The organism is Pseudoduganella sp. jia 12 (genome assembly GCF_055502675.1).
The window spans coordinates 173,014-230,515 of record NZ_JBUXKP010000010.1; the positions used below are offsets into that span (position 1 = coordinate 173,014).

A 57,502-nucleotide genomic window follows, 5' to 3' on the forward strand; every position below is an offset into this window, starting at 1 on the left:
CCCAGGAACCGCCCTGGGCGAGGCCCTGGCCGATGCGCAACAGCGACAGGATCACGATGGCCGTGGGGCCGGCATTGGCGAACGAGGGCACGAAAGCGATGCCGACGGTGGAAATGCCGAGCAGGAAGAGCGCGCCGGTCAGCTTGCCTTCGCGCGAGAAGCGCCGCTGGACCCACATGAAGAAGATCGTGCCGAACGGGCGCGCGATGAAGGCAAAGGAGAATATGACGAATGAATACAGGGTCGCCGTCAGCCGGTCGTCGAACGGAAAGAACAGCGAAGGGAACACGAGCACCGAGGCGATCGCATAGATGAAAAAGTCGAAATATTCGGATGCCCGGCCAATCACCACGCCCACGGCGATCTCGCCGGGATGTATTTCGCCATCGCGAGCATTAATGTTGCGTGCGCCGCTGCTGGTGGGACTTGCCGGATAATCCGCCGGGATGTTGCTTCCGTCATGCGTAGTCGTTGCCATATTCGTCTCTCTCATGGTTTGTACACAAGTTCTTGCGAACTGAATCACACACGATGAAACCTTACCTCGACTGTTATTGCCTCGACTGTGCGCCGCAATACATAAATGAAACATTGGCAAGGGTCCATGAAAACCCGAACTCGATGAAACAGCCCAAGGAAACCGCGATGCATCTTTTCCATGAACCCTTCGCCAACTTTTTGCCGATGCCACAGTACGCATGCAGTGCCGCGTTGGAAGGCAAATTACAGAACCTGCTCGGAAATGACCAGCCGGGGGTGGGACAAAGTGTCCAATTCCATTTCGCACGCCTGTGACGGTACAGTAGCATGTTCTCAATCCTCTGTAGCGCACATAACTTAATGAAATCATCCATTGTTCGCAGTGGACTGGGTCTTCTCCCCCTGTTGTGGCTCACGGGCTGCAATACGGTGGTGTTGAATCCGTCCGGTGATATCGCGGCGCAGCAGGCTCATCTCGTGGTCGTTTCGTTCCTCCTGATGTGCCTGATCGTCGTTCCCGTCATTTTCCTGACCCTGTGGTTTGCTTTCCGTTATCGGAAAAGCAATACTTCGGCCAAATACGATCCCGACTGGGATCACTCCACCAAGCTGGAGCTGGTGATCTGGGGCGTGCCCCTGCTGCTGATCATCGTGCTGGGACTGATCACGTGGATCAGCACCCACTTGCTGGACCCGTACCGTCCGCTGCAGCGCATCGACCATGCCCGTCCGCTGCCGGCCGATGTGCGGCCGATGGAAGTGCAGGTCGTGGCGCTGGACTGGAAGTGGCTGTTCATCTACCCGGAGCAGGGCATCGCGACCGTGAACGAGCTGGCCACGCCGATCGACCGTCCGATCAGGTTCCGCATTACCGCGTCGTCCGTGATGAACGCCTTCTACATCCCGGCAATGGCAGGCATGATCTACGCGATGCCGGCCATGGAAACGCAGCTGAACGCCGTGATGAACAAGACCGGTATCTATGACGGCTTCTCGTCGAACTACAGCGGCTCGGGCTTCACGCACATGCGCTTCAAGTACCACGCGATGAACGACGCCGACTTCAACGCCTACGTGGCGAAGGTGAAGGCCGAAGGCGGTTCGCTGCAGCGTCCCGAGTACTCGCAGCTGGTCAAGCCGAGCGAGAAGGATCCGGTGCGCCGCTGGGGCCAGGTGGATGGCACGCTGTACAACGCCATCCTGAACCTGTGCGTCGAGCCGGGCACTCAGTGCATGGCGCAGCAGATGCATGATGATGCCAACCGCAACGCCAAGCACCGGGCCCACCAGGAAGCGCGCAGGCAGGGCGCCAGCGAGGTCGCCAAGCTGGCGCGAGCCGACGCGGAGATCTGCACGACACCTGCGGACAAGACCAAACTTTCCATGAAGAGCAACAATGCAATCGTATCCAACTGAAACCGATCCGATCTTCGGCAGGCTGAGCTGGGGAGCGATCCCATATCACGAGCCGATCCTGATCGCCACGTTCGCCGGGGTCATCCTGGGCGGGATCGCCCTGGTCGGCGCAATGACGTATTTCCGCCTCTGGGGCAACCTGTGGCGTAACTGGATCACCAGTATCGACCACAAGAAAATCGGGATCATGTACATGATCCTCGGCCTGATCATGCTGCTGCGCGGCTTCGCCGACGCGCTCATGATGCGCGCCCAGCAAGCCATCGCCTTCGGCGACAATGCCGGCTTCCTGCCGCCGCACCACTACGACCAGGTCTTCACCGCCCACGGTGTGATCATGATCTTCTTCGTGGCGATGCCGTTCGTGACGGGCCTGATGAACTACGTCGTGCCGCTGCAGATCGGCGCACGCGACGTGGCGTTCCCGTTCCTGAACAACTTCTCGTTCTGGATGACCACGATGGGCGCCGTGCTGGTGATGGCGTCGCTGTTCATCGGCGAATTCGCCCGTACCGGCTGGCTGGCCTATCCGCCGCTGTCCGGCATCCTTGCGTCGCCCGACGTCGGGGTCGATTACTACATCTGGGCCTTGCAGATCGCCGGGGTGGGCACATTGCTCTCCGGCGTGAACCTGATCGTCACCATCGTCAAGATGCGCGCGCCGGGCATGGACCTGATGAAGATGCCGGTGTTCACGTGGACCGCGCTGTGCACGAACATCCTGATCGTGGCCGCCTTCCCGGTGCTGACCGCCGTGCTGGCCATGCTGGGCATGGACCGCCTGCTGGGCACGCACTTCTTCACGAACGAAATGGGCGGCAACGCCATGATGTACGTGAACCTGATCTGGATCTGGGGCCACCCGGAGGTGTACATCCTGATCCTGCCGTGCTTCGGCATCTTCTCGGAAGTGGTGTCGACGTTCTGCTCGAAACGCCTGTTCGGCTACACCTCGATGGTGTATGCGACGTGCGTGATCATGATCCTGTCCTACCTGGTCTGGCTGCACCACTTCTTCACGATGGGCTCCGGCGCATCGGTGAACGCGTTCTTCGGCATCACCACGATGATCATCTCGATCCCGACCGGCGCGAAGCTGTTCAACTGGCTGTTCACGATGTACCGCGGCCGCATCCGCTTCGAACTGCCGATGATGTGGACCATTTCGTTCATGGTCACGTTCACGATCGGCGGCATGACGGGCGTGATGCTGGCGATCCCGCCGGCCGACTTCGTGCTGCACAACTCGCTGTTCCTGATCGCCCACTTCCACAACGTGATCATCGGCGGCGTGCTGTTCGGCCTGTTCGCGGGCATCAACTACTGGTTCCCGAAAGCGTTCGGCTTCAAGCTCGACGAATTCTGGGGCAAGGTATCGTTCTGGCTGTGGACCATCGGTTTCTACGTGGCCTGGATGCCGGTGTACGCACTGGGCTTCATGGGCGTGACGCGCCGCCTGAACATGATGGAAGATCCGTCCTTGCAGCCGTACTTCGTGGTCGCGTTCATCGGCGTGCTGATGATCGCCGGCGGTATCGGCGCGATGCTGATGCAGTTCTTCGTGTCGTTCATGCGCCGCAAGCAGCTGCGCGACGTGACGGGCGACCCGTGGGAAGGCCGTACGCTGGAGTGGTCGACGTCGTCGCCGCCGCCGGACTACAACTTCGCGTTCACCCCGGTCGTGCATGACAACGACAGCTGGGCCGACATGAAGAAAAACGGCTACCAGCGTCCGCTGAAGGACTTCGTGAAGATCCACATGCCGGCCAACACCGGCGCGGGCTTCATCATCGCGGCACTGTCGGCACTGGTCGGTTTCGCCATCATCTGGCACATGTGGCTGCTGGTTGGCGTGGCGTTCGCCGCCATGATGGTCGCGATCATCGTCCACACGTTCAACTACAAGCGTGATTTCTATATTTCGGCGGAAGAAGTGAGCCGCACCGAAGAACGCCATACCGCTTTGCTGGGAAGCCATGTCTGATACCTACGTAACCTCCGCCGGCGCGGCTAGCGCCGACCCGAGCTCGCGCTACCTGGTGCGCGAGCACCATCCGGAAAACGGCACCATGCTGGGTTTCTGGATCTACCTGATGAGCGATTGCCTGATCTTCGCCTGCCTGTTCGCGACCTATGCCGTACTGGGTCGCAACTACGCCGGCGGCCCGGGCGGCGCCGAACTGTTCGACCTGAAGCTGATCGCCCTGAACACGGCGTTCCTGCTGTTCTCGTCGATCACCTACGGCTTTGCGATGCTGCAGGCCAAGGCGAAGAACAAGTCCGGCACGCTGCTGTGGCTGGGCATCACCGGCGTCTTCGGCCTGCTGTTCCTGGCAGTGGAAATCTATGAATTCCACCACCTGATCCACCTGGGTGCGGGCCCGCAGCGCAGCGGCTTCCTGACGGCGTTCTTCGCGCTGGTCGGTACCCACGGCCTGCACGTGACGTTCGGCGCGATCTGGCTCGTGACGCTGATGGTCCAGATCAGCAAGCACGGCCTGATCCCGGAAAACCTGCGCCGCCTGAACTGCCTGTCGCTGTTCTGGCACTTCCTGGACGTGATCTGGATCGGCGTGTTCACCTTTGTCTACCTGATGGGAGTCCTGCCATGAGCGACCACAAACATCATCACGGCCATGGTCATGACGATCACGGTCACGGCCACGACGATCATCACGATGGATCGGCTGTCCATGGTTCGATGAAGGATTACGTGATCGGCTTCGTGCTGTCCGTGATCCTCACCGCGATCCCGTTCTGGCTCGTGATGAACAACGTGATCACGGATCCGGCCACCACCGGCTTCGTGATCCTGGGCTTCGCCGCCGTGCAGATGGTCGTGCACATGGTGTACTTCCTGCACATGAACGCGAAGTCGGAAGGCGGCTGGAACATGCTGGCCCTGATCTTCACGATCATCATCGTCGTCATCACGCTGGCCGGTTCGCTGTGGGTCATGTACCACATGAACAAGAACATGATGCCGAACATGCCGCATATCATGACGCCGCAGCAAGCGCACGACATGCCATGAGCAAGGCGCCACCTCGTGGCGCTGAAAAAATGCCGCAGCCGAACGCGCGGGCAGGGCGTCTCCCTTCAAGGGGGGCGCGCATCGCCCTCGCCGCCGCTGCGGCATTTTTCTTTTGCGCCTTCCTTTCGCTGGGAACATGGCAGGTCAAGCGACTGCAATGGAAACAGGACCTGATCGCCCGCGTCGATGCGCGCGTGCACGCCAGGCCGGTGCCGGCGCCGCGGGCGGCCGAGTGGCCCCGCGTGGCCGTCGACACGCACGAATACCTGCGCGTGAAAATCCGCGGCACGTTCCTGTACGACTACACGACGCGCGTGCAGACGACGACGGCGCTCGGCATCGGCTTCTGGCTGATGACGCCGATGTGCACGGAAGACGGTATCGTCTTCGTCAACCGCGGCTTCGTGCCGATGAAGTCGGGCGACCTGCAATTGCCGCCGCCGCCAGTGGCGTCGGGAGACGTTTGCGCGCAGGTGCGTTCACCCAAGCGGCAGGTGCCGGGGTCTGACCCGCTGGGTTCGACCCCAGGTGTTGCTTCCGGGGTTAATCCAGAGATCGAGATCACGGGCCTGTTGCGCTTTCCCGAACCGAAAGGGCGCATCCTGCGCGAGAACGATCCGGCGGGCGACCGCTGGTACACCCGCGACATCGGCCCGATCGCGGCGAAGCGGGGAATGCCACGCGCGGCGCCGTTCTTTGTCGATGCGCCCGCCGGCCAGGAACATCCGCGCGACGGCGACGAAAAACCGACCGGCGGCCTGACGGTCATCGCGTTCCCGAACAACCACCTGGTCTATGCGCTGACGTGGTTCGGGCTGGCCGCGATGGTCGCAGGCGGCTATTATCTCGTGCTGCGCTATGACAGGCGCCGGACGAGGGGGGCGGATGACGGAACGGACTGAGGAACAGGTTACTGCCGACCGGCGCACGCCGGACGGCCGCCGCGAGCAGGTGGCGGCAGCCGGCGTCGAGTGGGCGGCCGGCCACAAGAACATGATGCAGCTGATCCAGCTGCGCTGGATCGCCGTGTTCGGCCAGGTGGCCACGATCACGGCCGCCACCTATCTCTACGGCATCGTGCTGCCACTCGTGCCGATGCTGCAGGTGCTGGCGTGCCTGATCGCCTTCAACGTGGCCAGCCACCTGCGCTGGCACGAGGTGCGCTACGTGCGCAATACCGAGCTGTTCATGGCGCTGCTCGTGGACGTGGCCATCCTCACCTCGCAACTCTACCTGGCTGGCGGCGCCACCAACCCGTTCGCGTTCCTGTACCTGCTGCAGGTGATCCTGTCGGCCGTGCTGCTGGCGCCGCCCTACGCGTGGACGTTCGTGCTGGTCACGGCGGCCTGCCTGGCCGGCCTGTCGCGCAATCACCTGCCGTTGCCGCTGGACGTGGAGCACGAAGGCGGCGTGCTGTCGCTGTACGTGCAGGGCATGCTGATCTGCTTCATGCTGAACGCGGCATTGCTCGTGTTCTTCATCACCCGCATCACCGCCAACCTGCGCGCCGGCGATGCCCAACTGGCGAACCTGCGCCAGCGCGCCGCCGAGGAAGAGCACGTGGTGCGCATGGGCCTGCTGGCCAGCGGTGCCGCGCACGAGCTGGGCACGCCGCTGGCCACGCTGTCCGTCATCCTCGGCGACTGGAAGCGCATGCCGGAATTCGCCGGCAATCCCGAACTGCTGGAGGAGATCGCCGAGATGCAGGCGCAACTGAAACGCTGCAAGGCGATCGTGTCCGGCATCCTGCTGTCGGCCGGCGAGGCGCGCGGCGAGTCGTCGACGAAGACGACGCTGGCGACGTTCCTCGACGAGCTGGCGCAGGAATGGCGCAGCACCCGCCCCGTGCAGCACTTCTTCTACTTCAACCGCATCGGCGACGACTTGCCGGTGGTCTTCGACGAGACGCTCAAGCAGATGATCTGCAATGTGCTCGACAACGCTCTCGAGGCGTCTCCCGTGCGCGTGGAACTGGAAGCCACGCGCGAGGACGGCCACCTGATCCTGCGCGTGACCGACACGGGCCCGGGCTTCGACCCGGCCGTGCTGGCGCAGCTCGGCAAACCGTACAATTCCACCAAGGGCAAGCCCGGCAGCGGCCTGGGCCTGTTCCTCGTGGTGAACGTGGCGCGCACGCTGGGCGGCACCGTGGCGGCGCGCAACCGCGCCGGCGACGGCGAGCCCGGGGCCGAAGTCACGATCCGCCTGCCGCTGTCGTCCATCGCCCTCGAGGGCATCGCCCCCGGGTTCGTCGACCCTGTGCACTGATTCCCTGCGCCGACGCGCCGCACCGACCCGCTACACTGACCGGCTCCACCGACCTATCCATGACCGACATGACCGACATCACCGAAGAACAACGCTGCCTGCTGATCGTCGAGGATGACGAGGCCTTTGCCCGCACGCTGGGCCGCTCGTTCGAACGGCGCGGCTACCAGGTGCTGCATGCCGCCAACGTGGACGAGGCGGCGGCACTGCTGGGCGACCATGCGCCCGGCTATGCCGTGGTGGACCTGAAGCTGAAGGGCAATTCGTCCGGCCTGGCCTGCGTGCAGATGCTGCACCAGCACGACCCGGACATGCTGATCGTGGTGCTGACGGGGTATGCCAGCATCAATACCGCCGTCGAGGCGGTCAAGCTGGGCGCGGCGCAGTACCTCGCCAAGCCGTCCAACACGGACGATATCGAAGCCGCTTTCGCCCACGTGGCAGGCAGCGCGGACGTGGAGCTGACGGGCCGTGCCACGTCGGTCAAGACCCTGGAATGGGAGCATATCCATGCCGTGCTGGCCGAGACCGAATTCAACATTTCCGAAGCGGCGCGGCGTCTCGGCATGCACCGGCGCACGCTGGCGCGCAAACTCGAGAAGCAGCGGGTGAAGTAGGGCGCGCGGGCCGTGCACAAGAACGATGCAGGGCGATGATGCATGGGCGATGATGCATGGGCGCGACAGCGGATCGGCGCACGATGTGCGGTGGCGGGCAGGCAGGACGGAAACGCGGTACAATATTGTTGCTCTGTGTTAAGCAAATTGCACGGAGCGCCATGGTGCCCCGTCCCCGCATCGTCTTTTACTCCGCCGCACGGCGTTTCAACGATACGATCACCATGACATGTCCCCGCGAAGGCGCGCGCCTGGAGGCGCTCCGCAAGCTCGACCTGCTCGACACACCCCCTTCCGAAGCGTTCGACCGCATCACCCGCATGGCGGCGCAACTGTTCAACCTGCCCGTCGCCGCCGTGTCGCTGACGGACAGCGACCGGCAATGGTTCAAGTCGCGCGTGGGCATCGAGCACTGGTCGATTCCCCGCCTGCAGGCGCCGTGCGGGGCGGTGGCGGACTCGGCCGGGTTCCTGGTCATTCCGGACCTGCTTGACGACCCGGGCTATCGCGACAGCCACCTGGCCCGCAACGGCGTGCGCTTCTACGCCGGCGCGCCGCTGACGACGCGCGACGGCCACGCGCTGGGCGCCATGTGCGTGCTGGGCACGGCGCCGCGCCAGATCAGCGAAAGCGAGCGCGCCATCCTGTCCGACCTGGCGGCGATGGTCATGTCGCAGATCGAGTTGCAGCATGCGCTGGGCCGGATCGATCCGATCAGCGGGCTGCCGAACCGCAACCAGTACATCGACGACTTCAGCGACCTCGAAAAGGACCGCCCCCACGGCGAGGGACGGCTGGCGATGCTGGTGCACCTGGCAAGCCCCGAGCAGCTGGCCAATGCCGCGCGCGTGATGGGGTCGAACTATGTGGACGGCCTCGTTGCCGAGGCGCTGCGCTCGTTCCGCGCCGCATTCGGCGCGGGCACGAAGATGTACCACGTGGCGGCCACCCAGTTCATGGTGGTGGTGGCGCCGGACATGGCGCAGGCCGAGTGCCGCGCGCGCGTGGAGGCATGGCTGCAGGGGCGCGATGCCCGGTCCACGTCGCGCTTCGTCACCACGCCGGCCGTCGGCATCGCGCCGTTCGTCGTCGGTGCCGCCGAAGCCCTGGACGTGCTGCGCATCGCCCAGGGCGCCGTGCACGATGCCTACGCCGGCGGCATGCAGGTGGCCGTCCATTCGTCGGCGCAGGATGCCGCCTACCAGCGGCGCTTCACGCTGCTGACCGAATTCGGCACCGCGCTCGAGGCGCGCAATCAGCTGCGGCTCGTTTACCAGCCCCGCATCGACCTGGCGACGGGGGCCTGCACGGGTGCCGAGGCGCTGCTGCGCTGGTGCCACCCGGAGCTGGGCGGCATCTCGCCCGGCGAGTTCATGCCCATCGTCGAGCAGACATCGATGGCACGGCCCGCCACCGCGTGGGTCATCGATGCCGCGCTGCGCCAGCTGCGCGCCTGGCTGGATGCCGGCCTCGCGCTGACGCTGTCCGTCAACGTGGCCGCCCCGAACCTGCTCGAACCGGACTTCGCGGCGGCGGTCGAGGCGCGGTTGCACAGCCATGGCGTGCCGCCGGAGCGCCTCGAGCTGGAAATCACGGAAAGCGCGGCCATGGGCAATCAGGCGGCGGCGGACCGCACGCTGGCGGCACTGCACGCAGTGGGCGTGCGTATCGCGATCGACGACTTCGGCACCGGCTACAGCAGCCTGTCCTACCTGCAGAGCATTCCCGCCCACGTGGTGAAGATCGACCAAGGCTTCGTGCGCGGCATCGAAGCGGACGAGCGCAAGCGCGCGCTCGTCGCCGCCATGGTGTCGCTGTCGCATGACCTGGGATACCGGGTGGTGGCCGAAGGTGTCGAAACGGCGGCCGCCGCAGCGCTCGTGCGGGCGGCGGGCTGCGACGAGGCGCAGGGCTGGCTGTACGCCAGGGCGCTTGAACCGGCGCAGTTCGCCGAATGGCATGCCGGGCGTACGCCAAACGTGCCGGCCATTGGCACATCCGTGCTTTCTGAACCATACTGAGGGGGATGCGGCGGCAGCCGCGCTTCGCAAGGAGGTTCGGATGGCGACGGTTCCCCCGCAAACCCTGCGGCTGGCGATGTTCAGTGCCCAGCCATACGACCGCCGCTTCTTCGAGGAGGCTCGGGCCGCGCGGCGCTCGCCCGTGGCGATCGATTACCACGATACCGCGCTGGACATCGGCACCGCCGTGCTGGCGCAGGACTGCGATGCCGTGTGCGTGTTCGTCAACGACGTGCTCGATGCCGCGGTGCTGGAGCGGCTGCACGCGCAGGGCGTGCGCGCGGTGCTGCTGCGCTGCGCCGGCTTCAACAACGTCGACCTGGCCGCGCTGGCGCGGCTGGGACTGTTCGCCGCCCGCGTACCTGCCTATTCGCCGGAGGCGGTGGCCGAACACGCGGTGGCGATGATCCTCACGCTGAACCGCCACACCCACCGTGCGTTCAACCGTGTCAGGGAAGGCAATTTCGCGCTGGACGGCCTGCTCGGCTTCACGCTGCACGGCAAGACGGCCGGCATCGTCGGCACCGGCAAGATCGGGCTTGCGACGGCGCGCATCCTGGCCGGCTTCGGCTGCCGGGTGCTGGGTCACGATCCGTATCCGTCGCCGGCGTTCGCGGCGCTGGGCAGCATGGTGCCGCTGGACGACCTGCTGGCCCAGTCCGATATCGTGTCGCTGCATTGTCCGCTGGCCGAGGGTACCCGCCACTTGATCGGGCATGCCACGCTGGGCCGCATGAAGGAGGGCGCGATGCTGGTCAACACGTCGCGCGGCGCCCTGGTGGACACGGCGGCCGTGATCGAGGCGTTGAAATCGCGCCGGCTGGGCGCGCTCGCCATCGATGTCTACGAGCAGGAAAGCGCGCTGTTTTTCCGCGACCACTCTTCCGACATCATCGCCGACGACGTGTTCGGCCGGCTGACCACGTTCCCGAACGTGCTGGTCACGGGGCACCAGGGCTTCTTCACCATCGAGGCGCTGCGCGAGATCGCCGCCATCACGTTCGACAACCTCGACTGCTGGCGCGGCGGTGGCGCGTGCGCGAACGTGCTTCCGGCGGGCTGACCGCGTGGCGGTCGCCACGTCGGCAGTCTGTTGCATCCGGCACGCTGCACGGTGTTGGCGGACGGGCTATGATGCGCGTTCGACAACCGACAAGAGGTGACTATCCATGACCGATGAATCGCTGCGCGCGGCCCTGCGCGACCTGGCACGGGGCGCACGCGGCCTGCACAAGGCCATGCTGGATGTGGAAACGCAGTATTTCGGCGCCGTGGGCGGCGTGCTCGAACACCTGCAGCTTGTCACGAACCATCCGCACTTCGCGTGGCTGCTGAAATTGTCGGGCCTGATGGCGGAACTCGATGAGCGGCTCGACGACGCCGAACTGTTCGAGGCGGCGGAAGCGGCGCAGTTCCGCACCGCGTTCGAAAGCCTGCTGGGCCCGCGCCCGGCGATCGACGAAGAGTTCCGCCGGCGCTACCTGGCCCTGCTGCACGACGCGCCCGAGGTGGCGATCGCCAACGGCACGCTGCGGCAGGCGCTGGCCAGGGTGCCGCGGGCGGAGTGACGCGGCATGGAACTCCTGTTCGACATGCTTGCCCGCCTGGGTGTGGAAGGCGCTGCCGCCATCGGGTTGCGCAGGCGCAGGCGACTGCGGCGGCTCGTCCATGGCACGGCGTTGACGCTTCTGGCGATCATCCTCGTGTTTGCCTGGCGCTAGTGGTTCACTTGCATCGATGAAAGACGCGGCGTCAATGGAAAAGGCCGGGCAAGCCCGGCCTCGATGCTGTGGCGGATCAGGCTTGGATTACCAGCCGATATCCTTCAGCAGCGGCAGCGACAGATCCTTCGGCGGCTCCAGTTCGTGCGTCAGGTCGCCGTTGATCGATGGCTCCATCAGCTGGTTCGGCGAGGCGGAGGTGGTGTAGTGCGACACCGAAGAGCCCGGTTGGAAGGTCGTTGGCGTGAACATCAGGATGCGCTTCTGCTTGTCCGTGCCGGCCAGTTGCGTCGTGTCGGCGCCCAGCAGTGCCGTGACGCCGGAAGCGGTGCGGCTGCGGTAGGCCAGCGCGGCCTTGAGAGCCTGGCCGTCTGCCTGGGTGAGGCGCACGGACGGGATCGTGATGGTCGGATCGTCGCCGCTCATGCCGGCAGGATCGCCCGGCGCGTTGTCGGCCACGAGCATCGCGATCGCACCGGCCGCCTGCACGTTGGCCGCCTTGATCGCGAAGGTGCACTCGCCACGGTCGACCAGCGCGATATTGCCCTGCACGGCCCTGGCGTTGGCGCCCGTGAGCGGCGCGCAGGCCAGGCCGGTACCGGCGGCGCGGTTTTCCACGACCGGCATGATCTGGCCGCTCACGTTCGCATCGGTGATGCGCGGGCCGAAGCTGGCTTCGCCGAACGGTTTCTCGCCAGCCGCGCCGCCGGCGGCCGGGCCGCCGATCGTGACCACGCCGCGCGCGCCGAGCACGTCCGGCACCGCCGCATTCACGTTCGGGCCGTCCCAGGACATGCCGTCGCCGCTGATGGCGTTGGCCACGCGCTCTTCCTCGGTCATGTCGATCCACTTCTTGTTGGTACGGTTGTCCGTCATGAAGTGGTCCCAGATCGCCGGGGTATCGCCCAGGTACTGGCCGGTTTCCTCGTCGGTGAAGCTCTGGAAGCCCAGGCCGTGGCCCATTTCATGCAGCAGCACGGCCACGAAATCGGTGGCGGTGCCGTGGTCCGCATCCAGGCCCAGGTAGAACGGCGAACCCGGCAGGCAGTCGTTCGCCAGACCGAGGCGCGAGTTGAAGCGGGCGCGGATGTCGGCGACGTCCGGGCTCTGGTCTTCGCCGGACAGCTTGTTGGCCAGCGCGGTCGGATACCAGGTGCCGGCTTTCGGCGCACCCGGGAAGTCGGAAAACACTTCCAGCGTACCGGCCGAGCCGAGCGTGGCGCTGTTGGCCGTGCAGTTCAGCGGTTCGAAGCTGGCCTGGATGCGGATCGGCACCGAGCTTTCCAGCTTGGCGCCCCAGATGTTGGCCGCGTACGTGAAGGCGATCAGTCGCTGTTCGCCCAGCGTGGTGCCGGTGTTGCCGCCGACTGGCGTGGCCGGCGTCGTGTCGTTGAAGCCCACGCCAGGGCCGTTGCCGTTGACGATGACGATTTCGGCGGCTTGCGCCGCACCGGCGGCGCCGAATGCGAGGGCAATGGCGGCGGCGATGTGCTTCACGGTGTTATTGCGCTTCATAGCGTTGTTCCTTGGCTTGCGCGGTGCGCGTGTTGTTGACCAGAGCGTTCGCGGCATCGGCGCCAGTGACGCAAGCTTCCGTGAGGCTGCCATCCGCATTGCGGGTGACGACCGAGTAGACGGCCTTGTCGGCGACGCTGATCTTGCGGGTGCCGTTCTTGGATACCTGCACACGCGGTGCGCTCGAAACGCCGCGCTCGAACCTGCGTGCCTGGGCAGCGGCTGCCGACGGCACCAGTGCCCGGTACTCTTCCGCGGTGGGGGCGCGCAGCGCGCCGGTTTCGGCATCGCGCACGACGACCATGCCCTGGTCTTTCGTCACTTCCTTCGACACCTCGTGGGCCATCGCGCCCTGCGACATGCCCAGTGCGGCCAGCGCCAGGCCGGCGCCGGCGGCGGCGCGGCGGCTGCGGCGGGCGGCGAAGCCCACGGCGCCCAGGCCCAGGCCCAGCATCAGCCAGGTCGATGGTTCCGGCACGGCGGAGATGGCAACGCTGTCGATGCCGATGTAGGTAGCGTCGTCGTACGTGCCGGTGTAGTGGAAGCCGAAGCGGCCCGTGCCGGTGCCGGTGATATCGGCGGTGTACTGGGTCCAGCCGTTGGGATAGTCGACGCCGGAAATCGTTACCAGCGACGTGGTGAAGCCGGAGGCGTCGGTACCACTGCCTGCGCTGAACAGGACCTGCAGCGAATCGAAACCTTCGTCGGCGCTGTCGCGGGTGTAGAACGTCAGGCGAGTACTACCGGCCAGCGTGATTTCAGGGCTGATGAGCCAGCTGTCGATCAAGCCGCTGGCAACGTCCTCGGCCAAGGCGAAATTGGCGGCGATGTATGATTTTGCCGGGCCGGCCTGCGCGCCGAAAATACCGACGTTGCCCTGGAACCAGCCGGTACTGCCAGCCTGTACCCAGTCGCCCAGCGACGTGACATCGTCGAACCCTTCGGTCAGGGACGACGGCGGCGTTTCCGCATGCGCGGCAGCCGATAGTGTCATCGCCGCTGATGCAAAGAGAGTGAGGAAGGTTTTCATTGATTCACTTTCATTGACTTGTGGAAGAGGAAGCAAAATGTTTTGCAAATTGCAATCTGAGTATAAGACCAAGAACTGACGAGTTCACCGGTTGATAGTTACAATTTCGAATGTTTTTTTGATTCGTATCGAAAATGCAACGTGCTTTTTTTTGCCTTATTGAAAGCCCAGTATCCATGCGGGTTTCAAGGCGATTCGGGCGCCCTGCATTCGGGGCAGGCACTATACGCTTGACGTAGCTGAGCAGTTATGCATCGTAAGTAAATGTAAATAATGTGACTGCGGCGCGGCATTTGGCCGAATTTCGTCCGGGCATCGAAGGCGGGTACAATGCTGCCTTTATCTTTCCCCTGTCGCCACGTGTCGAGCCGCCAACTGTATTCACGCCTGCTGCTGCAATTCCGTCCCTATTCCGGCGCACTGGCCGTTACCCTGTTCGCGGTCGGCGTGGCATCGCTGACCGATGTGCTGCTGGTCGGGCAGTTGAAGAACGTGATCGATGCGCTGGGCGCGCAGGGCTTCATGCAGGGGGCCGGCGACGGTGGTTTCGCCTCGACCGTGAGAAGCTGGATCGGCCAGTGGCTGCCGGTGAGCGCGGGGCAGGCCGCGCTGTGGACGATCCCCGCCATCATCATGACGCTCGCCATCCTGCGCATGGTGAGCAGCTTTGCCGGCGACTATGGGTCCGCATGGCTCAGCAACCAGGTGCAGGCCGACCTGCGCGAAAAGATGTTCGCGCGCATCCTGCGCCTGCCGAACGGCTATTTCGACGGGTCGTCGACCGGCACCACGCTGTCGCGCGTCACGTTCGACGCGAACCAGGTGTCGCAGGCGGGCCTGAACGTGATCAACGTGGCGGTGCGCGATTCGGTCCTCGCCATCGGCTACCTGGTCACGATGCTCGTGTATGACTGGCAGCTGGCGGTGTTCTGCCTGACGCTGTTGCCGCTGGTGGCGGCCGTGGTCACGTTCGCCGGCCGGCGCCTGCGCCATCTTTCCGAAAGCAGCCAGCACGCGATGGGCGAGCTGACCCGCGTGCTCGACGAAAGCATCGGCGGGCAGCGCGTCGTGAAGATCTTCGGCGGCCAGCGATACGAGCAGCGCCGCTTCGACGAGGTGGTGAAGCTGAACCGCAGGCTGGCCGTGAAGCAGGCCGCCACGGCGGCGATGAACTCCGGCATCATCATGATGCTGATCGGCGTCGTGCTGTCGGCCGTGATCTATTTCGCCCTGCTGCGCGCGCAGGCCAATGCGCTGACGGCGGGCGACTTCGCCACGTTCATGACGGCGATGCTGGCCATGCAGTCCCCGATCAAGAACCTCACCAAACTCAACGAACCTTTGCAGCGCGGCCTGGCGGCGGCAAGTTCCGTGTTCGGCGTCATCGACGCGCCGGTCGAGATGGACGACGGCACCCGCTCGCTGGCGCGTGCCAGCGGCCGCATCGAGCTGGCATCGGTCAGCTTCCGCTATGACGGCACCAGCACGGACGCCGCGCCGGCGCTGGCGAATGTGTCGCTGGACATTCCCGCCGGAGAAACCGTCGCGCTGGTCGGCGGTTCCGGTAGCGGCAAGACCACGCTGGCCAGCCTGCTGCCGCGCTTCTACGATGTCAGCGAGGGCGGCATCCTGCTGGACGGGGTGGACTTGCGCGATTACCGGCTGGCCGATCTGCGCGCGCAGATCGCGCTGGTAAGCCAGGATGTGGTGCTGTTCAACGACACGCTGGCCGCCAATATCGCCTACGGCGACGCGGCGCCGGACCCGGCGCGCATCGAAGCGGCCGCGAAGGCGGCGTATGCGCACGAGTTCATCGTGCGCCAGCCCCAGGGCTATGCGACCCAGGTGGGCGAAAACGGCCTGCGCCTGTCCGGCGGCCAGCGGCAGCGCCTGGCCATCGCCCGCGCACTGTACAAGGATGCGCCGATCCTGATCCTGGACGAAGCCACCAGCGCGCTGGACACGGAATCGGAACGCCAGGTGCAGGCGGCGCTGGAGCGGCTGATGGAAGGGCGCACCACCGTGGTCATCGCGCACCGGCTGTCGACGATCGAAAACGCCGACCGCATCGTCGTCATGAATGCCGGCACGATCGCCGAGATGGGCACGCACGCGGCACTGCTCGCGCAGGGCGGCGCCTATGCGCGGCTGTACCAGACCCAGAAGCAGTCGAGCAAGTAGTTGTCGCAAGCAAAAACAGGGGACGTACCCCTGTTTTCAGGAAACGCTCGCATCACGGCGCCACTCGAGCAGCCAGCACGGCGAGTTCCTGGCGCGATCGCTGGAGCTTCCTGCAAGACAGGCAATCCGGCGGTCCGTCATGCCCAGTTTTGCCTGTAAAACAGGCGGTCCGGCGATCCGGGTCGTCCACGGTTTTGCATTGCGAAATCAATCGTCGTGCTTCCTCGACGGCGTGCGCACCGGGTCCTTGAGCACATCCTGCACGTACAGCATCGTCACCAGCACCGCCAGCACGGCGGTCAGCGGGGTGGCCAGGGCCACGCCGGCCATGCCGAACAGAGCGCCGAACAGCAGCTGCATGACGATGGTCAGTGCCGGCGGCAGCGACACGGTGCGTTTTTCGATGAGCGGCGACAGCAGGTAGCCTTCGGCCAGCTGGATGCCGCCGAACAGCAGCACCACGTAGAGCGCCTGCTGCGGGCTGTCCGAGAAGGCGATCAGCATGGCGGGCACGCCAGCCATCAGTGGGCCCAGGTACGGAATGAAGTCGAGCAGGCCGGCGATCAGTCCGAGGATCAGCGCCAGCGGCACATCGAGCAAGGCCAGCCCGGTGGCCGACAGGATCGTCACCAGCAGCATCGACGCGGCCTTGCCCAGCAGCCAGCGCGACAGCGTGCGGCCCAGTTCATCCATCACTTCGCGCGCCCGTTCGCGCTTGCGCGGCGGTACCAGCGTGACCAGGCCATCGATGTAGATATGCGGCTGGGCGGCGAAGTACACGCCCACGAACAGGATGATGACGGCATTGCCGACCGCGCCGAGCAGGCCGGAAAAGAAAAGACCCGCGTTCGGCAGGAGCTGCCCGAGCTGCTTTTGCATTTCTTCCGGCGACGGCACGCTGGCCATCAGGCGCTTGAGCAGCGGCTGCTGTTCCATGGCGGCGCGAAAGCGCTGCAGCGCCTCGGGCACGGCGGCGCCCAGCTTGTCGGCCTGCTCGCCGATCTGCGGCGCCATCAGGTAGCCGCCGATACCGAATACGAGCAGGAGCGCCAGCACGACGACCGCCAGCGCGGCGTTGCGGCCGAGGCCCAGCCGCCTGTGCACGATGCCGGCCAGTTCGTACAGCAGGATCGCGAACAGGATGCAGGCAAACACCAGCAGCAGCGCGTCGTAGGCGAACCACATGGCCGCCAGCGCCAGGATCGTGAGGATCGTGATGCCGTTGACGAGCGCGACGCGCCGCGTGAAACGATGCTCGGTGGCCTTGCCGGGGCCGGTGTCCGGTTGCTGGTTCAAGCGTCACTCCTTGCTGAGCACGTAGGCGGCCATGTCGCGGGCGTCGCGTTCCGTCACGCCCAACGTGGGCATCGTCGTTTTCGGGTCGATCTCATGGGGCACGCGGATCCAGCGGGCCAGGTTGTCGGCGGTGTTCGGCAGCACGCCGGCCACGTACTTGCGCTGCGACAGGCCGGCCAGGGGCGGGCCGACGAAGGTACCCGGGCCCGTCACGCCCGGAATGCTGTGGCAGGCCTGGCAGGCATACTGCGTGAGGGCCATGCGTCCCCGTTCGGCATCCGGATAGGGCGGCACCGCCGGCGCGGGCGCCGGGGTGGTGGGGGGGGCGGTGGCCTCGACCAGCGCGCGGTAGCTGTCGCGGGTTTGCATCGGGAACCGTCCGAGGAAGGCGACCAGGTCCCACAGTTCGTCGTCGCGCAGGTGGAATTCCCAGGCCGGCATGCCGGCCATGCGGATGCCGTGCCGCGTGATCCAGTACAGCTCGCGCGGCTTCCAGCGTTTGGCCGCGTCGACCAGCGGCCCGGGCACCGGCTGCATGCTCTTGCCGACGGGCGTCTGCGCGACGCCCGGCGCACCATGGCATTGCACGCAGTGCTGGTGATACAGGTGCGCGCCGCGCACCGTGCGCGCATTGTCCGCCAGCGGCGGTGTTTTTACGTTGCGGGAGTGGAAGCGCACCGATTCACGCATGCCTTGTTCCAGCACCGTATGCACGGGTTGCCAATGCTGCTGGGTCGCGGCCACGTTGTACCAGCCGCTTTCCAGCACGATAAAGCCGCCCACGGCGGCCGCGGCCCCCAGCGACAGGGTGGTGGCAAGGGCAGTCTTGGCGATCAGGCGAAATCGGTTGGATGGCATCGATGGGCAGCAGGTAAAAGGTATGCACTGAGAGGTCGGCGGCAAGGGTGCGCACCGTTGAAAAAATCCATGATGTGTTTGCTTTATTATATGGATTCTTCCGTTTTCTGCAGGAACAGTACGTGCGTGAAACACTACGTTGCCGGATCATCGCTGCCTTGGTAACTGCCTCGCTGGCCGGCTGCGGCGAGGATGCGCCGCCCGTGCAGCGCGTGGCCGGTGGCGATGTCGAGCGCGGCAAGGCGCTGCTGACGCAGTTCCAGTGCGGCGCCTGTCACTCGATCCCCGGCGTCGAGGCGGCGCGCAGCACGGCGGGCCCGCCGCTCGACACGTTCGGCCGCCAGAGCTACGTGGCCGGCAGGCTGCCGAACCAGCCCGAACCGCTGGTGCGGTGGATCGTCGATCCGCCCGCGATCAAGCCCGGCACGCTGATGCCGAACCTGGGCGTGTCGCCCGAGGACGCGCGCCACATGGCGGCTTACCTCTATACCTTGCAATGACCGCGGCATCGATGACAGCGGTGACGGGGCCGGCGCCGCGGCAGTCGGCGCTCGCTCCGGCCGGGCCGGATGCGCACCTGATCGACCAGCTGGGCTGGACGATGACCATCGGGTCCTTTGTGATCCTCGCCGGCGTGATGGTCCTGGTGGTGCGGGCGCTGCATGCCCGCGGCACCGTGCGTTCGCGCGTGTGGATCGTCGGCGGCGGCCTGCTGCTGCCCCTGGTCGTGCTGACGGCGCTGCTGGCATGGAGCCTGGCCAGCACCGCGGGGCTGTCGCAGCCATCGTCGCTGACGCCGCTGCGCGTGGCCGTCACGGCGAAGATGTGGTGGTGGGAGGTGCGCTACATCGATCCCGCGACCGGGCGCGACGTGGTGCTGGCCAACGAGATCCGCATTCCCGCCGGCCGGCCCGTCTACCTGGCGCTCACGACGAGCGATGTCATTCACTCCTTCTGGGTACCCGCGCTGGCCGGCAAGGTCGACATGGTGCCCGGCCGCGTGCATGGCCTGACCCTGCAGGCGGACCGGCCCGGCACGTGGCGCGGGCAATGCGCCGAATTCTGCGGCGCGCAGCACGCGAAGATGGCGCTGCACGTGGTGGCGCAGCCGCCGGCCGAATTCGACGCATGGCTGGCCGCACAGGCCAGGCCGGCCGCGGCACCCGCTACCGCGCAGCTCGCGCGCGGCCGGCAGGCGTTCCTGGAGCGGCGCTGCGACGCCTGCCACGCGGTGCGCGGCGTGACAGGGGGGATCCTGGACCGCGAAACAGCCGGCCCCGACCTGACCCACGTGGGCAGCCGCCTGTACCTGGCGGCCGGCACGCTGCCCACCCACCAGGGTACGCTGGCCGGCTGGATCGCCGATCCCCAGTCGCACAAGCCGGGCGTGCGCATGCCCGCCGCCACCGGCCTCCAGGGCGATGAACTGCGCGCGCTGGCGGCATGGCTGGAGTCGCTGAAATGAGCAGAAAGGAACGCCACCCGTTGAAAGCGCTGCCCAACCGGCTGCCACGTCCGCCGGAAGAACTGAAACGGCTGGAGGATGTCTGGCGCACGCCGCAAGGCTGGCGACTGCTCAAGTCCGTCAACAACACCACGATCGGGCTGCTGTACATCGGCACGTCGCTGCTGTTCTTCGTGCTGGCCGGCGTGCTGGGACTGTTGATCCGCATGCAGCTGGCGGTGCCGGAAAACGACCTGCTCGGGCCCGGCACCTACAACCAGATCTTCACGATGCATGGCACCGTGATGATGTTCCTGTTCGCGATTCCCGTCGTCGAAGCGGTGGCCGTGTACCTGCTCCCGGGCATGCTGGGCGCGCGCGACCTGCCGTTTCCCCGGCTGTCCGCCTATGCCTTCTGGGCATATGCGTTCGGCGGGCTGGGCTTCTTCTGCACGCTGTTCGTGGGGCTGGCGCCGGACGGCGGCTGGTTCATGTACCCGCCGTTGACGGGCAAGGCGTATTCGCCGGGGCTGAACGCCGACTTCTGGCTGCTCGGCATCGGCTTCATCGAGATCTCGGCGATCGCCGGCGCCATCGAACTGATCATCGGCATTCTCTTTACGCGCGCGCCCGGCATGACACTGGCGCGCATGCCCGTCTACGCATGGGCGATGCTGGTGGTGGGCGTGATGATCGTGTTCGCTTTCCCCGCCGTGATCGCCGCCACCACGCTGCTGGAACTGGAGCGGGCATTCGACTGGCCCTACTTCATCGCCGACCGGGGCGGCGACCCGATCCTGTGGCAGCACCTGTTCTGGTTCTTCGGGCACCCGGAGGTGTACATCATCTTCCTGCCCGCGGCGGGCATGGTGTCGACGATGATCCCGACGATCGCCGGCACCGCCCTGGTAGGGCGGCGCGTCGTCATCGTCGCGATGGTGGCGGTGGGCTTCTTCAGCTTCGGGCTGTGGGCGCATCACATGTTTACCACGGGGCTGGGACACCTGGAAGCGGGTTTCGCCTCCGCCGCCAGCATGGCCGTCGCGGTGCCCACGGCGATCCAGCTCTTTGCCTGGATCGGCACGCTGTGGAACGGGACCGCGCAGCACGGCCGCCTGAAAATGTCGCCGCCGGCCCTGTTCATCCTCGGTTTCCTGTTCATCTTCGTGCTGGGCGGGCTGACCGGCGTAATGGTGGCCGTCGTGCCCTACGACTGGCAGGTGCACGACACTTACTTCATCGTCGCGCATTTCCATTACGTGCTGATCGGCGGCATGGTGTTCCCGCTGTTCGCCGCGCTGTGCTACTGGCTGCCGCTGGTCAACGGGCACGCGGTGCCGGCGCGGGTGGCGCGCTGGTCGTTCGGGCTGATGTTCGGCGGCTTCAACCTGGCCTTCTTCCCGATGCACATCACCGGCCTGCTCGGCATGCCGCGCCGCGTGTACACGTATCCGTCCGGGCTGGGCTGGGAGCTGCTGAACATGCTGTCCACGGTCGGCGCGTTCATCTTCGCCGCCGGTGTCGCGCTTTTCTTCGGCGGCATGGTGCGCGCACTGATGAAGAAGGAACAGGATCCCGGCAATCCCTGGAATGCCGGCACGCTGGAATGGCTGCCGTCGGAGTCGTATGCCACGCGCAGTATCCCGCAGGTGGATTCGGCCGACCCGTTGTGGACCAATCCGGATCTGTCCCGCGAGGTGGAGCAGGGCGCGCACTGGATGCCCGGCACCGTCACGGGCCGGCGGGAAACCATCGTGACCACGCCGGTCGCCGCCCGCCTGCGCTACCTGCTGGTGCTGCCGACGGACAGCTGGCTGCCATTCCTGTCGGCCGCCGGCACGGCCGGCTTCTTCCTGCTGCTGACGGCGGAGCAGACGCTGGTCGCATGGATCTGCGGCATCGTTGCGATCGTGACGCTGCTGGCGTGGCTGTGGGAACAGGACAGGCCATCGCCTTGCCGGGAAGTGAAGGTGGGCGAGGATGCGGCGCACGATGACGTCATGCTGCCCGTGGGTGCCACCGGCGCCGCCAGCCATTCATGGTGGGCCACGATCATCATGCTGATCGTCGACGCTGGCGTGTTCCTGTCCTTTGTGTTCACCTATGTGCACGTATCGATGCGGCTCGACGTGTGCCCGCCACCCGGCGCCCGGCTTCCCGGCGGGTGGATGGCGGGCCTGTCGTTCGCGCTGCTGCTGGGGAGCGGCGCGCTGCTGGCCCTGGCCCGGCGGCGGCCGCTGGCGGCGCGGCAGGGAGGACTGCGGTGGCTGCTCGGCGCGGCAGTCGTGCTGGTGGCCGCCGGCTTCGGGCTGGAACTCGCGGGGCAGCTGCAGAGCGGGCTCAGTCCCACCAGCCATGCGTGGAGCGCGGCGGTGGCGGTGATGCTTGCCTACCAGGGCCTGCATGCGCTGCTGTGCGTCATCACCGGCGTGTATGTCATCGCCCGTTCGCAGTGCCGGCACCTGACGCCGCACAGCCGCGGATCGCTCGATAACACGGCGCTGATCTGGTACTACACCGTGCTGCAGGGTGCCGTCATCGGCATCGCGGTGCATGTCTGGCCCCGGCTGATGGGATGAACATGGGCGACCGCTTCTTCCGCAAGCTGTACCAGGGTACCGCGCCGCTGCTGCTGTGGGCCGGTCATTTCTTCTTCTGCTACCTGTACGCGGCCAGCGGCTGCCGGCGCGAGACATGGGCCGTGCTGCTTGGCGCCACGCTGCTGGCGCTGGCCGCCGCCGGCTGGCTCGCGTGGAAGGCATGGCGCTCGGGTGGAGCAGCGCCGCGCAGCGTGCTGCACATGGCGCGGCTGGGCGGCGCCATCCTGGCGCTTGCCGCGATCGCGTGGAGCGCGATGCCGCTGCTGGTCTTCGGGCGCTGTGGCTGAAGAGTCCTGGCCGAGCGATTCCTGGCTGAGCGATTCCTTGCTGACCGATGCAGGCCGGCGCCAGGCGCCGGCGCGCGGTCAGAACGAATAGACGAGCGTCAGCGACGTCTGCGTATCGGTATTCTTCTTGTCGACCGGCACGTTCGAATCGTTGCGGGCGCTGAAGGCGGCCTTCATCTGCATGGTGCCGTTGATCTTGGTCGACAGTGCCGTCTCGGCCACGGAATGCGTGTTCGACGTGCCTTTCTCGACGGCGAGCGTCTGCGTGAACAGCGCGGCATCGCTGATCTGCCAGCGCATGTTCGCCGCGCCGCGCACCGTGACGCCATCTTCTTCCTCGCCGGTGGCGCGCACGCCGGAAAAATAGCCCGGGCCCAGTTCGACTTCGACGATCTTGTCGTCCGACTTCAGCAGCCGCTTGGCGCGGCCGACCGAAACCGAGGAATAGCGCGAATAGGCGCCGAACCGGTCGTCGACATGGGAACCCAGCACGAACAGCCGCTCGCCTTCCTCCATCAGCTTGTAGGCGGCGCGGGCGGACAGGGCAAAGCGCTCGGCCGAACGCACGTAGCGCTTGTTGCCGTCGTTCGACTGCGTCTGGTCTTCCTTGAAGAAGCCCGACAGGATGTACTGGTTGCTCCAGTCTTCCAGCTCCTGGCGCGCGTCGATCTTGCCGGTGACGGAAGTGCCGGTCGTGTTGCCGGAAGTGGTGATGGCGCCCAGTTCGGCGGACGTGTTCCAGGTGCGTTCTTCGATCGTGTCGGCGCCGAACGCTGCGCCATGCCCGAGGGCCAGCGCAAGGATGAGGACAGAACGTGAAGTCATTGGCTGTCTGCGGCTCGTTAAAACGTGGGGACCAGCATTGTACCCCAGCCGCGCGGCGCCTGCCGCATCCGCTATTGTGATAAAGGCACGGATGTTGCCTACCGTACGGAAGGATGTTTTGCACGCTGCCATAGTGCCTTCACCTTGAGGAGCTGCGATGAAACCCGAAGAACTGGTCACCGATCCCCCGCTGGCGGCGCGCGCGGCGGGGCTGCGCTATGTCAGCGACAGCAAGCCGGGCCTGTCCCGCGTCGCCACCGCCGGCGGTTTCCGCTATGCCGATGCGCATGGTGGCCGCGTCGACGACGAAGCCACGCTGGCCCGCATCAAGGCGCTGGCGATTCCGCCGGCATGGACCGATGTATGGATCTGCGCGCAGGCCAACGGGCACCTGCAGGCTACCGGCCGCGATGCGCGGGGCCGCAAGCAGTACCGTTACCACGCGCGCTGGCGCAGCGTACGCGATGAAGTGAAGTACGAGCGCATGATCGCCTTCGGCCAGGCGTTGCCCGCCATCCGTCACGCCGTGGACGCGGCGCTGAAGCTGCCCGGCCTGCCGCGCGAAAAGGCGCTGGCCACCGTCGTCTACCTGCTGGAGCACACGATGATGCGCATCGGTAACGAGGAATATGCAAAGGAAAACAAGTCGTTCGGCCTGACGACGCTGCGCAACCGCCACGTCCGGATCGACGGCCGCGAGGTGGAATTCCGGTTCCGGGGCAAGAGTGGCGTATTCCACGACGTGAAGGTGGCCGACCGGCGACTTGCGCGCATCATCGAGCGGATGCGCGACCTGCCGGGCCAGGAACTGTTCCAGTACGTGGATGACGACGGTACGACGCACTCGCTCGACTCGTCGGACGTGAACGACTGGCTGCGCGGCGTGACCGGCGAGGATTACACGGCCAAGGACTTCCGTACCTGGTCCGGCACGGTGCTGGCCGCCCTGGCGCTGCAGGCCTTCGAGAAGTTCGACTCCGAGACGCAGGCCAAGAAAAACGTCGTGCGGGCGATCGAGTCGGTGGCCATGAAGCTCGGCAATACACCCTCCGTGTGCCGCAAATGCTACGTGCACCCGGCGGTACTGGAAGCCTACATGGACGGCGCCGAACTGGCCGCGCTGCGCGCCCGCGCCGAAGAGGAGTTCAGCAAGGACCTGCATGCGCTGCAGCCGGAGGAAGCCGCCGTGCTGGCACTGCTGCAGGAACGGCTGGCGAAAGCGGCTGAAGCGCTGAAGCCGGCGCAGGACGGGAAGAAGGGCAAGCGCAGCGCGCCACGCAAGGCGGCGCGGGTACTGGCGGCCGCCGCCTGAGCGGCCGCCACGCCTCTCTGCTTCGCTTCAGCGCTTCGCTTCAAAGGATTTCTTCAAGCCTTCGATGGCGAATTTCTGCGCATCGACCGCCTTCGGCACCGTCGCGCCCATGCCGAAGAATTCGTGCGTCACGCCGTCGAACTGCCGGTAGTCGACCTTCACGCCATCCTTCTTCAGGCGTTCGGCATAGGATTCGCCCTCGCTGGCCAGCGGGTCGATCTCGGCCGTGATCACCGTGGCCGGCGGCAGGCCCGCCAGCGTGTCCGCCTTCAGCGGCAGCGCATGGGGATTCTGCGGATCGGCGCCATAGTGCCTGAAGAACCACTGCATCATCGCCTTGTTCAGCGGTTTCGCATTGGCGTTGCGCTGGTACGAAGGGGTGCTCATGTCGTCGCTGACGACCGGGTAGATGAGCAGCTGGTGCACCGGCGCCTCCACGCCTTTGTCGCGTGCCATCAGCGACACCACGGCGGCCAGGTTGCCGCCGGCGCTTTCGCCGGCGACCGCAACGCGGGCGGGATCGCCGCCCACCTCCTTGGCATGGGCCAGCACCCATTGCCAGGCGGTGAAGGCGTCTTCCGGCGCGGCCGGAAACCTGTGCTCCGGTGCCTGGCGGTAGTCGACCGAAACGACGACCGCGTTCGCGCCGGCGGCGATCGCCCTGATCGACGGCTCATAGGTCTTCGTGTCGGCGATGACGAAGCCGCCGCCATGGAAGTACACGACGATGGGGAAGGGCCCCTTGCCGGCCGGCGTATAGACGGCCAGCGGGATCCTGCCGCCGGTGCCTTCGATGTCCCGCCGCTTTACCGTCACGCCGTCCTTTTGCGCGGGAATCGCGTCGTCCTTCATCACTTTCGCCGCGGCATCCGCGGCAGTGGGTTGCCGGCGCGCTTCCTGCGGCGTGAGCGTCTCGACCGGCCTGCCACCCAGCGTGGCCAGCGCTTCGAGCACTTTCTGCATGCGCGGCTCGGCCATCGGCGGTTCGGCGCTGTCGAGGGCGAAGGCGGCCGTGGTGGCGGCCAGGCCGGCGACGGCCAGGGACATGGCATGGTTCTTCATGAAGGTTTTCCTGTGTGCTTGTCGTGTCGACAGAATCATCGGGCTTGCCGATGTCCTCCGTGCGCCAGTTCACCGTGGAAACTCCCTGCATCCGGCAAAGGCGGCGACGTGTTCGCCGTCGCACACATGGGCTGCAATACCGTGTGCGCGAGAACCCATCCGACCGCGCCATGCGGCGTCCTCCTACGGCCGTCCAGGGCTGGCCGTGACAGAATCGGCGCACCGATAAATTCAAAGGAGCACGTCATGAAGATGAACTCTGCATTGATGGTCGCGGCCATGCTGGCCGCTTCCGCCGCCAGCGCGCAAACCGTGACCACGCCAGCCGCCGGTGGCCAGGTCAACACGGGCGTGAATACCGGAGTGAACTCGAGCGTCAATCGCGGCGCAGGCGCCGTGCCGGCAGCCACGCGCAGCGCTCCCGGCCCGGCGCCGGTGAACGGCGTCACGCCGCCGACTACGGGCACCATCGGTACCCCGGGCGTCACGACGCCTCTGGGTACCGTCGGGAACACCACGAGTGGTGCCACGATGTCGCAGGGGCAGACTGGTTCGTCGCCCACGACGATCGGCCCGACGAACGTGCCCAATGTCACCGGGGCGCCGGGCACGACGGGTGCGACCGGCACGATGAACCCAACGGGCACGATGAACCCAACTGGCACGATGAGCCCAACGGGCACGATGAACCCAACGGGCACGATGAACCCGACGGGCACGCCGGCGGCCAGGACCGCGACCGGCACCCTCAACAGCGCCACCCCGGCCGGTACGAACCGCTCGGCCACCACGCGCGGCACGCTCGGTACGCAGGCGGGCGGTACGACGTCCGGCAATTCCGCCACGGGCGCCACCGGCAGCGGCATGACGACCGGTACCAGCGGTACTGCCACGGGTACGTCCGGCACGACCACGGGTACGTCCGGCACGGCCACGGGTACGTCCGGCACTGCCACGGGTACCTCGGGCACTTCCGGTACCGCAACGGGCACGTCCGGCACCTCGACCGGCACCTCCGGAACGGGCGGCACGACCCGGTGAGCAGCACCAGGACGTGCGAGGCGCTGGTCATCGGCGGCGGGCCCGGCGGGCTCACCGCCGCCATCTACCTGCGCCGCTTCCGCCGCGACGTGATCGTCGCGGACAAGGGCCACAGCCGCCTGTCGCTGATCCCCATCAGCCATAACTATCCCGGCTTTCCCGGCGGCGTGCCGGGCCACGAGCTGCTCGGCCGCCTGCGCCGGCAGCTCGACTGCTATGGCGGCACCGTCGACGATCTCGAGATCACCGCGCTGGACAAGGTGGACGACGTGTTCGTCGCCCGTCACGAAGGCGGCGAGATCCGCACGCCGGTCGTGGTGCTGGCGACCGGCGTCGCCGATGCCGGCCTGCCCGTCGAAGGCTGGGTCGAGGCCGTGGCGGCAGGCGCCGTGCGCCTGTGTCCCGTGTGCGACGGCTACGATATCCTCGATAAGCGCGTGGCGGTCGCCTCGCAGCCGCATAACCGCACCGGCCATGCATTGTTCATGCGCACGTTTTCATGCGATGTCACGCTGTTCGAGCGGGAAGCCGGCATGCCGCTGACCCGCGAAGAGGCGGAAAGACTGCGCGTTGCGGGCGTGCGCTACGTGGCTTCGCCGCTGAAGGGCGTGACGCTGACGGATGCGATGGAACCGGTGCTCCATACCGAGGACGGCGAAGACCACCGGTTCGACGTGTTCTACCCGATGCTGGGCGAGAAGGCCCGTTCCGCCCTGGCGCAGGCGCTTGGCGCGGCGTGCGGCGAATGCGAGAAGCTGATCGTCGACGATCACCAGCGTACCACCGTGCCGGGGTTGTACGCCATCGGCGACGTGGTACTGGGCCTGAACCAGATCAGCGTGGCAATCGGCCAGGCAGCGGTTGCCGCGACCGCGATCCATAACGCACTGCCCTGGCAATTCCGGCGGCGTGCGGGATGCGAGAACGGATAACGGATGGCGTAGTGCCGGCGACGTTGCGCGGCATAGAAGCAATACAGAAAAAAAACGGCGGCCAATGGCCGCCGTTGTCGTTGAACGGGAGCCGCCAGGCTCCCGTGTCCTGTTGCGTTACTCCGCCTTTGCCGCGGCCTGCACGGAAGCCGAAGCGGGTGCGACCTGGTAAGCGGCAGCGGCGACACCACCCATGAGGCTACCGACCTTCGGCGCCGTGACCGGCGTGCGCAGCGGGTTGACGTTCGGCGCGGCATGCGGCTGCTCGTACACCATTTCCGGCGCGGTCAGGCGCTCGAACTTGCGGGCCGGCGTGGTGGACTCGATCAGGTCGCGCATGCGGGCGGCCGTGTTTTCCCAGGACGTCTTGGCCACCACGTCGCGCATCTTGCGCTCCATCTCGGCGGTCTGTTCCGCCGTCTGTGCCAGCGCCGCCTCGACGTGGGCAACGAATTCCTCGGCCGTGTGGCCGATCGCCACCACGTGCGAATAAGGCTGTTCCACGTCGCGGATCGGCGTCGACACGATCGGCAGTTCGGCGGCCATGTATTCCAGCACCTTGGTCGGGCTGATGAACTTGGTCGCTTCGTTGATCGCGAACGGCATCAGGCAGACATCCCAGCCAGCCAGGAATTTCGGCAGGTCGTCATAGCCGCGCTGGCCCATGTAGTGGATGTTCGGGCGCTGCGGCAGGTGCGCGGGATCGATCTTCACGACCGGGCCCACCAGCACGATCTGCCAATCCGGATTGGCGTCGGCGATCTCGGCCGTCAGCTCGGTATCGAAGCGCTCGTCGATCACGCCATAGAAGCCCAGGCGCGGATGGGGGATATGGGCCTGGTCGGCATGGCTGGCTTCGCGGTCCAGCGCATGGGCGAAGTGCTTCGCGTCGACCGAGCTCGAGAAGCAATGGGCGTTCGAATGCCGGTTCTTCTTCGCTTCATACAGGCTCGGGCCGCCCGTGAACACGAGGTCCGCGATATTGAGCAGCGCGGTTTCGCGTTGCAGTAGCTGGCGCGGCGGATTCTTGAAGGCGGACAGTTCATCCATGCAGTCGTACACGACGAGGCTCGCATGCAGTTGCGGCAGCAGCGGCAGCGCCATCGGCGTGTAGAACCACACGATCGGATCCTCGCCTTCCGGGACCAGCTTGGCCACCATCGGCTGCACCAGCGGAATCTGGTCGTCGTGGAAGCCGTGCTGCTGCACCGGCGTGTGCGGCTGGCACACGGTGATGTTCGGCGCCGGCTGCCACGTCTTCATGAAACTTTCGCCCTGGTGATGAATGGGTTCTTCCACCAGCACGATCTTGTAATGCTTGGCCAGGCGGGTCAGCAGGTGCTGTGGACGCTGAAAGACAAAGTCCCAACGCAGGTGGCAAAACACGATAATGGTCGACATGGTTTCTCCCTTGCCCGTAACGGGTCGTTAATTGTGAGTCGTGAATTGTGGGTGCTGCTTACTGTTTGCCCATCTCACGGAGACGGGCAGCAATGCTTGCGCCGATCAGGCCGGTTCCGGCGGATCCTGTGCAACGAGCTGGACGCTGCGAGTGGCGGCGCTGATCTTCTCGAACGGGATCTTCGGCGTGCGGTCCGCGTTCAATAGCCCGTTTGCTTCCTGATACGTGTCGGCGAACTGCGTGTAGCAGAAGCCGGAAAACATTTGCGTCTCGTTCACCACCTTCAGCAGGGCGGTGTATTGCTCGTAGAACGCGTCGGCCGTCATCGCCCGCGAATACCCCCACGTGTCGATGTCCGGCGCCGACGTGTCGAAGGCGATGCCGCCGAATTCCGTCAGCACGATCGGCTGGCCGCGGTGCGGGAAGCCGTCCAGCGTCAGGATGCGGCCGCCTGGACGCCGCTGGTCGAACAGCGTGCGGGCCGGATCGCTGACTTCGTAGCGCGCCTTGATGCGCTGCGGGTCGCTGTCGTAGTCATGGATGCCGAGTATGTCGGTGGCCGACGCTTCCCATCCATCGTTACCGATCACCGGCCGCGTCGAATCCATCATCCGCGTCATGTGATACAGCGCTTCCACGGCGTTCCGATGTGCCTGCATCGATGTCAGGTTCGGCACGCCCCACGATTCGTTGAACGGCACCCACACGATCACGCAGGGGTGGCTGTAATCCCGTTCGATCGCTTCCTGCCATTCCTTGATCAGCCGCGTCATCGACTTCGGACTGAACGAATACGCCGACGGCATTTCTTCCCACACCATCAGGCCCAGCTTGTCGGCCCAGTACAGGTAGCGCGGATCTTCGATCTTCTGGTGCTTGCGCACGCCGTTGAAGCCCATCAGCTTGGCAAGTTCGACATCGCGTTTCAGCGCCGCGTCGTCCGGTGCCGTGATGCCGCTGTCGGGCCAGTAACCCTGGTCCAGCACCAGGCGCAGCGGGTAGGGCCTGCCATTGAGCATGAACCGGTCGCGGTTGATGGCCACCGATCGCAGCGCTGTATAGGATCGTACCGTTTCCAGTTCGATGCCGTCGCACCGCAGGGTCAGTTCGACATCGAGCAGCGTGGGCTTTTCCGGGCTCCACAGCAGGTCATTGCGCGAATCGTCGATGCCGGGGTCGGAAATGGCGATCTTGCGGTGCGCTTCCTGGCCCATCAGCTTGTATTCGTCGTCGGCCAGCAGCACTTCGCCGTGCCACAGCTTCACTTCCACCGTCAGCTTCTCGCGGCGGTCGCCGGCGGCCTGGATGTCGCAGCCGATCTCGAAACCGTCGAAGTGCGGCGTCCACCGGATCGCCTTCAGGTAAGTGGCGGGTACCTGTTCCAGCCACACGGTCTGCCAGATGCCGGTGGTGCGCGGATACCAGATCGAGTGCGGCTCGAGCTGCCAGTCCTGCTTGCCGCGCGGCTTGGCCAGGTCGTGCGGATCGTCTTCGGCGCGCAGCACGATCACCTGGCGCTGGCCTTCGACGAGCGCATCGGTGATGTCCGCGCAAAACGACGTGTGGCCGCCCTGGTGCGTGCACACGAGCCGGTCGTTGACCCAGACCCTGGCTTCGTAGTCGACGGCGCCGAAATGCAGGATCGTGCGTTCGCCGCGGTCCTGCAAGTCGAACTCCAGGCGATACCACGCCACGGTATGGAAACCCGTGTCGTGGATGCCGGAGAGTTTCGTCTCGGGGGCATACGGCACCTGGATCTGGTGCGTCCACTCGATGCCCTCGTCGGGGCGACAGTAGCGTCGGTCGTCGTCGTAGGCGAACTGCCAGGCGCCGTTCAGGTTCTGCCACTTGTCGCGGACAAGCTGCGGTCGCGGATATTCGAAGTCACTCATGGGATCCTCTTTTAGTTATCGGGCCATTATTCGATATGGACATCGGGGTCCTGGCATCAAGGGATGCGGGAATCGACAGCTTCGCGGCGGCATTCACTCCTGCGTTTGCTCTTGCGCTTGCTCTCGGTACGGCGCGCCATCCCGCGGCGGCAGCCATGCCGGTACGGCATAACGCCGCGCAGGCTTCACCGCGACCGGCACCCGCCAGGCGGGCGCCGTGCACGAAAGAATCCTTGCGCAGCAATTCGGTCGGTTCATCGGACGCAACGATCGCTGCGGTGTGGTCGCCGCGAAGGCTGTCATGGGAGTCGACCATCGGCTTGCCGGTCCGGCGCGCGTCGGGTGCACCGCAGGCTGGGGCAGCGCAGTTGTTTCCGGCGATGGCCGGCAGGGTCGAGTACCCGCGTACCACCGCCGGGATCGCCGAAGGCGAACCGGGAAAGCGTTCCGGTGTCCGCTCCGCCATGCTCATGCGGCCTCCGGCATCATGACGGACGGCACGACCAGCCCGCTGGCGTGCGCGTTCGTCGTGTGCTGCACATGAATGTGCATGGGGAGGGTCATGTGACAGGTTCCGTTCTCGATGGCTTCGAGTGGACATCCTATCAAGTATTGACCTCGCTATAACTCAATTCCGCGCGGCAAGAGTCAAGCTTTTCGACTCATCAGTTCGTAACTTATGGTCACAACGCGGGGCGCAGCGCCGCTGCTATGGGAGGACGCTAACCAGCGGTTACGATGATGTAGGAGGGGTCTGACAGTATACGTGGTTACGAGCTGACACCGCGAAAGCAGGTTTTCGCAATGCCAGCCCGTGGCAGGCCGAGCCCGTTGCGGTACGGGCCGGTGCACGGGCCGGTTTCCTACGCGCCCAGCCAGGTGTATTTGAAGAGGAAGACGAGGGCGATGACCCAGACGACGGCCTTGACTTCCCGCACGCGGCCGGTCAGCAGCTTCAGTGCCGCATAGGTGATGAACCCGAATGCGATGCCGTGGGCGATCGAATAGGTGAAGGGGATCAGCAGTGCGGTGACGGCGGCGGGAATGCTTTCCGTGCTTTCGTTCCATTCCACGTCCGCCAGGTCGCGCAGCATCAGGCAGGAAACGAACAGCAGCGCCGGCGCGGTGGCATAGGCGGGCACCACGCTGGCCAGCGGCGAGATGAACAGGGCGGCCAGGAACAGCAGGGCTACCACCACGGCCGTCAGGCCCGTGCGGCCACCGGCCTGCACACCGGCAGCGCTCTCCACGTAGGCCGTGGTGCTCGAGGTGCCCATGACGGAGCCGACGACGATCGCGGTACTGTCCGCCATCAGCGCGCGGTTCAGGCGTTGCATCTTGCCTTCCACGAGCAGGCCGGCACGGGCGGCCACGCCCATCAGCGTGCCTGTCGCGTCGAACAGTTCGACGAGGAAGAACACCAGCACCACGTTCAGGATGCCGGTGCCGAAGGCGCCGGCGATATCGAGCTGCCCGAACGTCGGCGCCAGCGAGGGCGGCGCCGAAAAGATGCCGTGGAAGGTATTGCCGCCGAAGAAGAACGACATTACGGTCACGACGACGATGCCGATGAGGATCGCTCCCTTGACGCGCAGACGGTCCAGCGCCACGATCAGCAGGAAGCCCACGATGGCCATCAGGGCCGGTGCCTTGTGCAGGTCGCCCACCGTGACCATCGTTGCCGCGTTCGCGGTCACGATGCCGGCGCTCTTCAGCGCGATCAGGCCGAGGAACAGTCCCAGGCCCACGGTGATGGCCGTGCGCAGCGAAGCGGGAATGCCCTTGACGATCATTTCCCGCAAGCCAAAGATCGAAATGAACAGGAACAGGCAGCCGGAAATGAACACGGCGCCCAGCGCCGTCTGCCATGGAACGCCCATGCCGAGCACGACGGCATAAGCAAAGTAGGCGTTCAGGCCCATGCCCGGCGCCATGCCGATCGGGTAGTTGGCATACAGGCCCATGATGAGCGTGCCGAGCGCGGCCGCCAGGCAGGTGGCGACGAACACGGCCTCCTTCGGCACCCCGGCGTCGCCCAGGATCGCCGGATTGACGAAGATGATGTAGGCCATCGTCAGGAAGGTCGTGACGCCGGCGACCACCTCGGTCCGGACATCCGTTCCCGCGTCCTTCAGTTTGAACAGTTTTTCAGCAATCGACACGTCGCGCTCTCCCCAGTATTGTGCTCATTGTTGTGCCCAGTCGTACCTGTTGGGGCGAAGCATACCACCCGCTCCCGGCAGCGAAGTCATTTGCACACCAATATAGCAATAAGTGTTGCATAATTATAATAGTAACGTTTTCCTGTGACACATCGCCTGGCGCCGGGCCGCGCGCCGAACGCGAATGCGAGCTCATCGAACAGCACGCTGCCGCTGGGCAGGCGCATCGTGACGTGGCGCAGGTGAATGGGAATGTCGCCGGTGCGGCAGGGAATGGGGAAGAGGCGACAGGCGCCATGGAGCGCTTGCCGGGCGCGTGGATGGCCGCGCCGCAACGGCGCGGCATCCGGCGGTGCGAAAGCTCGGAAGGTCGTTTGGCCGCGTACGCCTGTGTACGCCACGGCCCGCCGGCGAACCGGCAGGCAGCGGCGCATTCAGTGCAGTTTCACGCGCTGTCAGTCCAGGCCGAGGGCGCGGGCGATGTCGTCCCAGGCCACCAGCTTGAAGTTCTGCGGCCCGTCCGGCATGCGCTTGTAGCCATCCTGCACCACCAGCATGCCGCGCGCGTACGGGCCACCCAGGTTCGCGGAGGTCACTTCCAGGCCATCCGTTTCCGAAGCGCCGTCGATGCCGGCTTCCACGTTGACGCCGATCCGGAACGCGCCGCGTACCGTGAACGGCGGCGCGGCATCGAGCACCACGTAGCTGTCGTTGCCCTGGCTGGACACGACCACATAGCTGCGCGCGGCGCCGCGGTACACGCCGACGCCTTCGACATCGGCCCGCAGCAGGCCGCCGACCGGCAGCACCATCGACAGTCGCGGCTCCTGGTCCGCACCGGCGCCCGTCACCCACAGGCCGCGCCGCTCCTCGCCGACGAACAGCAGGCCGCTCGCCTCGTCGACCACGCAGCCTTCCGGCTGGGTTTCGGTGCGGAAGCGCCGCACGACCCGCGCGGTGAACGCGCCACCGGCACGGTCGATCCGGTAGTGCAGGTAGCGGCCATCCTTGTCGTTGACGAAGGCGTCGAGGCCGCCGCCGGCCGGGCGCGCCACGCAGGCGCCGTAGATCTCGTCCAGTTCCGTCGGCAGCCGTGCCGCCTCGGCGACCGTGCCGTCCGGCCCGATGGTGAACAGCACCATCAGGTTGTCGTCGCGCTGGGTGGCCAGTGCCAGGTCGAAGCGTTCGGCACCGAAGGCCACGTCCTGGCGCACGTCCACATTGTTCAGCCGCCCGGACTCGATCAGCTGGCGCTGCCGGCCCTGCAGGTCGTAGACGAGCAGGCCCTGCTTCTTGTTGGTGCCCAGCACGCGCGAAGCGGCCGGGTCGACGGGGTGCCGCCAGATCGCCGGGTCGTCGGCGGCGTCGCCGGCCCGCGCCACCGGCTCCGTCTGCGCGCGGGGGACGACAATGGGCAGCGGCGCGGCGGGCGCGGCAGCCTTCATGGCGACGTCCACGGTGCGCCAGACCTTGCCGCTCTGCGCCAGTAGCCGTCCGGCGCCATCCCGGGCGAGATGGCCGATGCCCTTGCCGGCCACCGCGACGGGTTTCCATGCGGCGCCGTCGCGGCGCCATGCGTGCAGCGTGCCCTTGCCATCGGTGGCGGCGACACCGCCAGGCACCACGGCCAGCGCTTGCGCGCCCCCGGCCAGCTTGCCGAACGGCGGCGCCAGGTCAACCGCCTGCCGCGCCGGCGCACCTTCGGCGTCGGCGCGGTAGGCCCATACGCCGGATCCTTCCTCGGCCACGTACAGCGTGCCGGTGGCATCGTCGACGCGGCAGTGCTGCACCTGCGGCGGCAGGGCCAGGCGGCGCACGCGCCGCGGCGCTTCGCCATCGAGCAGCCATTGCTCCGCCTGGCCATCCTTGCCGACCAGGAAAGCGTAGGTGAGCCGCTGGGCGTCGCGGTACAGGCAGGCGGCTTCGATGCCGTAGCCCGTTTCCGGCAGCGGGGGCAGGGCCGACAGCAGGCCGGCGCGGCCGTCGATGCGCAGCGGGATGGCCCGTTCCGCATTGGCATCGATGACGATGGCCAGTGCCGCGCCATCGGCTTGCGTACGGATGTCGAGCTGGCGCCCGCGCACGGCCAGGCTCGCCCGCCCGGTTCCCGCCGCATCGACGAGGCGCACCGCAGTCTTTTCCAGGACCAGCCAGCCGCCGGGCAGCGGCGCCAGGTCGCGCGCGTCCGCCGCGGCAGACGCCGGGAACGGCGCGGCGGGGGCGGCGTGGGCAATGTCGGCGGCGAAGACCGTGGCCAGCAACGACATCATGACAAAGTTTTTCATCAGAACAGGCTCGCTTTCAGGCCGATCTTGTAGGTGCGGCCATATTGTTCATACTGGACGTTGCGTGACTTGACGCCCTGGTATACATAGTATTTTTCGTTGTTCAGGTTGCTCGCTTCGAACGACAGCTGCCAGCGGCGGTCGATCTGCCATGACAGCGAAAAGTCCAGCTGGGTCTGGCTGTCCACGATGCGGTCGGCGCCGGCATCGAGCACGTTCTCGCCCAGTTCCAGCAGGTAGGGCGACTTGTGGTTGACGGCCAGGCGCGTGCTGAGCGGCCCGTGTTCGTAGCCGATCATCGCGTTGGCCACGCGGCTCGACTGGCCGGGCAGGCGGATCGAGCGGCCGACGCGCGTTCCCGCATCCTCGTCGAAGCTGTCGATCGCCGCACGCGAGTGCGTCAGCGATCCATTGATGCCCACCAGCAGGCCGTCGAACAGCGCCGGCAGCATGCGCAGCGGCTGCTGCCAAGCCAGTTCGATGCCTTTCACCGTCGCGCTGTCGCCGTTGGCGTACGACGTGGCCGTGGTGTAGCCTGCCCAGCGGCCGCTGCCGGCCAGGTTGGTCGCATATGTGAAGTTCTTGATGTCCTTGTGGAACACGTAGGCGGAAATCGTGCCGTCGTTGCCCAGCACCCGTTCGATGCCCAGGTCCAGGTTGTGCGACTTCAGCGGGGCCAGGTCCGGGTTGCCGATCGTGGCTTCCGTCGCGCTGTCCAGGCTGATGCCGGGCGCGAGCTGGCCGAAGTTGGCGCGCACCACGGAATTGCTCCACGCGGCACGCACGGCCGTCGTGCGATCCAGGTCGTAGCGCGCCTGCAGCGTCGGCAGCCAGTTCGTGTACGAGCGGCCGGCACGGCGCGAGGTGATGGACTCGCCATCGTCCTCCAGCATCTCGATCTGCCGGCCCGCCGCCTCGAAGCGCGTGTGCTCGGCGCGCACGCCGGCCAGCAGCGACCAGGCGCCGCGCGCCAGCGTGCCCTGCACGTAGGCGGCATCGATATCCTCGACCAGGGCGAAATCGTCCAGCGCCGACTCCGCCGCCAGTTGCGCACCGGCGCGCGGCAGGCCAGCCACGCGCGCGCGGATCGCGGCCGGGTCCAGCGCGGTGCCGATCGGCCCGAACGCGTAATCGAGCTGGTGCGTGCCGACAAAGGCGCTCATCGAGCGCGTACCGGCGCCCCAGTAGCTGGCGCTGGCGGCATTGCCGCTGTCATACGCCCATTGGTTCGTGTCGTTGTCCTTGTCGCGCCGGCTGGACTTGGCGCCGAACTTCACGGCGAAGCCATCGTCGAATTCGCGGGTGAGATCCAGCCGCAGGGCCCTGGCCCGGTCCCTTGCATAGCTTTGCTGCAGCGTGATCGCGTTCAGGCTGTACCTGGCAGGATCGAAGGCGGCGGCCGGCGCGACGAGGCGCGGCGCCATCGTATTGGTAAAGCCGATGCCGCCGAAGCTGCCGCGGAAGCGGGCGTCGTTGATCGATTCCGGCGCATCGTCGGTGGCGCGGCTCGCCGTTGCCTCGGCATGCACGCGCCAGTCGTCGAAGCGATGATCGGCACTGGCCGTGAGGGAGCGGATCTCCTGCGTGTACTTGCGCTGGCGCAGGCGGCGTTCCAGGCGTGCGTCGTCCGTTTCGCCTTCGGCCAGGTCGTCGTTCTCGACGTTGCCTACCGTGAGGCGGTCGCGCACCTCATCGTCCGAAAACCGGCTCACGAAGGCGCGCAGCGCATAGCTGGAGGCCGCGTCGGGGCGCCAGTCGACGTTCAGCGCGGCGGCACGGCGCTCGCGCACCGGCAGGTAGTCGCGCAGCTCGAAGCCTTCGAGCCGGTCGCCGCGCCATGCGCCGCCCGTTTCCACGTTATCGGAACCGAACTTGCGCTTTTCGCCGGACAGCCCGGCGGCCACGCCCAGCCTGCCCCCGGCGAAGCGCTGCGCCCACAGCAGGTTCGCATTCGGGCTGTTGCGGTGCGTGTTCGTGTCGTGGCTGGCGCCGGCGCCGGCCACGAGCAGGGCGCCCGGCAGGTCGAACGCGGACAGCGTTTTGACTTCCACGGTGCCGCCGAGGGAATTGGCATCCTGGTCGGGCGTCAGCGTTTTCGACACTTCCAGCCTGCGGATCAGTCCCGCGGGCAGCACGTCCAGGGCAACGGCGCGCGTGCCCGCTTCCGGCGACGGCACCAGCGCACCGTTGATGGTGACCGCGTTCAGGTCGGGCCCCAGGCCGCGCACGCTGACATAGCGGCCTTCGCCCTGGTCGCGCTGCACGGCCACGCCGGGCAGCCGGGCCAGCGCTTCGGCGGCATTCTTGTCGGGCAGGCCGCCGATGCCGTCGCTGGAGACGACGCTGACGATGTTGTCGGCCTTTTCCTGCGCGGCGATGGCGTTAGCGAGGCTGACGCGCTGGCCGGCGATGACGACGGTCGGGTCGCCGGCGGCGTGGACTCCCGTGACGGCCAGCAGGCCGAGGGCGGGGATGGCTAGGTGTCGCATGGTGATGGCATCGATCCGGTGGTTGAAGTTGCGGCGGATTCTAGGCATCCCATGTGACCGATCGGTGACAGGCGGCCCGCTTTCGGCCCGCTTTCGACACCATGACCGCAACCATGAGCTGAATTGACCCGGCCGCCGCCGCGGGCAGGGCCGGGCAGGCCGTGCCGCCGGCGCGAAAACACGGCCACCGGTGAGCCGATCGCACCCCGGGCGGGATTGCCACGGCGTGCCACGCCCTGACCCCGGATATCGGCAAGGCGTCATCACGTTGTCACAACGGCACGTTAAGGTGGCCGGTCATGAAGACGAACCAGCACCGCGCGATCCAGCGCCACTTCGCCACCGCCTGCCTTGCCGGCACGGCCATCGCCCTCCTGTATGCCACCGCCGGCACCGTCAAGCCGGTCGAGACATGGAAATGGTTCGACGTGGCGAGCGAGGGCGGTACGGCGCTCGTTGCCGCCGCATGGGGCCTGATCGTGCTGGGCAGCCGCCCCGACGGCCGCGTGACACGGCTGCTCGCCGCCGGCTTTGCCGCGATCATGCTCGGCTCGTGGGCCGACTGCATGGATGAATTCCTGGCCATCGACAAGGCAGCGCTGTGGGACAACGCGCTGGAAGCGCTCGTCCCGGTGGGCATGGTCGTCCTCACGGTCGGCATGGTGTACTGGCGCCAGGAACAGGCCAGCCTGACCGAGCACCTGAAGAAGCGCGAGCGGCTGTTCCGCGACCACCGCGCGTTCGACCGCGTGACACAGCTGGCCGATGCCGGCTACCTGCGTGCGCAGCTGGCGCGGGAACTGGAACGCAATCCTGGCGCCTGCGCGCTGGTGCTCCTCGACATCGACGGCTTCCACCGCATCAACCGCGAGCATGGCCAGGCCGAGGGCGACCGGGTGCTGCAGGCCGTCAGCCACATGCTGCTGCTGAACCTGCGCAACGACGACCTGCTGTGCCGCTATGCGGGCGACCGGTTCGCGGTACTGATGCCTGGCCTGTCCGACGCGGCGGCAGGCGACGCGGCCCGGCACCTGTGCCTGATGGTGGCGGCGATGCGGCACCATGCCGCTGGCGGAAGCGGAAGCGGCATCGGCAGCGGCGGCGCGTGCATCGCGCTGTCGCTGCGGCACAGCTGCGCGCAGGCTGGCGGCACGCGCGGCCGCACGCCGGACATGGTGCTCGCCGACCTGTGCCGGCAGGTGGACGCTTGACAGGTGGACGAGTGATCCAGTGGCGCGGCGCCGCCGAACCGTCGATCCCGGCATGCCTGCAACCGGCGCTGGTGCTGGAATATGCCCGTTCGCGCGATATCGGCGAGGCGGCGGTCCTGCGCGGCACGGGGCTGGATGCGCTGGCACCGGACGGGCTGGTATCGCCCGCCCAGTACCTGCAGCTGCTGTCGAACGCGCTGCGCGCGCTGGACAGCGCCGACACGAGCTTCATGCTGGGCCAGCAAATGCTGCCCGGCCACGACGGCGCACCCAGCAACGCGCTGGTGCAGGCCCCGACCTTGCGCGACGCGCTGGCGATCCTGTGCCGCTGGCATGCGCGGCTGACGCCCCTGTCGCGGCCGCGCCTGGAAACGTGGGACGGCATGGCGGCCCTGTACTGGGTCGACAGCCACGGCGCTCCCGGCCTTCGGCCGGCACTGGTGGAGATGCACATGACGGCCGTGGTCGCGCTGTGCCGCTGGCTGGGCGGCGAACGGCTGCCATGGCGCTTCTGCTTCAACCGCGCGGCGCCGCGCCATGTGGAGCAGCACCACGTGCACCTGGGCGGTGCGTTGCGCTTCGATTGCCAGTTCGATGCGATGCTGATCGAGGCCGCGTGGCTGGACCGGCCATGGCCACGGGGTAGCGCACTGGCCGCCGCGCTGGCGCTGCGCGCTGCCGAGGGCGAGACGGAACGGCCACCAGGCTTGCTGGCGGCGCTGTACGACTATCTGCTGGAGCGGGTGCGCACGGCACCGGTGCTGGAGCGCACGGCCGCGGACTTCGGCGTGAGCCCGGCCACGCTGAAACGGCAGCTCGCGCGGCACGGCACGCATTTCCAGGCGGAGCTCGACGGGGTGCGCACGCATGTCGCGCTGTGGATGTTCCATGCGCAGGGGGCGGATAACGATGCCGTGGCGAGATATCTCGGATTTCACGATGCCGCGAATTTCCGGCGCTCGTTCAAGCGGTGGACGGGGGTGACGCCGTGGCTGCTGCGGGCGGGGTTGGCGGGGTAGGGTGGTCGCACGCGGTGCGGCGGACGCCAAGGCAAACCGCAGAGGCAAACCGGTGTCAGACACCGGTGTTCAGCAGCGAACAGCTGCATCAGCGGGAAACCGGTGTCGGACACTATTTCCGGAAAAAGCGTCCGGAAATAGTGTCCGACACCATGCGATATCAGGCTACCAGAAGTGCCGCCTGCTCGGCGATCCGCTGCGCGCTGGCGGGATCGCTTTCCCGCAGCGCCTCGACGACCTCGTTGAGCGACGAGCCGCAGGCGAACACCATCACGTCGCCCGGCTGGCACAGCGACAGGCCGTGGCGCAGCGCTTCTTGGCCGTCCAGCCGGCTGTGGACGGCGCCTTCCGGCTTGCCGGCGGCATCCGCCCCGCGGCGCATCAGTCCCACGCAGTCGCCGGCAGGGCGGCCGCGGTTGTTCGATTCGTAGACGACGATCTCGTCGAAGCCGCGCGCGCACGTTTCCCCGACGGCTTCCAGGTCCTGGTCGCGGCGGTCGCCCGGCGCGGTGACCACGCCGACCACGCGCCCCTTGGACAGGCCCCGCGCCATGCCCGACAGCGCGGCATAGGCGGCGGGGTTGTGCGCATAATCGACGACGACGGTGACGCCATGCACGTCGAACACGTTGCTGCGCAGCGGATTGGTGCGCCCATCCGACACGAAGCTGGCCAGCCCGGAGGCGATCTGCTCGGGATCGAAGCCGGATGCCAGCAGCGCCGCCGCCGCGGCGAGCCCGTTGGCGATGTTGTAGCGGGCATGGCCGCCGAGCGTGGACGGCATGTCTTCCGCGCGCAGCAGCACCAGGTGGCGCGTGCCGTCCGCGATCACCAGTTCGCCGCCTTCCAGGTAGGCGCCGCGGCCGCCGTTGTGCAGGTGCTTCAGCAGCACGGGATTGTCCGGATCCAGTGCGAAGAACAGTATCTCGACCTTGTCGGCCAGCCGGGCCGCCATGCGCACGCAGTGGCGGTCTTCGGCATTGAGCACCACGCAGCGCGACGCGGCGCTGGCGACGACCCCCTTCACGCGCGCCAGCTCTTCCACCGTGTTCACGCCGTCCAGGCCCAGGTGGTCGGCGCTGATGTTCAGCACCACGGCCACGTCGCAGCGGTCGAATGCCAGGCCGCGCTTGAGGATGCCGCCGCGCGCCGTTTCCAGCACGGCGAAATCCACGGTGGGGTCGGTCAGCACGGTGCGCGCCGACCAGTAGCCGCTGCAGTCGCCGCTGACGATGCGGCGGCCGTCGATGTACACGCCCTCCGTCGTCGTCACGCCCGTGCGCAGGCCGGCCGCGCGCACGCAGTGCGCCGCCATCAGCGTGGTCGTGGTCTTGCCGTTCGTGCCGGTGATCGCAATGACGGGAATGCGGCCATTGTCGCCGCCGTACATCGCCTCGACGATCGCGTCGCCGGCATCGCGCGGCGTGCCGGCCGCCGGATACTGGTGCATGCGGATGCCCGGCGCCGCGTTCACTTCGATGATCGCGCCGTCCTGCTCGGCGAGCGGCCGGGCGATGTCGCGGCAGACCAGGTCGATGCCGGCCACGTCGAGCCCGATCTTGCGGGCGGCGCGCACGCAGGCGGCGCGCGTGTCGTCGGGCAGCAGGTCCGTTACGTCCTCGGCGGTGCCGCCGGTGGACAGGTTGGCATTGCCTCGCAGCAGGACGGGCACGCCCACGGGCGGCACGCTGTCGAAGCCGTAGCCCTGTTTTGCCAGCGCCTGCAGCGCATGCCCATCGAGCGGGATCTGCGTCAGGATATTGGCGTGACCCTTGCCGCGCGCCGGATTGCGGTTCTCGATGTCGACCAGCTCGCGCACCGTGCGGTGGCCGTCGCCGGTGACGCATGGCGGGCGCCGCAGCGAAGCGGCGGCGACCCTGTCGCCGGTGACGAGCACGCGGTAGTCATGGCCTTCGATGAAGCGTTCCACGATCACGCTGCGCGAGAACTTTCGCGCCGCCTCGAAGGCGGCCGCTACTTCGTCCGGCGTGTTGCACTGGGTCGTCACGCCCTTGCCCTGGTTGGCATCGAGCGGCTTCACGGTCACCGTGCCGCGCAGCTTGCGCGCCGCGCGCAACGCCTCCTCGGCGCTGGCCACGACCGTGCCGCCGGGCACCGGCACGCCGGCCTCCTTCAGCAACGCCTTCGTCAGCTGCTTGTCGCTGGCGATGCGGCAGGCGATGTTGCCGGCGTCGCCCGTCATCGTGGCCTGCAGCCGTTTCTGGCGGCTGCCCCAGCCCAGCTGGAACAGGTTGGCGGCTTCCGTGACGCGGAAATAGGGAATCCGCCGGCGCCGCGCCGCCTTCAGGATCGCTGCCGTGCTGGTGCCCACGGCATTGCGTTCGGCCGTGGCGCGCAGTGCCGCCAGCGGTGCTTCGAGCGGGAACGGCTGGCCCTTCGCCAGCGCACCCACGATCGCCAGCGCCAGGTCGAATGCCTCGAGCGCCACTTCTTCGACCTTGTAGGCGCACACGATGCGGTACACGCCGGGCTGGCCGCGCACCCGGCGGGTGCGGCCGAAGCCCGCCGGCGTGCCGGCCAGGCATTGCAGTTCCAGCGCCAGGTGTTCGATGATGTGTCCCATGTAGGTGCCGTCGCGCAGCCGCTCGGCGAAGCCGCCGTAGTGGCCGGGCGAGCAGCGGTGCGCCATCAGGCTGGGCATCATGGCCAGCAGCGCGTCGGTGAAGCCGGGTACGTCGCGCGAGGCGACGCCATGCAGGTCTTGCAGATCCAGCACTGTCAGCAGGCAAGGCCGTGCGGCATACAGGTTGGGGCCGCGCAGCACGCGCTGGTCCAGGATGTTCATGACAGGGGATTCCTCTTCGTGACAGTGCGGATGAAGTCGGTGAGCGCGGCCGGCGTGTCGCGCGTGGCGTCCGGCGGCAGCTGGTGCGGGTGGTTGATCTCCCCCGGCAGCGCGAAGCTGCTGCCGGGGGGCAGCAGGTGCAGGCGCACGTCGATCAGTTGCGGCGTGCCGCCGGTGGAGATGTCGGCCACGTTCGAGATCATCGTGCGGCCGTCGACGACCGTCACGCTGCCGGCGCCGATCACCTCGATGCCCACGCCGCGCTCGACCACCAGCGCCGTGTCCTCGTCGATGCCGATACCCAGCAGGTAGGGATTCTGCGCGACGATCGTGAGCAGCCGCGCCAGCCTGTGCCGCTCGCTGAAATGCTGGTCGATGACGACCCGCTGCACGAAACCAAGGCCCGCGCCCAGGCTCACGGAGCCTTTCTCCGGCAGCAGATCGGCCTTGCCGTCGGCCAGCATGTGGCCGCACATGGCTGACGCGCCGGCGCTGGTGCCGCCGATGCATGCGCCGGATTCCTTCAGCGCGCCGTGCATCGCCTCGTCCAGCAGCGTGCCGCCGATCATCGCGAGCAGGCGCTTCTGGTCGCCACCCGTCATCCAGATGCCGTCGCACTGGCGCACGCGGGCGGCCAGGTCGGGATCGTTGGCGGTGGCGCGGTCCGGCAGGTCGACGCGGATCACGTCGCGCACGCCGATCTCGCGGAACACGGTATCGTAGCGCCGCCACATCTCGTCGGGCACGCGGCTGGCGGCCGTGATGACGGCGATCGTGCCCTGCGTGCCGCCGCACAGCTGCACGAAGCGCGACAGGATTTCCTTGCTGTTTTCACGGTCTTCATGGCCGCCGACGATGACGAGGTGGCCATGCTGGCTGCGGTCGAAGTGTTCGCCCGTCTGCTTGCTGGTCTGTCCGCTCATGCACACTCCTGCGCGCAGGGCATTTCACGGTTGCTGTGCATGGCCGCCTCGCGCCGATCGACCGCGATGACGCCCACGTCGATTTCCTGGGGCAGCAGTTCGACGCCACGGCGCACCGCCTCGTCGACCGGCATGCCGCCGGCGATCCAGGCATAGACGGTGTGGGCCAGCAGGTGGCGCACGATGTGTTCGCCGATGCCGGTGACGGCCACCGCGCCATCGGCGCCGGCATAGAAGCCGCTGCCGATGATCGGCGTATCGCCGACACGGCCCAGCAGCGACGGCGCCGAGCCGCCGGTGGAGCTGGCGACGGCGAAGTTGCCGGCCGCATCGCGCACCACGGCGCCGACCGTGTCGCATGGCGTGAATTCGGGCGGGGTGTCGTAGTTCCAGTAATCCTTGAATGCGCGGTTCGCGACACCCGGCGTGGCCGGTTCCCCGCCGCCCAGCGTGGCCATCAGGCGTTCGTGCTTGGCGCGCTGGCGTTCGCTGATCGCGTGGTGGATCGCGAAGCCGGCCGTGCGTGCGAAGCGTTCGGCGCCTTCGCCGGCCAGCAGCCAGTGCGGCGTGCGCGTCACGGCCTGCGCCACCAGCACGGGGTTCTTCACGCGCTGGATGCACGCGACGGCGCCCAGCGCGCCCTGGGAATCCATCACGGACGCGTCCATCTCGATGGTGCTGCCATCGAGACACAGCACCGAGCCGCTGCCGGCGTTGTAGCGGCCGTCGTCTTCGAGGGCGACGACGGCGGCGACGGCGCCATCGAGTGCGCTGCCGCCGCCGGACAGGCGGTCGAGGCCCGCGCGGGCGGCAAACCGGCAGCCGTCATCCTGGTCGCGGCTGCCTCCTGCGCCGCCGTGCGTCACGACGGTCGCTTGCAAATCCTGGGTCATGTGGTCTTTCCGATCAAACGATCGATGCGGGATCGATACGGGGTCAGTGCAGGGGTTTCGATGCCTTGAGCCAGACGGCCGCGATGCGGTCCGCCTCGGCATAGGCGGGCGTGTCGAGTTCTTCGCCGAAGACGTCCGGATCGATTTCCTCGTAGTGCCAGTTCATGCCGGCCTGCGCCAGCAGCGGTTCGATGCGGCGCAGGAAGGGATCGTCGTTGTGGAGCATGACCACGCCGGTGTACAGCAGCAGGCTGCCGCCCGGCGCCAGCCGGCCCAGCGCCTGTTTCGTCAGCGCCAGCGACAGGCCCGCGCCGAGCTCGCCGCCGCCGTGCCGGTAGGCGCGCTCGGATTTGTCCAGCAGGTAGGGCGGATTCGAAACGATCAGGTCGAACTCGCCCGGCACGTCCTGCAGCAGGTTGCTATGGCGGACCGCGACGTTGTCAAGCCCGGCGAGTTGCGCGTTCACGCGGCACACGTGCATGGCGCGGGCGTTGATGTCCAGCGCCAGCACCTCGGCGCCGGGGAAGCGGCGTGCGACCGTCAGCGCGCCCGGGCCCCCGCCGGCGCCCACGTCGGCGGCGCGCCGGACCGGGCGGCCGGTGGCGGCGATCACGGCCAGTTCGCTGCGCAACGCGCGCGCGAAGCGGTAGGTGTCCGGCCCGAAGAACACGGCGTCGGGTTCGCTGGTCGGGTAGGCGGAATGGAAGTACAGCTCGCCGTCCAGCGTGGAGGCGCGCAGGGTCGAGCGCCAGCCGTCACGGTGCGGCTGGGCGACACCGGCGCGCAGCATCAGCGCCAGCAGTTCGGGGGACAGGGCCTCGGCGCGAAATGGCCGGCTCCAGCCGAAGATGTCGGCCAGGTCGCGTGCCCACACGTGGTCGCTGCGGCCCTTCACGCGGCTATGGGTGGCGGGCGTGACCGTGGTGAAGCGATAGCCGGCGGCGCGCAGCGCGCGGCCCAGCTCATGCAGCGCGGCCGCATCCGGCAATGGCTGCGCGCGCGCGCCGCATGGAGCCGTTTCCTGGCCTGGACGATCGGTGGCAGCCGTGGCTGTGGCCCCCGGGCCGGCCAGGCCCGCGGTGGCGGTGGCGTTCATCATCGTATCCCCTTGTCTGGTTGTGATCGTTGTAATCGTGTGACGCCGTCGCAGTGGTCGCGCTACCGTTTCCCGCGGATCCGGCAGCGCTCCATACTTGCCTTACCGCCGCCGGATCATGGTCGCCCCGTCATTGATACAGCCGGTTGAACACGCGTGTGGCCATCAACCCGGCGGAAACGTGGTGCTGGTTGGGGGCCATCAGGCCGATCAGCAGCGCCATGGCCTCGTCCTTGCTGGCGGTGGCGGCCAGCTGGGCTTCCAGCAGGCGCAGTTCGCAGCCGATGCTTTGCCACGCATGTTCGTCCGCAGGGAAGGCGTGACGGATCACGCCGCGCGGCGCATTGTTGCGGGCGGGCGCGGATTCGAGCGTATCGATGCTCCGACGCAATGCCCGGTAACTGGGCACGCGGGGGATCGCCGGATCCGTGCCGTCGCGCGGTGTGGCGATCCAGTCTTCCAGCAACTGCTGTTCATAGGGGCTGAATACACCGAACATCTCGGCGCGCTCGCCGTGGATCAGCTTCCAGAAGCGGCTGTTTTCGGCGGGCTCGCCGCGCCGGATCCAGCCTTGCTGCTCGAGCTTTTCGAGGAATTGCGGAATCTGCGCCGGGTCGGCGAGCCAGTCGTTGATGGTGCGGCCGGCAACGCGGCAGTAATCGGAGTGCATGTTCTTGCCGACGACGGCCTTGGCCGCCAGCATCGTGGCCGTTTCGCGTTCCAGGTCGAACGAGGCGATGGACTCGACGGTGCCGATCCCCAGGTCGTTCAGGCGGAAGCCGGCGGCGACGCGCCGCAGGAACGCGGCGCTGTCGCCGACACGCGGCACGAGGCGCTTGAGCGCTTCGAGTGCCGTATGGGCATGGCCCGTATCGGCGTTGTCGACGGTGACATGCAGCGTGAAATAATACGGGTCGATGCCCAGCTCGTTCAGTTCATACGACGTGATCAGCAGGTGCAGCGGCAATTGTTCGTAGCCGAGGTTGTAGCCGACCAGTTCGGGCAGGAAGTCGTCCGCACCGGCGGCCAGCGCCAGCTGGATCGCGCCCTGCACGAAATGCCGCTCGGGCAGGCCTTGCCAGTGTTCGCAACCATGCTGCTCGAGCAGCTTGCGGTAGATGGTGACATGGTTCTTGTCCGGCACGCCGTTACCCAGCTCTTCCAGGTAGATGCGGATGAGCGGCTGGTAATCCGGGTCTTGCCACCTGTCGAGCACGCCATACAGCCATGCGCCATCGACGAGCTTGGTCGGGGCGACGGCCTTGATGAAGTACAGGGCCTGCGAGCGGGTCTTGAAGAAGCGGCGCGGCGCGCCATTCTTGCGGGCTGCCAGGTAGGCACGGTACTCGGTGCCCACGGCATCGGTGTGGCGCGTGATCCACTCCGCCATTTCGTCGATGGTGGCCGGCAAGTCGCACGGCAGGCTTTCCGCTTCGTTCAGCCGCGCTTCGAGGTACGCGGCCGCGAGTGCGGGATTGGCATCGTCATACAGGGCATGGTAGACGGCCTTGGCATCGCTCGTATCGATGGCCGATTCTGGGCGTTGGGCGAGGGCGGTAATGGGCATTCTTGTCTCTTGATCCTGGCAGGCCGTGTTGGGGTTTCAGGGCTGCGCGTTGATTACGCGCATTGAATCTTGTTAATACCGTTGTCATCTGTATAACGAGTATGCTGTGCCATTGCCGGGCTGAGTAGCAGCAGGCATCCCGTGCCCGTGTAAGAGAGGGATTACAGCAGTCGGAATATTGATCAGCACACTGCTGCGAATAATGTACTTTCGGTCACACGTCCTCCTTGGCATCGGCGCCGGCCGCGTCTAGACTTTCGATCACATGGCACACATCTATCTGGCCTGGGAACTGGGCGGTGGTCTGGGACATGCGGGCCGGCTGAAAATGCTGGCCCGCGTGCTGCTGGCGCGCGGCCATCGCGTCAGCTTCGCGTTGCGCGACCTGGGCGGCACGCAGCCCGTACTGGCCGACTTGCCGGTGCCGCGCTACCAGGCGCCCGTATGGCTGCAGCGCGCGCAGGGTTTGCCGGCCAATCCCGCCAGCCTTGCCGAAATTTTGCTCGCCGAGGGTTACCTCGAGGTGCCGGGCCTGGCAGGCCTGGTGGCCGGCTGGCGCGCGCTGTTCGACGCCGCGGCGCCGGATCTCGTCGTGGCCGATCATGCGCCGACGGCGCTGCTCGCCGCGCGCACGCTGCACCTGCCAACAGGTTCGGTGGGCATCGGTTTCTCCAGCCCGCCGCCCGACCGTCCGCTGCCGTGCCTGCGCGATTGGGACGGCGTGGCGCCCCGGCGCCTCGCCCGCGCCGAAGCACATGTGCTGAACGTGGCCAATGCCGTGCTCGAGATGCACGGCGCACCGGCACTGCTGCACGCCGCACGCCTGCTGCTGGGCGACGCGCCACAGCTGTGCACGTGGCCGGAATTCGATCACTATGGCCGTGCGGCAACCGAGGCCGAATGGCTGGGGCCCGTCGACATGCCGTGGGGCACCGCGACACCCGTCTGGCCCCAGGGAAGCGGGCCGCGCGTGTTCGCCTACCTGCGGCACGAGCACGGGCATCACGCCGCCGTGCTCCAGGCACTCGTCGACGAGGGCTGCCGCGTGCTGTGCCACGTGCCCGAAGTGGCGGCGGGCCGCGCGGCTCCGCTCAGCTCGCCGCATATCGTGTATGCGGCCCAGCCGGTGGCATTGGAAGCGGCCCTGCACGGTGCCGCGCTGTGCGTGTGCCATGCGGGTGAAGGGACCGTGGGACAGGCGCTCGCCTGCGGCGTGCCCGTGCTGATGCTGCCGATGCAACTGAAGCAATTCCTGATGGCGCGGCGGGTGGAAAGCTGGGGTGGCGGCGTCAACGGTGCCCGGTTCGGGCCAGACGGCGACTTGCGCGCCCCCGTGCGGCTGATGCTGGACAGCGGCCAGTTCCGTGGTGCCGCCGCCGCGTTCGCGCACCGGCGCGGCGACCGTACCGCGCTGGAGCGGGCCGAGCGGGTGGTCGATGCGTTCGAGCGGCAGATGGCCTCCGTGAGGCGTTGACGCCGGCTGCAAGAACGTTGCCGGGAAAATGGAATAGCCGAGGGTGACACAGGGGTTTCGCGGAGCATGCTCCGCGGCTGCAGAACGATGTTGCCATGCAGGGCAACATCTTCGACGAGCATGGCGCCTTGTCGGCGTAGCGACGCTGGTCAGCAAGCCAGCATTCCTCGCGTCCCCATTTTCAGGGCAACTTTCCAACGATGCGGCTTGCTTGCTTTCCTGCTTACTTCGGCCGCGGCTGCCGCAGCCGCGCATCCGGCGGCACGAGTTTGCCGGCGCGGATCTGCCGCACCGCTTCGGCCACGGCGCGCGCGCAGTTGCGCACTTCCTCCTGCAGCGCTTCGTCGCGGTCCAGCGTTTCGTGGCTTTCCGCATAGGATTCGTAATAGCCGATGTAGCGATCCAGCACGCCCTGGCGGCCGGCGGCGATCAGGCCCATCCAGTCGAGCCAGTCGGCCAGGTTGCGGCGCTGGCTTTCCACGCCCGCCACGTCGCCATGGACGACCAGGCCGTAGGCGCGGCCGGCCAGGTGCTTCGGGTAATCCCAGCCTTGCAGTTCGATCTCCTTGGCCTGCGCCGCGTCCTTGCCGTGCGTGCGGGTGGGATCGGGATTGCCGCCATCGGCGCACACGAGCCGGTCGATCATCAGCTTCAGCGGCGATGGCGACTGGTACCAGTACGTGGGAGCCACGAGGATGACGCCGTGCGCCAGCACCCAGCGCTCGTAGATCTCGTTCATCCAGTCGTTCACCTGGTTCAGGCTGTGGTTCGGATAGCAGCTGCACGGCCAGTGGCACAGCGGCATGGCGGTCGACACGCATCCCTTGCATGGATGGATGTGATGGCTGTAGGTGGATGTGACGAGCGACAGGTCGAGCACGTCGGCCTCGATCCCTTCCGTCTCCAGCGCCGTGCGGGCCCATTCGACCATGCGGTACGTCTTGGACATCTCGCCGGGGCACGTGCCGTCGTTGCGCGAGGCGCCACAGACCACCAGCACGCGCGACGGCGTGGCCGGATCCTTCTGGCGGCGCTCGGCGGCCAGCAGTGCGTCGTGTGCCGCCTTCCACTCGACAGCCAGGTCGTAGCCGGGATCGGCAAAGCCGGGGCCGGCCTTCACGGTGATGGGCGCCTTGCGGCTGTCGCGGTAGTTGGTCCAGGCGACTTCCTCGAGCCTGGCGATGTCGTCGCGCAGCGGCTCGAAGCGCGGGTCCTGGAACGATTGCACGAACTTGCGATGGAATTGCTCGCGATCGAGCTTGTCGGGCGCCTGGCCCTTGCGTACCTGCGTCATGATCTCCTCCAATGGCTCCCTTCACTGTGGCACCGTGGAGCTTGCGAATCTGTACGCTGCCGTACCGTCCTGGACAGGCGAACAGCCAGCGTTTCGCCACCCGCCGACAGGGCGTCGCGGCTTTCGGCACGGGAGTTTCATGGGCGGCAGCGAGAGGCAGGGCCTTCATTGCAGGGTGATCTGCATCAAGGTACACTCGGCCGTAATACCGCCAGGAAAAGCCCATCCGTGTACTCGCCAACGCAGATCGATCCCGTCGTCAGCTTCCTCAATGCGCAGGGCGAAGCGGTGCGCGCCACCATCGTCAACGTGCAGCGCCGCTCGCTCGTCATGGAAGTCTACAATCCGTGGTCCATCGTCCAGGTCAGCGAGGTGCTGAGCGAGCTGACGGTAAGGATGGGCGCGCGCGAGGCGTATGTGGGCAAGGCCGTCGTCATCAGCATGGTCAACACGGGCCTGACGGCGATCGTGTCGACCAGCCTGACGGACGAATGGCGCGAGCTGACCGAAGTGGTCCTGGCGCCCGGCGTCATCGGGCAGAAGGCGCAGGCGTTCGTGAACGGGTGGAGCGAGCGTTTCCGCATCCGGCGCGACTACCAGATCGTCGTCAACGAAACCCGGGCGTTCCTGGCCGATGCGTCGCGCTGGCTGGAACAGCTGGACCTGGCCGACGCCGAGCCCGGAGGCCAGGCAACGGCGCGGCTGCCGGCCGAGTATTTCCTCGAACTGGCGCTGCCGCTGATGGCCAGGATGAAGACGTGCTTCGACCAGTTCAATCACGAGGCTTCGCTGGTCGACGAGGAGGAGGCACCGGCGCACCGCGCCTTCGCGCAGACCGCGCTGCACCCGCTGATCCTGCGCGCACCGTTCGTGTTCCGCACCTACACCAAGCCGCTGGGCTACGCGGGCGACTACCAGATGGTCAACCAGATCCTCGGCGATCCGCGCCAGGGGCCGAGCACCTACTTCCAGGTCGTCAACGCCGCCTTCCTGCAGACCGCCGTGGCCGCGGCGCACCGGCACCGCATCGACATCCTCGTGCAATTCCTGATGGGGCTGGCGCAGCAGGCGCGCGCCGCCGGCCGTTCGTTCCGTGTGCTGAACGTGGGCTGCGGGCCGGCCGAGGAAGTGGCCCGCTTCCTGCAGCAATGCGACCAGCCGGAGCTGCTGTCGTTCGAGCTGGTGGACTTTTCGGGCGAAACGCTGGACTGGACCCGCCAGCGCCTGGAAGCCGTGCAGCGCGCCACGGGCCGCCGCACGGCGGTCGGCTTCGTGCAGGATTCCGTGCACCAGCTGCTCAAGCGACGCGAAACGGAGGGTGCGGGCCGTGGCGAATTCGATGCCGTGTACTGTGCGGGCCTGTTCGACTACCTGTCCGGCAAGGTGTGCGCGCGGCTGACCCATTATTTCGCCACGCGCGCGCGTGCGGGCGGCAGCCTGCTCGTCACCAACGTGCACAGTGCGAATCCGGAGCGGTTCAGCATGGAGCACATTCTGGAGTGGTACCTGATCTACCGCGACGAGGCGGGGATGCGGGCGCTCCTGCCGGCGCGCCGCGGCGAAACCCGCGTGTACACGGATCCCACCGGGGTGAACGTGTTCGCCGACATGACGGTCGAGCCGTGATGGGCGCCGCCACGCCGGTGCGCGACGGCTATGCCAGGGAGCTGTCGGGATTCCACCTGATGCAGAGCCGGGCCTGCGCCGTGACGGTCATCGTGCTCGTGCTGCTGGGCTTCGTGCTCGATCTCGCCGTGTACCCGGAACACATGGCGCGCTTCGCCATGGTTCGCCTCATGACCAGCATCGCCGTGCTGGCCGGGCTCGGGGTGCTGTACACCCCGCTCGGCAAGCGGCACGTGCACGCGGTGACGTTTGCCTGGCTGACGTTCCCGCAACTGATGATCGCGTGGATGATCCATGTGACACAGGGCGAGGCTTCGCTGTTCTATGCGGGCATCATCCTGACCCTGTTCGCGGTCGGCACGCTGTTCCCGGTCGGCTACATGTATACGCTGGCCTACGGCTTGCTGACGCTGACGGCGTACTGGGTTGCCTGCGTGACGCGGCCGGGCGGCGTGACCGACCATCCGCAGTTCCTGTTCCACTCCACCATCGTGCTTTTCGCGGTGGCGGCCAGCACCGTCTACACGTTCTACAACGAGCGCGGCCGGCGGCAGCTGTTCGAACTGAAGGACGAGCTGGCGCAAAAGAATGACGAGCTGGAACGCACGAACCGCAGCCTGGCCGAGATCAAGGGGCAGATGCTGCAGCAGGAAAAAATGGCCGCGCTCGGCACGCTGTCCGCCGGCCTGCTGCACGAGGTGAACAACCCGGTCAATTTCTGCATGATGGCGATCGAGGTGGCGCTGGAGGAACCGGCCGCGAAAGGCAGCCCGATGCTGCTCGAATGCCTGGAGGATGCCCGGCAGGGCATGCAGCGCGTGCAATACATCGTGTCCGACCTGAAGACGTTCGCCTACCGCAGCGAGCATGTGGACGGCAGCGCGTTCCTGCTCGACCGGGCGCTCGATGCGGCCGTGCGGCTGGTCGGCCATGAAACCAAAGGCATCGCGATCCGGCGCGACATTGCCGGCGAAACGCTGGTGCGCGGCGACGAGGCGGCCATCGTGGGCGTGCTGATCAACCTGCTCAGCAATGCCGCGCTGGCGCTGCGCAAGAGCGCCACGCCCGCGCCGGAAATCCTGATCGCCACCCGCGAGGAAGGCGAACGGCTGTTTGTCGCCGTCTGCGATAACGGACCGGGCATTGCGCCGGAAAACCTGCGCCGCGTGTTCGAGCCGTTCTTCACCACGCGCGAAGTGGGGCAGGGCCTGGGGCTCGGGCTGTCGATCTGCTACGGGGTGATCGAGCGGCATGGCGGCCACTTGACGGCGGAAAGCAAGCCGGGCGAGTGGACCCGATTTTCATTCGACCTGCCGCGGGCGGGCGAGGAGCATTGATGGCACAGAGCGCAGAGAACGTGACGCCCACCGTGCTGTACGTGGACGATGAAGACCTGGCCCGCAAGTATTTCGGCCGCGCGTTCGGCAACGAGTATCGCGTCCTTACCGCGTCCGGGGTGGACGCGGCGCTCGAGCTGCTCGGCGGCCACGACGTGGATGTGCTGGTAACCGACTACCGGATGCCGGGCAAGCCCGGCGGCGAGCTGCTGCGCGAGGTGGAGCGGGGCTGGCCGGGCCTGGTGCGCATCCTCGTCACGGCTTACGCGGACAAGGAGGTGCTGCTGGAAACGGTCAACGGCGGCGATGTGTTCCGCGTGCTGGAGAAACCGGTCCGGCAGGATGCCCTGCGCGACGTGCTGCGCCAGGCCTGCGGCGAAGCGGCGCGGCGCGCGTGCGACCGCGCCATGCGCGACCACGGGCTGATGGCCGTCGAGGAAACGGTCGCGTTCCTGTCCCGGGAGCTGGAGGCGCCGCTCGTTTCCATCGCCGGTTTCGCCCGCACGCTGGCGCAGTACGCCAGGGATGCGAATGCTGACGGCACCGACCAATCAGAGCACGATGAGGCGTATCCGCCTGCAGGCGGGCACCGCCACCCCGGCGACGGGCAGTGCTCGCCGAACCCCCTGGCCTTGTCCCTGAACGCACGGATCGGCAACGCGGCGGCCCACATGAGCGACAATGTGCGGTATTGCCGGTCGGTGCTCGACTCGTTCGTCGAGACCGTCAAGCGGGCGTCGCCGGCGCCCGCGGCCCGCGTGGCCGGCGCAGGCGCCGGGCGCATGGTGGCGGCGCTGCTGGCTTCCTATCCGATGGGCGATGACGAGCGGGCGGCGATCTCGGTCGATGTGCAGTGCGATTTCTCGATTCGCGCGTCGCCCAACTGCGTGGCGCTGGTATTGTCGTCCCTGCTTGCCAATGCGTTGCAGGCGCTGCGCGGCCAGCCGGCACCGCGGCTGCGGGTGACAGTGGGGCCGGCAGGGCGCCCGGCGATCGCCGTCGAGGACAACGGTCCCGGCATCCCGCCTGCGATCCTGCACCGCCTGCTGCTCGACCCCGTGCCCATGCAGGGCGGCGAAGGCAGCGGCTGGGGCCTGATCTTCTGCAACCGCGTGATGCAGTCGTTCGGCGGGCACCTGCGCGTGCACTCGAAAGCGGGGCTGCCGGGCGATCCGTCCGGCCAGCGGGGAACGACCGCCACGATGAATTTTCCAGAAACACAAAAGGAACAAGCATGACCGACGCTGCCAAACCATTGCCAGCCATCCTCTACGTCGACGACGAACCGACGGCCCTGAAATATTTCCAGCGTGCGCTTGCCACGCAAGCCACCGTGCTGACGGCGGAATCGGTCGAGGAAGGCAAGCGCGTGCTGGACCGGCATGCCGACACCATTTCCGTGCTGGTGTCCGACCAGCGGATGCCCGGCGCGTACGGCAACGAGCTGCTGTTCTACGCATGGGATCGCTATCCGCACATCGTGCGCATCCTGACCACCGCCTACTCGGAAATCGGGCACACGGTGGAAGCGGTCAACCAGGGGCAGATCTACCGCTATATCCAGAAGCCATGGGACATCGCCGCGCTGCGCATGGAAATGAAGCAGGCGGTCGAGCTGGCCCGGCTGCGCCGGGAGCATGCGCAGCTGCTGCGGGAAAAGCTGCTCATCCGGCAAAAGCAGGCCGTCGCCAACCGCATCGGCACGCTGTATGCGCTGTGCGCCGGCGTGACCGGTACCGCGGGTACCGTGCCGATCGATGCCTATCTGTCGGCGGCGCTGTGCGCCGGGCTCACGCCGCCGGAGCCGGACTGGCTGCTGATGGACTATTCGGATTTGATCGGCTCCGAAGCGTTTCGCAGCGCCGCCTTCGGACGGATCGTGCGGGAGAAGCTCGATGCGCTGGCCGGCGGCGGCGCGATGCCGGGCGACGTGTTCGGGCTGCTGGCCGAAGCGTTCGGCGATGGCTTCGACCGCACGGCCGAAGGCGGCACCATCGTGCACACGGCGCGGCTGACCGAATTCCTCGAAACGCCGACCGCCAGCGCAGTGTCGGACCTGCACGCGTTCTGGCTGGCGGTGCTGCTGTGGCTGGGCCGGGAAGGCCGGACGCTGCAACTGTCCGGCGGGCCGGAAGGCGTGCATGCGAGGCTGGTGCCGGCCGGGACCGGCCCCACGCCGGCGCAACTGGCTGGCTGGATCGAACAGTTCTGATCCGTCCGGCGTTCGTGCGCCGGGGCTGCCGCGCTTTCGCTACGATGATCCGAAACATCGACCATGGAGGACCATCATGCCACGAGGTGCCAGCCCAAAACGGGAACGCGAATACGAAAAGCTCGAGAAGCAGTTCGAGAAGGAAGGCCGCTACAAGGGGCGCGAAGAGGAAGTGGCGGCGCGCATCGTCAACAAGCAGCGCAAGCAGTTCGGCGAAACGCAGGGCGCGAAAGCGAAGGACAGCGCCGGCGCGTCGCCCGACCGCAGCGTGCCGATCGCCAATTACGAGCACCTGACCGTGCCGCAGGTTAAGGGCGCGCTGGCCGAACTGACGGCCGCGCAGCGCCGCAAGGTGCGCAGCTACGAGGTGAAGCACAAGAACCGCAAGGGGGTGCTGGAGGCGCTGGACCGGCTGCATTGAGCTACCACTCCGGCCCGGCCCGGCCAGCGCCGGCCGGCCGGTCCACTGAGCCGGCGGGGAAAATAACTGCGCCCTTGCGCTTGCTGGCGCAAATGGCGGTCCGTTAGAATGCGCTTCTTCCATCCATCGCATTCTTGCTGACCGCTTCCATCCCCGATGTCCATCCGCCCGTTGTACGCCGCTGCCCTCGCGGCCGCGATTTTCCTCCCTTCGCTCGCGCCATCCGCGTTCGCTTTCGAGGCCTGTCCCCAGCACTACGTGGAAGGCCAGGCCCCGCGCATCCTCAACGACAAGCTCGCCCGCGCGACGCGCCCGCTGTGCTATGACGTGTTCGGCATCATGCACTCCGGCGTCACGCGCACGCCGTTGTGGTCGGCCGAGCACCTGACGCCGCGCCGCATCGCGGCAGCCGAGGACATGTCGCGCGATAACGCGTTCCATGCCGAGTCGCGGCTGCCGAAGACGCAGCGTGCCGAACTGGCCGACTATGCGCGTAGCGGTTTCGACCGCGGCCACATGGCCCCCAGTGGCAACATGCCCGACGAGAAGAGCCAGTACCAGAGCTTCACGCTGGCGAACATGGTGCCCCAGGATGCCGACAACAACCGCCACGTGTGGGCCGGCATCGAAAGCGCCGTGCGCAAGATGGTCAAGAAGGAGGGCGACCTGTATGTGATCACCGGCCCCGCATTCCTGGGCAGCGACTTGCGCAAGGTGGGCAACGTGATCGTGCCGAGCCACCTGTACAAGGTGGTGTACAGCCCGCGCCAGCGTGCCGGCGGCGCCTGGTTCGTGGCCAACGAGTCCGGTGCGAAGCCGCAGACGATGACCATCGCCCAACTGGAACGCAGGATCGGCATCGATCTGGTACCGTCGCTGTCGGCGCAGCAGAAGACAGTGATGCTGAAGCTGCCGAAGACCACGAAACGCAAGGGCTGAAAGGAACCCCACAGATGAGCAAGAAATTCGTGCCGTACGCGAACGAGGCCGACGTGCTGGCGATCGGCGGACTGTCGATCGAGAACCGGCTGGACCGGATCACGATCGATGGCGACATCGACCTGACGATGGACAAGAAGGGCCTCGAGCATGCGCGGGCGCTGCACCAGCTGCTGGGCGCCGTCGTGGCGAAACTCGAGGAACAGAAGGACTTGCCGGCAACGCTGCCGGCGCCCGATGTCAAAAAAGTCGCGAACCCGTTCGACTGAGTTCGCGTGGCGGTCAATCCGGGCGGTGGTCCTGCCCGGAGACGACCCCGTCCCGGAGGGACGCCCCCCCTTCATGGAGGGACGCCCCCCCTTCATGCAGGGACACCACGCCGTCCCGGACGGCGACCAGGCCGGCCAGGCGGCCATGCTCCAGCGCCCGGCCGATCCGCGCTTCCGCGTCGGCTCCCGCGCGCGCCATGCCCAGCAGCCGGCACACGGCGCGGGCCAGACCTGCCTGCGTCGTG

General features: G+C 67.0%; 50 protein-coding genes (2 of these 50 running past the window's edge). 30 read left to right on the forward strand and 20 right to left on the reverse strand.

Translation table 11 applies throughout. The annotated features are described in order from the left end of the window. Positions 1–478 carry the 5' end (the start) of an MFS transporter gene (locus tag ACY65G_RS21840; RefSeq protein ID WP_464999398.1) on the reverse strand. The gene continues 872 nt to the left of window position 1, outside the view, so the window shows 478 of its 1,350 coding nt (coding positions 1–478); the start codon lies at positions 476–478; its stop codon lies beyond the left edge, outside the window. A 53-nt stretch (positions 479–531) separates the two neighbouring features. Here ACY65G_RS21840 and ACY65G_RS21845 point away from each other — a divergent pair, with 53 nt between their 5' ends. The 12 genes from ACY65G_RS21845 (at position 532) to ACY65G_RS21900 (ending at position 11,557) form a co-directional block, all read left to right on the forward strand. Then, positions 532–795, forward strand: a complete 264-nt coding sequence (locus tag ACY65G_RS21845) for a hypothetical protein (protein WP_464999399.1) — start codon at positions 532–534, stop codon at positions 793–795. 45 nt (positions 796–840) lie between these two features. Then, on the forward strand, positions 841–1,896 hold the full coding sequence (cyoA, locus tag ACY65G_RS21850) for a ubiquinol oxidase subunit II (RefSeq protein WP_464999400.1): 1,056 nt from the start codon (positions 841–843) through the stop codon (positions 1,894–1,896). Then, complete coding sequence (gene cyoB, locus ACY65G_RS21855) at positions 1,877–3,880, forward strand: cytochrome o ubiquinol oxidase subunit I (RefSeq protein WP_464999401.1); 2,004 nt, start codon at positions 1,877–1,879, stop codon at positions 3,878–3,880. Before cyoA ends, cyoB begins: the two co-directional genes overlap by 20 nt. Continuing rightward, entirely contained in the window at positions 3,873–4,508 is a 636-nt protein-coding gene (cyoC, locus tag ACY65G_RS21860) for a cytochrome o ubiquinol oxidase subunit III (protein WP_464999402.1), read from the forward strand. Before cyoB ends, cyoC begins: the two co-directional genes overlap by 8 nt. Beyond that, on the forward strand, positions 4,505–4,930 hold the full coding sequence (gene cyoD, locus ACY65G_RS21865) for a cytochrome o ubiquinol oxidase subunit IV (RefSeq protein ID WP_464999403.1): 426 nt from the start codon (positions 4,505–4,507) through the stop codon (positions 4,928–4,930). Before cyoC ends, cyoD begins: the two co-directional genes overlap by 4 nt. A 29-nt stretch (positions 4,931–4,959) precedes the next feature. Continuing rightward, the gene (locus ACY65G_RS21870; RefSeq protein ID WP_464999404.1) at positions 4,960–5,832 is read left to right on the forward strand and encodes an SURF1 family protein; all 873 of its coding nucleotides are present in this window, start codon (positions 4,960–4,962) and stop codon (positions 5,830–5,832) included. After that, positions 5,816–7,198 carry an ATP-binding protein gene (locus ACY65G_RS21875; RefSeq protein ID WP_464999405.1) on the forward strand — a complete coding sequence of 461 codons (1,383 nt, stop codon included), beginning with the start codon at positions 5,816–5,818 and terminating at the stop codon, positions 7,196–7,198. The genes ACY65G_RS21870 and ACY65G_RS21875 overlap by 17 nt, the downstream gene beginning before the upstream one ends. Before the next feature lie 59 nt (positions 7,199–7,257). After that, on the forward strand, positions 7,258–7,815 hold the full coding sequence (locus ACY65G_RS21880; RefSeq protein WP_464999406.1) for a response regulator transcription factor: 558 nt from the start codon (positions 7,258–7,260) through the stop codon (positions 7,813–7,815). Positions 7,816–7,976: 161 nt separating this feature from the next. Continuing rightward, positions 7,977–9,836 carry a sensor domain-containing phosphodiesterase gene (locus tag ACY65G_RS21885; RefSeq protein ID WP_464999407.1) on the forward strand — a complete coding sequence of 620 codons (1,860 nt, stop codon included), beginning with the start codon at positions 7,977–7,979 and terminating at the stop codon, positions 9,834–9,836. A 64-nt stretch (positions 9,837–9,900) separates the two neighbouring features. After that, entirely contained in the window at positions 9,901–10,899 is a 999-nt protein-coding gene (locus ACY65G_RS21890; protein WP_464999535.1) for a 2-hydroxyacid dehydrogenase, read from the forward strand. 106 nt (positions 10,900–11,005) lie between these two features. Next, on the forward strand, positions 11,006–11,404 hold the full coding sequence (locus ACY65G_RS21895) for a hypothetical protein (protein ID WP_464999408.1): 399 nt from the start codon (positions 11,006–11,008) through the stop codon (positions 11,402–11,404). Positions 11,405–11,410: 6 nt separating this feature from the next. Then, positions 11,411–11,557: a hypothetical protein gene (locus ACY65G_RS21900; RefSeq protein WP_464999409.1), complete on the forward strand. Its 147-nt coding sequence runs from the start codon at positions 11,411–11,413 to the stop codon at positions 11,555–11,557. A gap of 87 nt (positions 11,558–11,644) precedes the next feature. Here ACY65G_RS21900 and ACY65G_RS21905 read toward each other — a convergent pair whose 3' ends face one another. Beyond that, complete coding sequence (locus ACY65G_RS21905; protein ID WP_464999410.1) at positions 11,645–13,072, reverse strand: PA domain-containing protein; 1,428 nt, start codon at positions 13,070–13,072, stop codon at positions 11,645–11,647. Further along, positions 13,059–14,066, reverse strand: a complete 1,008-nt coding sequence (locus tag ACY65G_RS21910; protein WP_464999411.1) for a choice-of-anchor J domain-containing protein — start codon at positions 14,064–14,066, stop codon at positions 13,059–13,061. Before ACY65G_RS21910 ends, ACY65G_RS21905 begins: the two co-directional genes overlap by 14 nt. Before the next feature lie 366 nt (positions 14,067–14,432). On the opposite strand from ACY65G_RS21910, the gene msbA reads away from it, so the two are divergent. Continuing rightward, positions 14,433–16,283, forward strand: a complete 1,851-nt coding sequence (gene msbA / locus ACY65G_RS21915) for a lipid A export permease/ATP-binding protein MsbA (RefSeq protein ID WP_464999412.1) — start codon at positions 14,433–14,435, stop codon at positions 16,281–16,283. A gap of 207 nt (positions 16,284–16,490) precedes the next feature. On the opposite strand, the gene ACY65G_RS21920 is transcribed toward msbA, so the two are convergent. Both ACY65G_RS21920 and ACY65G_RS21925 read right to left on the reverse strand, forming a co-directional pair. After that, a complete protein-coding gene (locus ACY65G_RS21920) occupies positions 16,491–17,579 on the reverse strand; it encodes an AI-2E family transporter (RefSeq protein ID WP_464999413.1) in 1,089 nt (362 codons plus the stop codon). Between the two features lie 3 nt (positions 17,580–17,582). After that, positions 17,583–18,437 (reverse strand): c-type cytochrome, encoded by an 855-nt coding sequence (locus tag ACY65G_RS21925; protein ID WP_464999414.1) that lies wholly within the window; start codon positions 18,435–18,437, stop codon positions 17,583–17,585. 158 nt (positions 18,438–18,595) lie between these two features. Here ACY65G_RS21925 and ACY65G_RS21930 point away from each other — a divergent pair, with 158 nt between their 5' ends. The 4 genes from ACY65G_RS21930 to ACY65G_RS21945 are packed head-to-tail and all read left to right on the forward strand — an operon-like array spanning position 18,596 to position 22,768. After that, positions 18,596–18,937: a c-type cytochrome gene (locus ACY65G_RS21930; RefSeq protein ID WP_464999415.1), complete on the forward strand. Its 342-nt coding sequence runs from the start codon at positions 18,596–18,598 to the stop codon at positions 18,935–18,937. A gap of 11 nt (positions 18,938–18,948) precedes the next feature. Next, a complete protein-coding gene (locus ACY65G_RS21935; protein ID WP_464999416.1) occupies positions 18,949–19,902 on the forward strand; it encodes a cytochrome c oxidase subunit II in 954 nt (317 codons plus the stop codon). Next, positions 19,899–22,460 carry a cbb3-type cytochrome c oxidase subunit I gene (locus tag ACY65G_RS21940; RefSeq protein ID WP_464999417.1) on the forward strand — a complete coding sequence of 854 codons (2,562 nt, stop codon included), beginning with the start codon at positions 19,899–19,901 and terminating at the stop codon, positions 22,458–22,460. The genes ACY65G_RS21935 and ACY65G_RS21940 overlap by 4 nt, the downstream gene beginning before the upstream one ends. A gap of 2 nt (positions 22,461–22,462) precedes the next feature. Continuing rightward, on the forward strand, positions 22,463–22,768 hold the full coding sequence (locus ACY65G_RS21945; protein WP_464999418.1) for a hypothetical protein: 306 nt from the start codon (positions 22,463–22,465) through the stop codon (positions 22,766–22,768). 78 nt (positions 22,769–22,846) lie between these two features. Here the strand turns inward: ACY65G_RS21945 and ACY65G_RS21950 are convergent, their stop codons facing one another. Beyond that, entirely contained in the window at positions 22,847–23,593 is a 747-nt protein-coding gene (locus tag ACY65G_RS21950; RefSeq protein ID WP_464999419.1) for a DUF481 domain-containing protein, read from the reverse strand. A 157-nt stretch (positions 23,594–23,750) separates the two neighbouring features. Here ACY65G_RS21950 and ACY65G_RS21955 point away from each other — a divergent pair, with 157 nt between their 5' ends. After that, positions 23,751–24,905, forward strand: a complete 1,155-nt coding sequence (locus ACY65G_RS21955; protein ID WP_464999420.1) for a DNA topoisomerase IB — start codon at positions 23,751–23,753, stop codon at positions 24,903–24,905. A 27-nt stretch (positions 24,906–24,932) separates the two neighbouring features. On the opposite strand, the gene ACY65G_RS21960 is transcribed toward ACY65G_RS21955, so the two are convergent. Further along, positions 24,933–25,967, reverse strand: a complete 1,035-nt coding sequence (locus tag ACY65G_RS21960) for an alpha/beta hydrolase (protein ID WP_464999421.1) — start codon at positions 25,965–25,967, stop codon at positions 24,933–24,935. A 246-nt stretch (positions 25,968–26,213) separates the two neighbouring features. Between ACY65G_RS21960 and ACY65G_RS21965 the strand changes: the two genes are divergently transcribed. Both ACY65G_RS21965 and ACY65G_RS21970 read left to right on the forward strand, forming a co-directional pair. Then, complete coding sequence (locus ACY65G_RS21965) at positions 26,214–27,008, forward strand: hypothetical protein (RefSeq protein WP_464999422.1); 795 nt, start codon at positions 26,214–26,216, stop codon at positions 27,006–27,008. Then, positions 27,005–27,940, forward strand: a complete 936-nt coding sequence (locus tag ACY65G_RS21970) for an NAD(P)/FAD-dependent oxidoreductase (protein ID WP_464999423.1) — start codon at positions 27,005–27,007, stop codon at positions 27,938–27,940. The genes ACY65G_RS21965 and ACY65G_RS21970 overlap by 4 nt, the downstream gene beginning before the upstream one ends. Before the next feature lie 117 nt (positions 27,941–28,057). Here ACY65G_RS21970 and ACY65G_RS21975 read toward each other — a convergent pair whose 3' ends face one another. The 6 genes from ACY65G_RS21975 to ACY65G_RS22000 form a co-directional block, all read right to left on the reverse strand. After that, a complete protein-coding gene (locus tag ACY65G_RS21975) occupies positions 28,058–29,341 on the reverse strand; it encodes a glycosyltransferase (RefSeq protein WP_464999424.1) in 1,284 nt (427 codons plus the stop codon). A gap of 105 nt (positions 29,342–29,446) precedes the next feature. Continuing rightward, positions 29,447–31,234, reverse strand: a complete 1,788-nt coding sequence (locus ACY65G_RS21980; protein WP_464999425.1) for a glycoside hydrolase family 2 protein — start codon at positions 31,232–31,234, stop codon at positions 29,447–29,449. Next, on the reverse strand, positions 31,227–31,706 hold the full coding sequence (locus tag ACY65G_RS21985; RefSeq protein WP_464999426.1) for a hypothetical protein: 480 nt from the start codon (positions 31,704–31,706) through the stop codon (positions 31,227–31,229). The genes ACY65G_RS21980 and ACY65G_RS21985 overlap by 8 nt, the downstream gene beginning before the upstream one ends. Positions 31,707–32,097: 391 nt before the next feature. Continuing rightward, a complete protein-coding gene (locus tag ACY65G_RS21990; RefSeq protein ID WP_464999536.1) occupies positions 32,098–33,390 on the reverse strand; it encodes an NCS2 family permease in 1,293 nt (430 codons plus the stop codon). Between the two features lie 461 nt (positions 33,391–33,851). Next, complete coding sequence (locus ACY65G_RS21995) at positions 33,852–35,681, reverse strand: phytase (RefSeq protein WP_464999427.1); 1,830 nt, start codon at positions 35,679–35,681, stop codon at positions 33,852–33,854. Beyond that, a complete protein-coding gene (locus tag ACY65G_RS22000) occupies positions 35,681–38,218 on the reverse strand; it encodes a TonB-dependent receptor (RefSeq protein ID WP_464999428.1) in 2,538 nt (845 codons plus the stop codon). Before ACY65G_RS22000 ends, ACY65G_RS21995 begins: the two co-directional genes overlap by 1 nt. Positions 38,219–38,469: 251 nt before the next feature. Between ACY65G_RS22000 and ACY65G_RS22005 the strand changes: the two genes are divergently transcribed. Continuing rightward, positions 38,470–39,381, forward strand: coding sequence for a GGDEF domain-containing protein (locus ACY65G_RS22005; protein WP_464999429.1), 912 nt, complete (start codon positions 38,470–38,472; stop codon positions 39,379–39,381). Further along, complete coding sequence (locus ACY65G_RS22010; protein WP_464999430.1) at positions 39,378–40,400, forward strand: AraC family transcriptional regulator; 1,023 nt, start codon at positions 39,378–39,380, stop codon at positions 40,398–40,400. The genes ACY65G_RS22005 and ACY65G_RS22010 overlap by 4 nt, the downstream gene beginning before the upstream one ends. A 160-nt stretch (positions 40,401–40,560) precedes the next feature. Here the strand turns inward: ACY65G_RS22010 and cphA are convergent, their stop codons facing one another. From cphA to ACY65G_RS22035, 5 genes are all read right to left on the reverse strand, one after another. Continuing rightward, entirely contained in the window at positions 40,561–43,206 is a 2,646-nt protein-coding gene (gene cphA / locus ACY65G_RS22015) for a cyanophycin synthetase (RefSeq protein ID WP_464999431.1), read from the reverse strand. Then, entirely contained in the window at positions 43,203–44,129 is a 927-nt protein-coding gene (locus ACY65G_RS22020) for a cyanophycinase (RefSeq protein ID WP_464999432.1), read from the reverse strand. Before ACY65G_RS22020 ends, cphA begins: the two co-directional genes overlap by 4 nt. Further along, positions 44,126–45,022 carry an isoaspartyl peptidase/L-asparaginase gene (locus ACY65G_RS22025; RefSeq protein ID WP_464999433.1) on the reverse strand — a complete coding sequence of 299 codons (897 nt, stop codon included), beginning with the start codon at positions 45,020–45,022 and terminating at the stop codon, positions 44,126–44,128. The genes ACY65G_RS22020 and ACY65G_RS22025 overlap by 4 nt, the downstream gene beginning before the upstream one ends. Positions 45,023–45,065: 43 nt before the next feature. Beyond that, entirely contained in the window at positions 45,066–46,121 is a 1,056-nt protein-coding gene (locus tag ACY65G_RS22030) for a methyltransferase (protein WP_464999434.1), read from the reverse strand. A gap of 127 nt (positions 46,122–46,248) precedes the next feature. Next, positions 46,249–47,685 carry an iron-containing redox enzyme family protein gene (locus ACY65G_RS22035; RefSeq protein WP_464999435.1) on the reverse strand — a complete coding sequence of 479 codons (1,437 nt, stop codon included), beginning with the start codon at positions 47,683–47,685 and terminating at the stop codon, positions 46,249–46,251. Between the two features lie 265 nt (positions 47,686–47,950). Between ACY65G_RS22035 and ACY65G_RS22040 the strand changes: the two genes are divergently transcribed. Further along, positions 47,951–49,159, forward strand: a complete 1,209-nt coding sequence (locus ACY65G_RS22040) for a glycosyltransferase (protein ID WP_464999436.1) — start codon at positions 47,951–47,953, stop codon at positions 49,157–49,159. 223 nt (positions 49,160–49,382) lie between these two features. Here the strand turns inward: ACY65G_RS22040 and ACY65G_RS22045 are convergent, their stop codons facing one another. After that, positions 49,383–50,453, reverse strand: coding sequence for a flavodoxin family protein (locus ACY65G_RS22045; protein ID WP_464999437.1), 1,071 nt, complete (start codon positions 50,451–50,453; stop codon positions 49,383–49,385). Positions 50,454–50,681: 228 nt separating this feature from the next. Here ACY65G_RS22045 and ACY65G_RS22050 point away from each other — a divergent pair, with 228 nt between their 5' ends. The 7 genes from ACY65G_RS22050 to ACY65G_RS22080 all read left to right on the forward strand — a co-directional run bounded on the left by ACY65G_RS22050 (position 50,682) and on the right by ACY65G_RS22080 (position 57,257). Beyond that, positions 50,682–52,079 carry an SAM-dependent methyltransferase gene (locus tag ACY65G_RS22050; RefSeq protein WP_464999438.1) on the forward strand — a complete coding sequence of 466 codons (1,398 nt, stop codon included), beginning with the start codon at positions 50,682–50,684 and terminating at the stop codon, positions 52,077–52,079. After that, on the forward strand, positions 52,079–53,416 hold the full coding sequence (locus ACY65G_RS22055; protein WP_464999439.1) for a sensor histidine kinase: 1,338 nt from the start codon (positions 52,079–52,081) through the stop codon (positions 53,414–53,416). Before ACY65G_RS22050 ends, ACY65G_RS22055 begins: the two co-directional genes overlap by 1 nt. Beyond that, positions 53,416–54,654: a response regulator gene (locus tag ACY65G_RS22060; protein ID WP_464999440.1), complete on the forward strand. Its 1,239-nt coding sequence runs from the start codon at positions 53,416–53,418 to the stop codon at positions 54,652–54,654. The genes ACY65G_RS22055 and ACY65G_RS22060 overlap by 1 nt, the downstream gene beginning before the upstream one ends. Next, positions 54,651–55,628, forward strand: coding sequence for a response regulator (locus ACY65G_RS22065; protein WP_464999441.1), 978 nt, complete (start codon positions 54,651–54,653; stop codon positions 55,626–55,628). Before ACY65G_RS22060 ends, ACY65G_RS22065 begins: the two co-directional genes overlap by 4 nt. A gap of 76 nt (positions 55,629–55,704) precedes the next feature. Continuing rightward, positions 55,705–56,049 carry a hypothetical protein gene (locus tag ACY65G_RS22070; RefSeq protein ID WP_464999442.1) on the forward strand — a complete coding sequence of 115 codons (345 nt, stop codon included), beginning with the start codon at positions 55,705–55,707 and terminating at the stop codon, positions 56,047–56,049. Positions 56,050–56,205: 156 nt separating this feature from the next. Further along, a complete protein-coding gene (locus ACY65G_RS22075; RefSeq protein ID WP_464999443.1) occupies positions 56,206–56,988 on the forward strand; it encodes a DNA/RNA non-specific endonuclease in 783 nt (260 codons plus the stop codon). A gap of 14 nt (positions 56,989–57,002) precedes the next feature. After that, positions 57,003–57,257, forward strand: coding sequence for a hypothetical protein (locus ACY65G_RS22080; RefSeq protein WP_464999444.1), 255 nt, complete (start codon positions 57,003–57,005; stop codon positions 57,255–57,257). Positions 57,258–57,270: 13 nt separating this feature from the next. Here the strand turns inward: ACY65G_RS22080 and ACY65G_RS22085 are convergent, their stop codons facing one another. Beyond that, positions 57,271–57,502, reverse strand: the 3' end of a protein-coding gene (locus tag ACY65G_RS22085; protein ID WP_464999445.1) for a DUF3320 domain-containing protein. The gene runs 5,828 nt beyond the window's last position; only the last 232 of its 6,060 coding nucleotides appear in the window; its start codon lies beyond the right edge, outside the window — the gene reads right to left on this strand; its stop codon occupies positions 57,271–57,273.

Bases quoted from the DNA above. Each gene is read 5' to 3' on its own strand.
- ACY65G_RS22060 (WP_464999440.1), top strand. From the start codon at position 53,416: ATGGCACAGAGCGCAGAGAACGTGACGCCCACCGTGCTGTACGTGGAC.
- ACY65G_RS22045 (WP_464999437.1), bottom strand. From the start codon at position 50,453: ATGACGCAGGTACGCAAGGGCCAGGCGCCCGACAAGCTCGATCGCGAG.
- ACY65G_RS21905 (WP_464999410.1), bottom strand. From the start codon at position 13,072: ATGAAGCGCAATAACACCGTGAAGCACATCGCCGCCGCCATTGCCCTC.
- ACY65G_RS21945 (WP_464999418.1), top strand. From the start codon at position 22,463: ATGGGCGACCGCTTCTTCCGCAAGCTGTACCAGGGTACCGCGCCGCTG.
- ACY65G_RS21935 (WP_464999416.1), top strand. From the start codon at position 18,949: ATGACAGCGGTGACGGGGCCGGCGCCGCGGCAGTCGGCGCTCGCTCCG.
- cyoD (WP_464999403.1), top strand. From the start codon at position 4,505: ATGAGCGACCACAAACATCATCACGGCCATGGTCATGACGATCACGGT.
- ACY65G_RS21980 (WP_464999425.1), bottom strand. From the start codon at position 31,234: ATGAGTGACTTCGAATATCCGCGACCGCAGCTTGTCCGCGACAAGTGG.
- ACY65G_RS21925 (WP_464999414.1), bottom strand. From the start codon at position 18,437: ATGCCATCCAACCGATTTCGCCTGATCGCCAAGACTGCCCTTGCCACC.
- ACY65G_RS21960 (WP_464999421.1), bottom strand. From the start codon at position 25,967: ATGAAGAACCATGCCATGTCCCTGGCCGTCGCCGGCCTGGCCGCCACC.
- ACY65G_RS21870 (WP_464999404.1), top strand. From the start codon at position 4,960: ATGCCGCAGCCGAACGCGCGGGCAGGGCGTCTCCCTTCAAGGGGGGCG.
- ACY65G_RS21950 (WP_464999419.1), bottom strand. From the start codon at position 23,593: ATGACTTCACGTTCTGTCCTCATCCTTGCGCTGGCCCTCGGGCATGGC.
- ACY65G_RS22020 (WP_464999432.1), bottom strand. From the start codon at position 44,129: ATGAGCGGACAGACCAGCAAGCAGACGGGCGAACACTTCGACCGCAGC.
- ACY65G_RS21845 (WP_464999399.1), top strand. From the start codon at position 532: ATGAAACCTTACCTCGACTGTTATTGCCTCGACTGTGCGCCGCAATAC.
- ACY65G_RS22070 (WP_464999442.1), top strand. From the start codon at position 55,705: ATGCCACGAGGTGCCAGCCCAAAACGGGAACGCGAATACGAAAAGCTC.
- cyoB (WP_464999401.1), top strand. From the start codon at position 1,877: ATGCAATCGTATCCAACTGAAACCGATCCGATCTTCGGCAGGCTGAGC.
- ACY65G_RS21910 (WP_464999411.1), bottom strand. From the start codon at position 14,066: ATGACACTATCGGCTGCCGCGCATGCGGAAACGCCGCCGTCGTCCCTG.
- cyoA (WP_464999400.1), top strand. From the start codon at position 841: ATGAAATCATCCATTGTTCGCAGTGGACTGGGTCTTCTCCCCCTGTTG.
- ACY65G_RS21900 (WP_464999409.1), top strand. From the start codon at position 11,411: ATGGAACTCCTGTTCGACATGCTTGCCCGCCTGGGTGTGGAAGGCGCT.
- ACY65G_RS22035 (WP_464999435.1), bottom strand. From the start codon at position 47,685: ATGCCCATTACCGCCCTCGCCCAACGCCCAGAATCGGCCATCGATACG.
- ACY65G_RS21985 (WP_464999426.1), bottom strand. From the start codon at position 31,706: ATGAGCATGGCGGAGCGGACACCGGAACGCTTTCCCGGTTCGCCTTCG.
- ACY65G_RS22040 (WP_464999436.1), top strand. From the start codon at position 47,951: ATGGCACACATCTATCTGGCCTGGGAACTGGGCGGTGGTCTGGGACAT.
- ACY65G_RS21940 (WP_464999417.1), top strand. From the start codon at position 19,899: ATGAGCAGAAAGGAACGCCACCCGTTGAAAGCGCTGCCCAACCGGCTG.
- ACY65G_RS21965 (WP_464999422.1), top strand. From the start codon at position 26,214: ATGAAGATGAACTCTGCATTGATGGTCGCGGCCATGCTGGCCGCTTCC.
- ACY65G_RS21880 (WP_464999406.1), top strand. From the start codon at position 7,258: ATGACCGACATGACCGACATCACCGAAGAACAACGCTGCCTGCTGATC.
- ACY65G_RS21955 (WP_464999420.1), top strand. From the start codon at position 23,751: ATGAAACCCGAAGAACTGGTCACCGATCCCCCGCTGGCGGCGCGCGCG.
- ACY65G_RS22075 (WP_464999443.1), top strand. From the start codon at position 56,206: ATGTCCATCCGCCCGTTGTACGCCGCTGCCCTCGCGGCCGCGATTTTC.
- ACY65G_RS22030 (WP_464999434.1), bottom strand. From the start codon at position 46,121: ATGATGAACGCCACCGCCACCGCGGGCCTGGCCGGCCCGGGGGCCACA.
- ACY65G_RS22025 (WP_464999433.1), bottom strand. From the start codon at position 45,022: ATGACCCAGGATTTGCAAGCGACCGTCGTGACGCACGGCGGCGCAGGA.
- msbA (WP_464999412.1), top strand. From the start codon at position 14,433: ATGCTGCCTTTATCTTTCCCCTGTCGCCACGTGTCGAGCCGCCAACTG.
- ACY65G_RS21995 (WP_464999427.1), bottom strand. From the start codon at position 35,681: ATGAAAAACTTTGTCATGATGTCGTTGCTGGCCACGGTCTTCGCCGCC.
- ACY65G_RS21895 (WP_464999408.1), top strand. From the start codon at position 11,006: ATGACCGATGAATCGCTGCGCGCGGCCCTGCGCGACCTGGCACGGGGC.
- cyoC (WP_464999402.1), top strand. From the start codon at position 3,873: ATGTCTGATACCTACGTAACCTCCGCCGGCGCGGCTAGCGCCGACCCG.
- ACY65G_RS21975 (WP_464999424.1), bottom strand. From the start codon at position 29,341: ATGTCGACCATTATCGTGTTTTGCCACCTGCGTTGGGACTTTGTCTTT.
- ACY65G_RS22055 (WP_464999439.1), top strand. From the start codon at position 52,079: ATGGGCGCCGCCACGCCGGTGCGCGACGGCTATGCCAGGGAGCTGTCG.
- ACY65G_RS21875 (WP_464999405.1), top strand. From the start codon at position 5,816: ATGACGGAACGGACTGAGGAACAGGTTACTGCCGACCGGCGCACGCCG.
- ACY65G_RS22065 (WP_464999441.1), top strand. From the start codon at position 54,651: ATGACCGACGCTGCCAAACCATTGCCAGCCATCCTCTACGTCGACGAC.
- ACY65G_RS22080 (WP_464999444.1), top strand. From the start codon at position 57,003: ATGAGCAAGAAATTCGTGCCGTACGCGAACGAGGCCGACGTGCTGGCG.
- ACY65G_RS22000 (WP_464999428.1), bottom strand. From the start codon at position 38,218: ATGCCTAGAATCCGCCGCAACTTCAACCACCGGATCGATGCCATCACC.
- ACY65G_RS22005 (WP_464999429.1), top strand. From the start codon at position 38,470: ATGAAGACGAACCAGCACCGCGCGATCCAGCGCCACTTCGCCACCGCC.
- cphA (WP_464999431.1), bottom strand. From the start codon at position 43,206: ATGAACATCCTGGACCAGCGCGTGCTGCGCGGCCCCAACCTGTATGCC.
- ACY65G_RS21885 (WP_464999407.1), top strand. From the start codon at position 7,977: ATGGTGCCCCGTCCCCGCATCGTCTTTTACTCCGCCGCACGGCGTTTC.